This window comes from Kribbella antibiotica, assembly GCF_004349055.1.
GTDB classification, from domain to species: domain Bacteria; phylum Actinomycetota; class Actinomycetes; order Propionibacteriales; family Kribbellaceae; genus Kribbella; species Kribbella antibiotica.
Genome location: NZ_SMKX01000033.1, coordinates 1 through 57,671, shown reverse-complemented (window position 1 = coordinate 57,671; position 57,671 = coordinate 1). Strand labels below are relative to the sequence as shown.

Sequence of the window (57,671 nt, the reverse complement as noted above, 5' to 3'; positions counted from 1 at the left end):
GAGATGACTGCCTTGTCGCTGATGCCGAGGAACCGGACATTCAGCCCTGGCTCGTACTCGTCCGGCAGACCGGTCTGGTGCAAGCCGATGACACCCTCGTCCTCGGCACCGGTACGCAGGACCACAATCGAGGTCGTGTTGTTCTCCGAGATCGGGATCTTGTTCGAGGGCAGCAGCGGTACGCCGCGCCACGCCTGCACGGTCTTGCCGTTGACGATCGTCGTCTCGGGGTAGATGCGCCGCGTGGTGCACTCCCGGCCGAACGCAGCGATTGCCTTCGGGTGAGCCAGCAGCATCTTCGGCTTGCGGCGCCGGGAGATGAGCTCGTCGAAGTCGTCCGGAGTCGGGGGACCGGTCCGGGTGTAGATGCGCTGGGCGTAGTCCGCCTGGTTCAGCAACCCGAACTCGCGGTTGTTGAACATCTCGTGTTCCTGGCGCTCGCGGAGCGCCTCGATGGTCAGCCGCAACTGCTGCTCGGTCTGGTCCATCGGGTCGTTGTAGAGGTCCGCGACGCGAGTCTGCACCCGCAGGATCGTCTGCGCGACGCTGAGCTCGTACTCCCGTGGCGACGGGTCATAGTCGACGTACGTGCCGGGCAGCACGTCCTCGCCGGCGTGTCCGGATGCGACGTCGATCGACGCCTCACCGTTCTTGTTCTGCGCGTGCTGCGGCCGCTGCCGGTAGTCGTCGAGCTGGGTCCTGAGGGCCTCTGATCGGTCGAGCAGCTCGGTGAATTCGTGGCGGCTGAGCCGCAGGATCACACAGCTGGTCAGGGCCTTGGCCGTGTACTCCCAGAGGTGCTCCGGCGGTTCGGTCAACAGGTCTGCACCGAGATGGTCGCCGTCGGCAACAGTGCCGAGGTCGGTGCCTGCGCCGTACTCGCCGACACCAGTCTTGGCGACCTTGCCATGGGCAATCAGTACGACGTCATCGACCCGGCTGCCGAATTCGACGATCACCTGTCCGGGCTGCACGTCTTCACGGCGGAACCGGTCGGCCAATGCGTTGAGCACGCCCTCATCGGCGAACCCGCGCAGTGGTGGCAGCTCGGTGAGCTCGGCCGGGATCACCCGGACGTCCGAACCGGTGACCGCGAAGCTGAGCCGGCCGTCGCCCACCGCGAAGGTGGTCCGCCGGTTGACGCGGAACGCGGCGCCCTTGGTCTCCACCCACGGGAGCTGGTTGAGCAGCCAGCGGGGGCTGATCCCCTGCATCTGCGGGACGGACTTGGTGGTCGTCGACAGCTGCCGAGCGGCCGCCGTACCGAGACTGAGCTGGGGCTGTTCCTGGTGGTCGACAGTCATGCCGCACCGGCCTTTCTGGAGAGTCGGAAGGCGGAGGTGCCGAGTCCGCTAGGCACCCCGAAGCGTTGCGTCGGGGCTTTGCGGTGCGGCAGGTCGGTGGCTTCGTAGCGATGGCAGCCCTCGTGCCAGACGAGGATTCCGGACACCCAGTTGCGGAGTTCGTCGGCGTACCCGAGCACTGCCTTGCCGACCTCGTCGGACAGTCCGAAATCATTGATCATGATCGGCAGATCGTTCTCGGTGACGCGTTCGAACTGTTCCATCCGGGCCGTCATCAGGTTGTTGACGACGGCAACAGCTTCGTCCTTGCTGCAGGCCAGGAAGTTCTGGACGACCGCCACCCCGTTGTGGAAGTCGCCGTCGTACTCGGTCTCCTTGTGGTACGAGAAGAGATCGTTCAGCAGGCAGGCGTAGTCGGCCGCCGCGTTCTCCATCGCTTGGATGGGACGCGACCGGTAGACCTCGGCCGGGACGTCACGTCCGTGGCCGATCCGGCACAGACTCATGGTCAGGTCCGAACCGAACGTGCGCCGCCGCATCTCGACGTAGTCGACCGGATCCGGAATGCGGTTCTGCGCCTGGTTGGCGAGCTCCCACAGCCAGCTCTCGGTCATCGTGTCGACCGCCTGCCGGAAGGATCGCCGATCCTCCATCGGCATCGGGCCGGCGGTGCGCTGCCACAGGTCGGCCAGCGACACCTCCAGCGGGCCCACCGGTGGCGGGCTCACCATGTCGAGTGGCATCAGCGCCGACAGCCGTGCGGTGGTCACCTTGGCGGTGGCCAGATCGCGCCGCAGGCCGAAGACCAGCGGGTAGTAGTCGTCGGCGAACGTGCCCCAGGCGAGCCACTCACTAGCCAGCGCCAGTTGATCGGCCGAGGCATCCGGGAAGATGCCGGAGGCACAGAGCGGCAGATCAAACGCCTCGAGCATCCGTGCATCCCAGACTGTCCCGTCGGAGATGCCGGTCTGCTCACCCCACTCCAGAACCGCGAACCGCGCGCTGTCCAGATGGGGGCTGCTCTTCGCCTTGTAGGGCATGTAGATGTCCGGCAATGTCGTCGGACCGACCGGCTGGTACGGCGTGAAGCTGTGACTGCGCATCCGGTACGGCGCCGTGGTGATCAAAGACGAGGCGATCCGCATGGCCGACGTACCGAAGTTACTGCCCAGGCCAGCGCTCGCGGCAGCCTTTCCGCCCTTGTTCATATAGCGGCTGGAGCGCAGATGCCACTCATGACCGCCGGACTGCCAGTCTTGCAAGCCTTTCACGTAATGCAGTACGTCGAGCTGGCCCTTCGGATCGATCCCGTTCTCAGCAAGGAGCTGCGGGACCTCGACCACGGCCGTGTTCTCGAACTGGTGCAACCGCGAGGTGAGGATGTCGTTGACCATATCGGCGGCCCGTTGCGTCGGGCAACCGAAGAAGGTCTCCATCACCAGCACCGCGTTGCTGACCTCGCCCTCCACCTCGACCTCGCGCTGGTACGAGAAGAGGTCGTTGCGCATATGGATGGCGTCCGAGAACGTGTCGCTGAGCACGTGCATCGGCCGAGTCTCGGCAATCGCCTCCGGGACCTCGGCGGTCACATACTCGACCAGGTTCGCCGACCAGGGTGCGCCGCCGACCTTGCGGCGCATCTCGATGTACTCGATCGGGTTGGCGATCCGGCCGGCGCTGATGTTCGACAGTTCCCACAGGGATTCGGCGAGCAGGGCCTCGGTGGTCAGCCGGAACCGCCGCCGCCAGTCCGCCGACATCGACGGGATGGTGCGGTTCCACAGGTCGACGAGACCGCGCTCCACCGGATTGGTCGGTGTCTCGGTGATCTCCCCTTCGGCCGGCATGAACAGCAGCAAGCGATCCAGGTAGGCCTTGGCCGCCGGGATGTCCCGGGTCTTCTTGTACAGCTCGAGAAAGTGGTCGTCGAAGTAGAAGACCCACACGTACCAGTCGGTGACGAGATCCAGCTGGGGGCCGGTCGCGTCGGGGTGGGTGTACGCGCAGAGCAGCGCATAGTCGTGGGAGTCGAAGTCGTGCTCGTCCCAGACGTGATGCCCTTCCTGCGGTACGTCGATCATGTCGAACTCGTAGGCCCAGGACTTGCTGTGCACCCGGGCTCCCTCCAGATGCGGACTGATTCTGGCGGGATAGGGCACATAGAAGTCGGGCAGCTCGTACGGCTGCTCGGTTGCCATGTGGATCAGCCCTCGCGACCGATCTCCACGCCTTCCAGGACACCTAGGGCATCCGGAACCAGTACGGCGGCCGAGTAGTAGGCGCTGACCAGGTAGTTGATGATCGCCTTCTCGCTGATGTTCATGAACCGCACCGACAGGCCCGGCTCGTACTCGTCCGGCAGCCCCGTCTGGTGCAGGCCGACGACACCCTGGGTGTTCTCACCGGTCCGCATCAGCAGGATCGAGCTGGTCCGGGTGTCGCTGATCCCGATCTTGTTGGACGGGAAGATCGGTACGCCGCGCCACGCGGGCAGGCGGTGTCCACCGACATCGATCGAGTCCGGGTAGATGCCGGCCTTGGTGCATTCGCGCCCGAACGCGGCGATGGTGCGCGGGTGGGCGAGGAAGAAGGCCGGCTCCTTCCAGACCAGGCTGAGCAGCTCGTCCAGGTCGCCCGGGGTCGGCGGTCCGCTGCGGGTCGGGATCCGCATGCTCAGGTCCGCGTTGTGCAGCAGACCGAAGTCGCGGTTGTTGATCATCTCGTGTTCCTGGCGCTCACGCAGCGCCTCGATGGTCAGCCGCAACTGCTGCTGGGTCTGGTCCATCGGGTGGTTGTAGAGGTCCGCGACCCGGGAGTGCACGCGCAGCACGGTCTGCGCGACGCTCAGCTCGTACTCCCGCGGGCTCGTCTCGTAGTCGACGTAGGTGCCGGGCAGGTCGGACTCACCCGCGTGGCCGGCCGCCAGCTCGATCGAGGCCTCGCCGAACTCGTTCTTGGCCTCCTCGGGGCTGTCCCGGAAGCTCTGGATATGCGCCCGGAGACTGTCGGACTGGCCGATCAGTTCCTCGAAGGACTGCTGGGACAACGTCAGCAGTGTTCCTGGGGTCAACGCCTTAACGGTGAATTCCCAGAGGTCGTCGGATTCGAGGATCGCCTTGTAGGTGAAGTGATCGCCGTCGGCCAGCGTCTCGAGAACGGCCTCGTCGCCGTACTTGCCGACACCGATCTTGTTCAGCTTGCCGTGCGCGATCAGACAGACCTGGTCGGCCGGCTGGCCGCGCTCGACGATCACGTCACCGGGCTGGAAGTCGCGCTGCTGGAACCGGTCCGCGAGCGCGGTCAGCACCTCGACGTCGTCGAAGCTGCGCAACATGCCCAGCTCACACAGCTCCTGCGGGATCACCCGGACCTCCGCACCGGAGGTGGTGAAGGTGACTCGGCCGTCGCCGACGGCGTAGCTCAGCCGGCGGTTCACCCGGTAGGCACCACCCTTGGCTTCGACCCACGGCAGCAGCTTGAGCAACCACCGGGAGGTGATGCCCTGCATCTGTGGCTCGGACTTCGTGGTCGTGGCCAGGTTGCGGGCGGCCGCCGTACCAAGGCTCAGCTGCGGCTGTCCGTTGGCGCTTACATCAGGTTCGGTCAGGGTCATAGGAAAAACACCACCGTTCGAATCGACTGCGGGCATGCGTCAGCACCACGCGTGGCGTGGTCTGGGCACAGTGAGGACGCCACGCTGCTCGCCGCCCGGGCATGACGAGCCAGGGTGCAGCGTGGATCAGCGGGTCGGCGAGGACGGGCGGATCACACGATCGACTGGACGACGACGGGAGGCATACGGACCCGGCGTCCCCAGAGCGCCTGCTGTCCGACCCCGTCGGCTTACTCACTAACAGTAGTCAGATGGCGACGGGCGCCGTCAAGATGTACTCACGGTCAACTTCTTTCAGACCTTTCCGAACCCCGAGACAATGAGGTCCGGACCCCGGCGAAATGGATCTTCCGGGGTCTGCTGTGGTGCCTCATTGGGGCTAACGTTTCAGCGCTCCGGGCGCGACACGATCTGGATCAGTGTCTGTTGCCCGGTCGCGATCGACGTGCGACGATCGCCTTCCACTGCGACGACCTCAAGTTGGCAAACCGTCAGGGTACGACCAGATTTAAGGACTGTGCCGATGGCTTCGAGGTAGTCGCCTTCGGCCGGCGCGAGCAGGTTGATCTTGTACTCGACAGTCAGTACGGAGCTGTCCGGAGGGAAAAGGGTGAAGGCCGCATAACCACCTGCGCTGTCAGCGATGGCACTCGTCGCACCGGCATGGAAGTAGCCGTGCTGCTGGGTGACCTCGGGGCGGCGTGGTAACTCGATGTGAACACACCCCGGGTAAATGCGCGTCAGCGTCGCACCCAGGTGTTCCATCAGTCCCTGCCGGTCGAAGCTCGCGCGCACGCGGGCCTGGACCTCGGGGTCAGCCTCCTCCATGCAGGCACCCTAGCGGCCCATGGCACCATTCCGAGGTGCATGTCTACTCGGGTTCGCTGCAACAAGGTGAGGAATCCCTTGAGCTCGCTGTGGCTCACGCGCTGGTACGGCGAGCGTCCGACGGCTATCTCGATGAGGCACTCCGGATCTACCGGCCGGCTGCCCCGGTCGTGGTGTTCGGCCGCCGAGACACCCGCCTGCCGGGCTTCGCCGCCGCCGTACAGGCTGCTCGTGATGCGGGCTTCGAGCCGCTGGTCCGGGCAGTGGGTGGACGACCGGTTGCGTACACGACCGAGGCCCTAGTGGTCGACCACGTGCGGCACGAGCGGTTGGCTCCGGATGGCATGGAGGCACGATTCATCCAGTACGGCGACCTGTACGCCGGAGTGCTCCGGGATCTCGGGATCGACGCGCGAGTGGGCGCCGTACCGGGGGAGTACTGTCCGGGCGCGCACAGCGTCAACGCCCGCGGAGTCGTGAAACTCATCGGCACCGGCCAACGCGTCGTCCGCGACGGCTGGCTCTTCAGCGCACTGATTGTCCTCGGGGATGACGAGCTGTTGAGGCCGTTGCTCACTGAGGTCTACCGGTTGCTGGAGCTCCCCTTCGATCCGGCCTCCGTCGGGTCGATCGCCTCGGAGGCCGCCGGCCGAGGGGAATCCGTTGAGCTGCGCCTACGAGCGGCCTATGCGCAGCACGCCGTACTTGAGCCCGCGGTCCTGGACGCAGCCACTCTCGCCGTCGCCCACGAGCTATCCGCCGACCACCGCGCCTAACCACCATCTGATGGGTCCACCCATGAGATGGCGCGGGCCGGAGGCGTCGGGGAGGGCGGACCTGGGCCACTGACCAACTTCCCGATCGGGCGCTCGCGCAGGCAGCGCTGAGCGTGAGCAGGGCGGGCTGCGCGAGGTTAGACAGTGGTGGCGGTCCGCTCGCGGGCGACGAGCAGGTGGATGCTCAGGGCGATCGTCAGGACGACGGCGGAGACGGCGAGCAGCCAGTGCGGGGCCGCGCCGGTGGCCAGGACGATGCCGCCGAGGCCGCCGCCTAGCGCCGCGCCGAGGGAGATGGCGCTGCCGTTGAGGGCCATGACGATCGCGGCTGAGTCGCCGGCGAGGACGCCGAGGCGGGCCTGTTGGGGGACGGCGGCGCCGCCGTTGCCGACGCCCGCCAGGAAGAACCAGGCCAGGCCCATGACGGCGGCCAGGGTGACGGGCGCGTAGCCGAGTGCGAGGCCGCCGATGATCGAGTTGAGGAGTAGGCCGGTGAGGACGACGGTCAGCACGCGGATCGGGGTGAAGCGGTCGGTGAGCCGGCCGGTGACGGCGTTTCCGAGCATGCTGAACAGGCCGTAGCCGAACATGATCAGGATGATCATCCAGTCGGCCCGGAAGGTCGGACCGAAGATCAGCGTGGCGTAGGTGAAGCAGGTGTAACTGGCGCACAGAATGCCGACGGTAACGAGCAGACCGGCCAGCAGCCGCGGTTGGCGCAGCGGCCGGAGGCGGTCGGCGAGTGTGCCCGCCGGGAGGTGCAGTTCAGGCAGGCGGAGCAGGATCCCGACCAGGGCGATCGCACCCACCACGGCGACCAGCACCATCGGGAAGCGCCAATTGGACTGGCCGATGACGAGGCCGACCGGTACGCCGAGCGCGGTCGCGGTCATCCAGCCGCCCAGCACGAACGACAGCGCCTTGCCGCGATGCCGGATCGGCGTCTGCGCGATCACGTACGCCAGGATCGCGGCGTTCAGCAGACAACCGCCGAGTGCCGAGACCACTCGACCGCTGATCGCGATACCGTAATTCGGTGCGAGGGCAACGATCAGGTTGCCGACCACGAAGACCGCCAGCGACAACGCGATGGTCCGGCGCCGCTCCCACCGACTGGTCGCCGTACCGAGAATCGGCGCCATGATCGCCGACGTGAGCGCAAAGACCGTCATCAACTGACCGGCCGCCGGCTCGGTCACCCGCAGGTCCTCAGCAATCGCCGGAAGCAGTCCCGCCAGCACGTACCCGTCGATTCCGGTCGAGAACGCGGCCACCGCCAGCCAGATCAACGTCCGGTACGAGACTCCATCGTGCTGCTGTGTCTGCTCCACAAGCGTCTATCGAACCCTTGTCAGGCCGCTCCGGCAAGCGCAAAGCCGCTTGTTCTCGCTCCGTAGACACAGCTTCGCGCACAATCACGCATGATCAGGACGCGTGGCATGATCCGGACAGCACCGCTACGCCGCATTCGACGGTTCCTACGGTGGTCTGTACATCGGACTGAAGGGGACTGGAATGAGCATGAAGCGAGTTGCAGCTTTGTTCGCGTCGGCGGCGTTGATCGTGGCCGGGGCGTATGTCGTCAAGCCGGCGGCCGCGGTGGACGCAGGCGGAACCTCGGCCAGCCAGGGACATAGCGACGGGTTCGAGTGGAACTAGTGGGCTGAACGGCTGATCGCGCCGCTGCCAGTCAGTCGGGCAGCGGCGCTATCGGTTCAGTCAGGGCTGTTCGTCCTCGGGGCGGCATCTATTCAGGAAAGTGCGGGAGCTGCTCGTTCGGGTCCTCGTCGGGGTTCGGAGCCGGTGCTGGGCTCGGGTCGAGGTCCGGATCGGGCTGACCGCCGCCCGGCACGGGATCGGTCAGATCCGGCAGCGGCTCGACGGGCGGGACCGGAATGGGGTTGGTGCTCATGGTTCCTCCTCAGGTTCCAGCTTGCATAGCCGGTGCCCGCGGGGGATGAGTTCCATGCGCTACTTCAGGAGGGCGACGGCTTCCTGGATGGAGTCGGTGACCAGGGAGCCGGTGGCTTCGAGGGCCTCGCGGGACATTGCGCCGGTGCTGACGAGGATGCTGCCGGCGCCGGCCGCGCGGGCCGCGTCGGCGTCGTCGACGACGTCGCCGATCAGTACGACGTCCGCGGGGTCGAGGCGCTGGGCCTCGAGGTGGCGGACAAGGCTCTCAGCCTTGGAGCCGCCACCGACCTCGGCAACCAGGCCGTCGACGCGGGTGAAGTGCGGGGCCAGGCCGTATTCGTCGATCGTCGGGGTCAGGCGGTCGTGGAACCACATCGACAGCAGGGACTGGGTGCGGCCGGACTCAGCGACACCCAGTAGTACGTCGAGCGTTCCTTCGGCGAGACCGGACTTGGCCAGCAGGGCGTCGTACCGGTCGTGGTAGAGCTTGTCGACCTGCGCCCATTCGGGTTCGGTGAGGCTGCGGGACAGGACTGTCTCGTACGAGACGCGCATCGGCCTCGTGTACGCCGCCTGCCAGTCCGGCCAGGTGATCGCCGTACCGCCGAGGCCGACGAAGACCTCGTTCACCGCGGCGAGCACGATCTCGTTGTCGTGCAGCAAGGTGCCGTTCCAGTCCCAGACCACATGAGAAATCTTCACCGGCAGCAGTTTAGATTGCCGGCTGGATTCCTTCTCTGAAGGGAATGAATATCCGGCCTCAGGGCACGACTTTGGTCAAAAAGTGCCTATTCATTCCTAATACACGCCTTGACCGGGGTTGAATCTGCTTCCACGCTGTCCTCTATGACGAGCGAGCAGGGGTTGGCCGACGTGCCGCGGGGGATGAAGTTCCGGGCGCTGGCCGAGCAGTTGCGGGAGGAGATCGCCACCGGGGTCTGGATGGTCGGCGGCCGGTTGCCGACCGAGTCCGAGCTGGCACGCGCAGCCGGTGTCGGGATCAACACCGTACGGCGGGCTGTCGACCTCCTGATCGAGGACGACATCGTGCAGCGCCGGCAGGGTTCCGGGACCTACGTGCTCGCCCAGCCGTCGGGTATCCGCCTGCAGCGCCGATTCGTCGGCGTACTGGTCCCGTCGACCTCGTACTTCTACCCGAAGGTGATCGAGGGCATCGAGCGCGTGCTGAGCGCCGCTGGGGTCCGCGTGATCCTGTCGAGCTCGGAGTACAACCTGGACGTCGAGGCCGAGCAGACCCGGCAACTGCTCCAAGCCGGTGTCGACGGGCTGCTGCTGGTGCCCAACCTGCACCTGATGGAAGACCCCGGACTCTTCTTCGAGGATCTGCCCGACCTTCCGGTCCCGTATGTCCTGATCGAGCGCCGGCCGCCGCATCCCACACTGGACGACGCGACGCCGTACGTGTGCACCAACCACCAAGGCGGTGCGTACGCCGCTGTCCGCCACTTCACCGAGCTCGGTCACCGGCGGATCGGCCACCTCGGCCGCCTCCGCACCGGTACGGCGGACGCCGTGCAGGCGGGTTTCGACGCGGCCATCACGGAGTTGGGCCTGCCGGTGATCCCGGCGGTCAACCAGCGTCGTGAAGTGTGGACCAACGAAGAGCTTGCCGCGTACGTCCAGACCTGCGCCGACAATGACGTCAGCGCGGTCTTCTGCCTAGGTGATCGAGACGCCTCGGCGCTGGTTCTGCATGCCCGCCGGCTCGGGGTCGATGTCCCCGGCGATCTCGCACTTGTTGCCTATGACGACGAAGTGGCCGACCTGGGGGAAGTGCCGCTGACTGCTGTCTCACCGCCGAAGGCCGAGGTTGGAGCGCTCGCAGCCGAGTTGCTGCTGCGCCGCCTCACCCAAGGCGAGACGGCCCCCATTCATCAGGTCCAGCTGCGTCCGCGGCTGGTCATCCGCGCCTCTTGTGGTGCGATGACCCGAGAGTTGGTTCAGCAATGAAGCCATTCCTGATAGCCGCCGCTTTGGTGGCCGCCGTGCTGCAACCGGTGAGCGCGACCGCGGCGCCGCCCGACGCACCGGTTGCCCCCGGCAACCTCGTGGTGAATGCGGGGTTCGAGGCCGGCAGCAACGGCTGGACTGCTTCTAGTCGAGCAACGGTGGAGTCCGGTGCTTTGAAAGTGGCCTCCATCACCGGGATCGCCTGGGAAGGCGCGAACTCAGCCTCCTTTGGACTCGACGGCCGCCGGACGGCGCGGGTGACGGTGTCTGGCCAGATGAAGCTTGATGACGTCGTCCAAGGGGCATCGGCCGACAATGCGGCCAAGCTCTACATCGCGTTCGTGAATGCTGCCGGCGTGAAGAATTGGCAAGGCGTCCGCCTGCAGGGCACGCAGGACTGGACCCTGCAGAGCGCCACGTACGCCGTACCGGCTGGGACTGTGTCGGCGTTCGTCAGCGTGGCTCTCGATCGTGCGGTCGGCACCGTTCGGTTCGACGATCTGCGCGTTGCGGCGGCCGCGCCGGTCAACCTGGCGACGAACCCGGGATTCGACACCACGACGACCGATCCGAACTGCCCGGCGGCCGGCTGGTGCACGCCGTACCTGAGTCAGGTCTACGACCTCGACGCCGGCGCGATGCGGCTGAAAGGCGTGCCAGGCAAGAAGATTGGCGGTTTCGTCACCACGCAGGTCGACCAGGCCGTCTGGCCGGTCGTCACGGTCGCGGCGGATGTGAAGACCGATCAACTGGTGTCGTCCGACTTCACCGACGTACCGGGTGGTTTGCGGGTCAGCCTCAGCTTCTCGTACGTCGTGAACGGCGTGACCACCTACACGGGCTCGTCGATCATCGCCGGAGTGATCACCGGCAGTCGTGGTTGGTCGCGGATCAGCGGCACAATGCGGTTGCCGGCCAAGACCCAGCGGATCCAGGTGATCCCCACTGTCACGAACGCCACCGGTACGGCGTGGATCGACAACGTGAGTGTCAGCCCCGAATCCGGGTGGGTCTCGCCGGACATGGTCGCCAAGTCGGTTGCCGCAGGCAATGAGGTGGTCCACTACACGACGATCACGAACCGGCGCGAGGTTGCGGACACCTTCCGGCTCAGCCTCGATCAGTCGGCCTTGGCGCCGTACACGGCTCGGCTCGCAGCAGACAGCGTCACCCTGGCTCCCGGCGCGAGCGCCCAGGTCAAGGTCTTCGTGACCGCACCAGCAGAACAAGCGGCCGGTACGACGCGCGAGGTCAAGCTGCTCGCGACTCCCGCCGGGGCACCGGACTTGACGCAGACTGCCTGGCTTGAGACGACGGTGGCGAGCGCGGCAGTGCGTGGTGAGCAGCCGCAGGTCTTCAACACTGTTGCCGAGATCAACGCATTGCGGCAGAAGGTCGCCGACCAGGGCTGGGCGAAGGACGCCTTTACGAAGGTGGTGAAGACCGAGGCTGATGCCTGGTTGCCGCGACCGCTCGACAAGACGATGTTCCACAACGCGTGGACCGGCAACTACAAGTGCCCGGGCACGAACACCAGCCTTCGCTTCGACTACGACAAGCCGACCGAGCACACCTGCCCGATCGACGGGAAGGTCTATACCGGCGAGCCCTACAACAGCTCGTGGATCGAGACCTGGCACTACAACGCTGGCCAGGGCGCCGCTGATCTGGGGCTTGCCTACCAACTGACTGCTGATCCTCGCTATGCCGGGAAAGCCCGCGACATCCTGCAGTACTACGCCGATCAGTTCGTGTCGGTGCCATTGAACGGTCTGTATGGGCGAGTGCACTACCAGGTTCTCGACGAGGCTGTCTCGGCCGTCGCGCTGGTCGATGCTTATGATCTGATCCACGAGTCGCTGACCCCGGCCGAGCGGGTCAACATCGAGCAGAATCTGCTGCGCCCGCTGGCCGATCTGATGATCTCCTGGCCGACCTCCACCTCGAACTTCCAAGCCTGGAACGATGCCGGTATCTACGCAATCGGTGCCGCGATCAACGATGCGGCGTACAAGGACTATGCGTTGCACGACTCCGAGGACGGGCTGGAGTTCCTGCTGAACAAGGCGCGGATGAACGACGGCTGGTGGTGGGAAGGATCGGCGAGCTATCACGTCTACGCGCTGCAGGCACTGACGAGCTTGGCCTTGGCGGCTCGCGGTGAGCATGATTACCTCGGCGATCCGCGGTTCAAGCAGATGTACACGGTACTGCTGCCTTACCTGTATCCGGATCTGACCGTTCCGGCGGCCGGTGACGGTGGCAACTGGGGACGGCGGTTCGGCGTCAGCTTCACGCAGTTCGCCGAGTTCGGGTACGGCCAGTACGGCGATCCGCGGTTCGCGGCGGCGCTCGACTACGCCTACACGAACGCGAAGCTGCCGCGGACCGACCGCTGGGCACTCCGGTACGGAGCCGACAGCATCCCGGCGAGTTCGGGTCTGCGGGTGTCGAGCACGAACTTCACCAGCCTCGGTGAGGCCGTCCTCCAGTCGCACAACGGACGCAATCTCGCCCCGAACCCGGGGCTGGAGGACGACTCGTACTGGAAGTTAGAGGGTGCGTCCTGGGTGACCGATGTGGTGATGGACGGCAAGCGCGCGGCGAAGGTGACCGGGGATCTCGCCGGTTGGCGCGGGTTGCGGCAGGATGTGCCGCTGGACGGTCGTGAGGTCCCCACGCTGCGGTTGTCAGCCCTGGCCAAGACCTCCGGAGCGACAGCAGGAAAGCTGACATTGAGCTTCCTGGATGGGCGCGGATCGGTCATCTCAACGAAGAGCACCGCTCTCAAACGCGATGCGGAGTGGACGGCGTACGACGTCGATGCGGACGTGCCGTCGTCGACGCGGTCGGTCCGGTTGAGTCTGGGCAGCGACCGGGGGACCGGGACGCTGTGGTTCGACCAGGTTGATCTGTGGTCGAACCAACTGCTCACCGATGGCCGACGCGAAGTCGCGGTGCAAGGTGGCAACGTCGGCTCACTGACGTTGGCAGCCAACGTCCGGGGGACCGGCGTGCTGGAACTGACCTTCCTGGACAAGGAAGGAGCGGTGCTGATGACAGAGACCGCGAACTTCCGCGGGGTGCCGCGCTGGACTACCAAACAGGTCCGAGCCGAAGTCCCCACGCAGACGGTCAAAGTCAAGGTGCGAACGACGGGACGCGCGGAACGCATTCGCTTGAGTGCTGAGCACGCGATCGACGCCTTCCAGGCGAATTATCTGCGGCTCGACTACGGCATCGCAGGCGGGACCCACGGGCACGCCGACAAGCTGCACCTCGATGTCGTCGGTGCCAGCGGGCTGCAGTCAACTGACCTCGGCCAGGTGTACGGCGCCTCGAACGCCGACCTGACCGAGAACTGGTACCGCGAAACGGTCTCGCACAACACGGTCGTGGTCGACGGCACCAGCCAGGACCGCAACCTGCGCGGCACCCTGAAGTACTTCGGTACGACGCCGCGGCTGCAGGTCGCGGACGCTGAAGTCAAGGGCGCCTACGCCAGCGTTCCCGCGTCGAGCGACGTCGAGCTGGAACGCAAGGTCCTGATGACCGACGACTACTCGCTGGACGTCTTCGATGCCAAGGGCACCAAACCGCATCGCTTCGACCAGTCGTGGCACGGCGCCGGCTCGCTGACGATCGGGACCGTCCCGATGACCCCAACCTCAGGCGTCCTCGATCCGACCAGCACGAACTTCGGCTATCACCTGCTGAAGAACGTTGCGGTGGGCAACGCGGCTGACGGCCAATGGACCGGGACCTGGTCGAGCGGACTGAAGCTGACCGCATTGGAGCCCGAGGCAACCACCGTGCTGCACGAAACCGCACCAGGAACGGCCTCCACCGGTACGCCGATCCCGTTCGTGCTAGCTCGTCGCGAGGGTGTGACGGCGACGCGGTACACAACGCTTCTGCAGACGTCACCTACCGTCTCGTCCGTCCGTCGGATCGCCGATGGGCATGTGCGTGTCGAGTTGGCTGCCGGTGGGCGCGACGACCTCCTGTACGACGACGGCTTCGCTCTCGTGCGGAAGGCCAGCATCGATCTGCTGCAGCGATCCACGGTCGCCGTCGATGGCCGCACGTACGTCGAGGCGTCGCGCAAGCTGGACAACGCCTCGCTGGTCTTCGACGACACCACGCTACGGATCGACGTACGCCGAGCCGCCACCGCGCCGGCACCCGTCGTACTGAAGATCTATGCGCCTGGTGTCCGGACTGTGACCGTGAACAACCAGCCGGCCCGGGCTGTGCCTGCGGGCGGTGGCTATCTAAAGGTCACACTGAATGCGTGACTTGATGCAGTGGGTCGGTGTTCCGGAAGCGGAACAGACCGCGGTCCTGGCGTCACCGCCCGACGAGCACGAGCTCGCTGCGGCGGTCGCCGGACTCCGGCGGGACCTCGGCAGCCTGGACAGCAGCGTCACCTGGCGAGCCGCCAGCGGAACCCTCCCGCTCTACGCCTACCTGACCGTCCTGCCGGAGGTGCTCGCCTGGCATGCCGCCCGGCGAGTGCCACGAGCCATCTCGCACGCGACCATGCATCAGCTCGGCTCGCGCGTCCGCGACGGCGGCGTCGTGCGCCCGTACTGGTTCTCGCGCCACTTCCGCGGCAGCCTCTACCGCCTCGGCCGGCTCCAGTTCGACCGAACCGCCCGCCACGGTGAGCCCCTGCTCGACGTTCACATCCCCGGCGACGGGCATCTCACCCCCGAAGCCTGCGACGACTCCCTGGCCGCCGCGCGCCCGTTCTTCGCCGAACACTTCCCGGCCGAGGAGTACAAGCGCGCCTATTGCACGTCGTGGCTCCTCGACCCCCAACTGGCCGACTACCTGCCCGAGGACTCCAACATCCTCCGCTTCCAACGCCGCTTCACGACGGAGAGCGTGATCACCCAGGCCGACGACGACATCCGCGCTTTCGTCTTCGACCTGCCGTCCGGCGCGGAACTCCCGCGCCGGACCCGCCTCGAAGCCGCAATCGCCGATCACCTTGCCGAGGGCAAGCACTGGCATCACGTCACGGGCTGGCTGCCGCTGTGAGGTCTACCGGTCGGTCAGAACGGATCGAACCCGTACGACGCGATCGGCTGGTGGTCGCCGAAAGCAGTACGCACCGTGACCGTGACCTTCGCCTTCTTCGCGCCGGAGACAACCGCGGCCAGTTGCCGGCACTCGACCCCGAACTGGGTGTCCTCATCGCTGTCGGCTCCGTTGGAGGCCCGCAGCCGGGTGTTCAGTCCGAGTAGCCGGCACTTCGGTGTCGCGGTGACGAAGTGGGTCCGCCGATTGCTGATCTGCATGCTGTCGTACTGCGCGTCGCACACCGTGAACTTGTCGATGCCGCCGGGGGAGAGGGTGACGCACTTCTTGCCGACGAACCGCTCGTCCTTCTTGCTGACGACGTTCTTCTGGCCGGCGGCGTTCGACGGTTGCGGCCCGGCCTTGCCCGGCGGGTAGCCGTAACGCCAGGCCCAGTTGTCGGAGGCAAGAGTCGGCGCCGCGGTCGCGTCCGCGGTGAACGACCGGCAGGTCTTCGGCAGTACCACCCAGGGTGTATCGAACGGCGCCTTGCCCGCTTTGATCTCGGCGTAGATCTTGTGCGGGGTGCCCTCCACGCAGAAGATGTGCCCGGTCACCGACATCCGTTGCCCCTTGCAACCGGCGGCAGGCTCGAACCAGGCGTTCGCCCAGGAGCCCGTCTGGTTCGCGTCGTACCAGACCTTCAGTACCGGGGCACCGCACTTGGCCGTCGGTGCGGCCGCGGCTGGAGCGACCGGGAGGGCTGCCATGACAAGGGCGAGTGCGGCTGCGATCAGTGGCTTCATCGGAAAACCCTTCGCTACGCTCAGTAGTTGCCTTCGGTTCGATGCTAGGCGCTGGGCGCGGGTCTGAGATCACAGTGCGTGCACGTCCGCGTTGCAACGCCGATGTACCAACGGTTCAGCTGAGATTGACCCCGGGGCGAAGTGAAATCGGGTCAGGCCTGGCGACATAAGCCGGGTATGACCTACTTAGCTCAGGACAGGGGCAGCACCGGCGTGCATGATCCGCCGGCGGGTCTGAAGATCGAAGGGATGCGGGTCGGCCAGGTGCGGGCGCTGATCGAGCAGCGCGGTTACAGCGTCGCCTACTACCTCGAGCGGACCGCGGAGGACAACGTCCGGCGCGAGAGCGTTCCGGACAACTGGTTCGTTCTCGGCAGCCAACTGGTGGTCGACAAGCAGGTCGTGGTGCGGGCACAGCCAAAGTTGCGCTGAGCAAGTAAGTGGGTGAACAGCCGGGGTCTGCAACCTTGCGGTACTGATACCTTCCCCGCCCCACCACCCCGGTCTGGCCCCGGCTTGTTGCGCAAGGCGTGACGGACCTCTCCTCGTTCGGATTGACTAAGGATAGCCTTACCGAAGAAGATCGAGTCACCCGCCCACTTCAGGAGGACTCGTTCGGTATGCGGTTGTACCTGCTCGCCCTCAACCCGACCGACTCCGTCACCGAGGGGTTCCTGCCCGCGGCCGCGCGCCTCGGGCTCGAAGTCATCGTGCTGACCAACTCGGTCGATGCGCATCGTGAAGCCTATAAGGACTTTCCGCACCCACCGGAGATCCGGAACTGTTCGGTCCGGGACTTTCGCGCGGTGATCGGGGAGATCTCACGGCACCACAAGCCGGATGCGATCTTCACCAATAGCGATCACCTGCAGGCGCAGGCCGCGCTCGCTGCCCAGTACTTCGGACTCCCCGGCAAGGACTGGCAGGCGGCGTACCGGGCCAAGAACAAGGCGGAGGCTCGTCGCTGGTTGAGCGCTGCCGGGGTCGACACGGTCTGGGCTGCTGAGCTCGCGCCGGGGCAGGACGCATCGACGCTCACCGACATTCCCTTTCCGTGCGTGGTCAAGCCGCGCGAGGGGGTCGCGAGTGAGGATGTTGCGCTGGTTGACGACCTGGCCGGGCTGACGCAGTTTGCCGCAGGTGTCTGGGAGCGGCGTCCGGACGACACGTTGCTGGTCGAGGAGTTCCTGACCGGTGAGCTGCACACGCTGGAGACGCTCGGGGACGGTGCGACGCGGCAGGTCGTCGGTGCATTCCGTACGGCGATCTCCGAGCCGCCGGCGTTCATCGAGCTGTCGCTGGAGTTTGTCGGTGCGCATCCGCCGGCGATCACCGATCAGGTGCTCGCCCAGCTCGATGCGCTCGGGGTCGGCTTCGGCGCGTGCCACACGGAGTTCGTGGTCCAGGCGGATGGCCGGGCGCGGCTGATCGAGGTCAACTACCGTTCGATCGGCGACCGGCTGGATCTCGCGCTCGTCGACATCCTTGGCATTCCGTATTTCGAGCACGTGCTGCGGATCCACCTCGGCGAGCCGCTTCCGGCGGATCTCGGGGCGCGGGCCGACCGGGCGTCGTACAGCCTGTACATCTGTGCAGACCGGGCCGGGACGCTGACCGCGGCGCCGGAGCCGTTCGACCGGGTGGTCGACGGGATCGCGCTCTCCTACCAGACCTTCCGTGAGGTCGGAGCGACGCATCCGCTGTACAACACGAACCGGGACTACCTCGGCGTGATCCAGGGCATCGGCCCGGATCGGGCCGCGCTGCGGCGGATCGCCGAGGAGTTCGTGGCTGAGAGCGTCTGGACGATCGAGCCGTGACGGCTGCTACGACGTTGGCATTGCGTGTCCTCTCGTCTCTGATCCGTGAAGATGTGCTCGGGTTGCGCACTCGCGGATTGGTCGTCGAGATGGATGACGGGCGCTGGCTTCAGTCGGAGCTCGGCGGGCGGCTGCTGGCCGTCGCGGTCGTTGAAGACGGCTTCCAGGCTGAGTACGGCGCTCGGTTGCCGCTCCTTGAGGTCAATGGGACCGCGCTCACTTCGCTCGACGAGATCCTGGCCGCCCTGCGGGATCTCGCTGATCCGGAGGACCGCGGCGGATACGACACGTTCGCGGACGAGTGCCGGCAGACGCTGGCCACGATGGAACTGCATGACGACGTCCAGGCCGACGTACTGGCGGGGCTTGCGGAGCGGTACGGCGATGATCCGACGTCCTGGACTGGACTCGGGAGCTCGCTGGCGTTCGACACGTTGGCGGCGTTCCTCGACCACCCCGTTTATCCGACCGCGCGGGGGCGCATCGGGCTGACGCCGGAACAGGTTCGCGCTTACACGCCTGAGTTCCACCCGACCTTCAAGCTGCGATGGGTCGCCGTACCGGGGCCTGCGAAGGCGAACTGGCCGGAGTGGTGGCCGACTGTCGCCGATATCGGGCTGCCCGAGTTGGTCGACCACACGGTGCTGCCGGTGCATCCCCTGACCGAGGTGGTCGACGGCATCCTCGGTCCGATTCCGTATCTCGACGTCGTACCGACGTTGTCGACCCGGACCGTGGCCGTCGTCCACGATCCGCGTTTCCACCTGAAGTTGCCGATAGCAACGGCCACGCTGGGGGCGCGCAACCGGCGGACGATCAAGGCGGGCGTGCTCGTCGACGGTGCTGCGGGGGAGCGGTTGATGCACGATGTCATCGACCACGAAGCGCGTTTCGCAGCAACGATCCTGAATGCCGACGAGCAGACGTACTACGAGAGCGGCGACGAGCTCTTCGCGGTCCTGCTCCGCCGCTACCCATCGGGCCTCGACGATGCACTGGTCGTCCCGCTGGCAGCCTTTGCCGCGAAGGCGCCGAGCGGGCGCCGCGTCATCGATCATCTCGCCGACCGCTTCTACAACGGCAAGATCCACGACCTGTACGACGCGTTCGTCACCCTGCTGTTCGACTGGCAGACGACGCTGTTCGGCTACGGGATCGCGCTCGAGTCGCACCAGCAGAACACCTCGGTGATCTTCGATCGAGTCGACGGTGCTACCCGGATTCGTTTGCTCTACAAGGATAATGACGGTCTCCGGATCAACCGTCAGCGCTGCGCGGATCGCGGTGACTTCACCGACCCGCGGATGTTCGGCGACAACGACCGCGCCCTCACCGATCTCTTCACCACCATCACCATCCACCTCTGTACGGCGTCCCTCGCCTTCGCACTGGCCGACGACGAACTGCTCCGCATCCTGCGCACCCGCCTGACCGAGGCCGTCGACCGCCTCGGCGCGGATGGTGCCGCATTGCGCGCCGACCTGCTGGAGGCCGACCGGCTGCCGGTCAAGGCGATGGTCACGGCCGGCACCCTGCTGAGCAAGCAGCGTTCGGGCGCGGCCGATATCAACAAGCACTACACCACCGGGCCCAACTACCTACGGCTCGCGCGATGACAGTTCTTGCGGCGGCACCGCCCGTCACCGCACCGCGGCCCCACCTCAGCCGCATGCACGTCCCGGCAATCGCCGGCTGCTACTTCGTCGCATCGTTCGCGGCGCTCGGCCTCCCGCCTTACCTGACTGAGATCCTGCCGTCGCTCGGCGATCCGACCGGCCAATGGGCCGGCCTCCTGTACGTCGTTCCGACCGTCTTCAGTGCGATCGGGGCGCCGTTCTGGGGCCGTCTCGCCGACCGCTACGGCCGGAAGCGGCTGCTCCTTCGGGCCCAGCTCGGTCTGTCGATCGCGTTCATCGCCGCCGGCCTCGCGAACAGCCTGTTGGCCTTCACGCTGGCACTCGTCCTGCAGGGCTTCCTCGGCGGAACGTTTGCTGCGAGCAACGGTTATCTCGCGGCGGCGCTCACTGGCGACAAGCTGTCGAAGGCACTGACCCTGATGCAGGGGAGTGCCCGGGCTGCGCTGGTGGTCGCACCGATTCTGGTCGGCTCACTCAGCCCGTGGGTCTCGCCGCATCGGCAGTACCTGATCATGGCCGTGCTGCCGCTGGCTGCCGCCGTACTGCTGGTGTTGCTGCCTGAGCCGGATCATTCGGCCGTCGAAGTGCACGAGGTGCTGCCGGCGCAACCGCCGCCGCCGATGCGGACACTGAGGCTGTTGTATTTCTTCGAGTTCGCCTTCGTGTTCGCAACCATCATCTCTTTCCCGTACCTGATCGCGCTGATCGAGAAGCGCATGCCTGATACCTCAGGCGCCCTTGCCGGAGTGCTGTTCGCCTTGCCACACTTGTGTTACCTCGTGTTGGCCAGTGCCACCCATAAAATGATCTGTCACCAGCGTTTTGTCGGTCGTTCGCGAGCAGGGCTCGCGGCCGGTTTCGGCTTTGTCGCGCTCGGTTTGGCTGCGCATGCAGTGGTTCAAACGCTGCCCGGGTTTGTCGTTGCGCGCCTACTACTTGGTATCGGGTTGACGCTCGGTCTGGTGTGCCTTTCGATCCTCGCCGCCGACGCGGCGCGAGGACGTGCACCCGGCCGGATGTTCGGTACCGTCGAATTCTTCTCCAAGGGCGGAGCGGTCGCCGCCGGTGCCGTCGCCGCTGTCTCGAACAGTGTGTTCGGTGCAGCCGCGCCGGTGCTGATCGGCACCGCCGCCGCCTTGGTCACAGCCGTTTCCGCCACGTTGCTCATTCGTCCCCGTACGCGTTCGGAGTCACATATGTCTGTTATGCAGTCCCTTCCCCCGGCTGCGACGGCTGTACCGCGTGCCGACCATGTGGTCGCGCACACCCTGCTCAACTGCCTGCTGCGCGAGGTCTCCGGTCCGGAGCACCAGAGCGCAGTCGACGACGGCTGGCTGTTGCTTCGCCTCCCACGCGCCGGAGTCCTCCTACGCGTCGAGCTGCGCCGTACGGCGTTGATCGGTGCGCATAGGTTCATTGGCCCGGTGTTCCAGGAGCACGGTGAGTTCTGGTCGGAGCTGACCTGGCATGAGCTGGCCGACCAGGTACGACGTGAGCTAGCGCTACGCAGCGGCTTTGAGAACGAGGAGTTTCTGCCGCAGATCGAGTCGAGTCACGAAGGTGTCACCCGGGCCCTGACCCGGAGCCGGCCTGCTGGTCCGGACCGGTTCCTCGAGTCGGAGCAGGCGATGCTGTTCGGGCACCGCTTCCACCCGGCGCCGAAATCCCGCACGGAGAACCGCGATGACTGGGCCGCGTATGCGCCGGAGTCGCGGGCTGCGTTCCAGTTGCGCTACCTCGCCGTGCGGCCGGAGCTGCTGGCCGAGGAGAGCCTTGACTCGGAGATCACTGCGCTGCTTGATGAGCTGTGCGAAGTGCCGGACGGCTACCGGTTGCTGCCCGCGCACCCCTGGCAGTACTCGATGGTGCGAGACAACCCGCAGTTCCAGGCCGCGCTGGAGCGGGGTGACGTGATCGACCTGGGTGTCGGGGGTGCGCTGTTCACGCCGACCTCGTCCGTGCGCACGCTGGCCGGTCCGGATGTGTTCCTCAAGTTCAGCCTGAACATCCGGATCACCAACTGCCTGCGGAAGAACGCGGCGTACGAGATGACCGGTGCGGTTGCGCTCACCCGGCTGCTTGCGCCCGTGCTGGCGGATCTGGCGGTTCGCTTCCCAGGTGCCGCCGTACTGCGGGAGCCTGCGTTCCGCACGCTCGCCATGGACCTGCCTGTCTACGAGGGCTTCGGACTGATCGTGCGGACCGGGCTGAGCGACGTACTGCGTCCTGGTGTGACGCCGTTGATGGCAGCTGCGGTGGCTGATGAGTACGCGACCAGCTCAGCGCACATCTCGCTGCTGCTCGAAGACGCGGACGACGCCGAGATCGTGTCCTGGTGGGCGGCGTACCTGAGGCTGCTGGTTCCGCCGGTGCTGGCGGCGTACCTGGACCATGGTGTGGTGCTGGAGCCACACCTGCAGAACGTGCTGATCGGCGTCGACGCGGCCAACCAGCCGGTGCAGGTGCTCTTCCGCGACCTGGAAGGCACCAAGCTGGTCGACGAGCTGCATGCGGAGACGCTGGCTGGTCTGCCGGCGGATGTCGCCGGTCCGATGACGTACGACGCTCAGCGCGGCTGGGACCGGGTTGTGTACTGCCTGCTCGTCAACCACATCTCGGACCTGCTGGGCGCCGTGGCTGACCTCAGCCCGGAGCTTGAGGGACGGCTGTGGGCCGAGGTGCGGGCCGTGATCGAGGAGCACTCCGAAGAGAACGGACGGCCGCCGCTCCTCGCTGCACTGCTGGCCGGTGTGCCGCTGCCGGCGAAGACCAACATGCTGACTCGCTGGGGTCGGCTGCCGGACCGGAGCGCCGGCTACGTTCGCCTGCCGTCGCCGATTGCCGAGTCGGTGCTCGCAGCGGCGGCAGAGCATGCCACAGCGCAGGGCGAGCGGTGACGGTCACTCCTAACGTCCGCGAGTACGCCGCTGGTCTACCGACCGACGCTCTGCCCGCCTACGTCTACGACCTGGGTGCGCTGCGCGTCCATGCCGCGGCGGTCCGGGCGGCGCTGCCAGCGGGAGTCGAGTTGTACTACGCGGCCAAGGCGAACCCGGAGGCCGCCGTACTGGAGGCGCTGCGGGACGCGGTGGACGGCTATGAGGTGTCCAGCGCAGGCGAGTTGGCACACGTGCGTCAGGTGGCGCCCGGTGCGCCGCTCGCCTTCGGGGGACCGGGTAAGACGCCCGCCGAGATCGCTGCGGCGGTTGAGGCGGGGGTGCATCGGTGGCATCTGGAGAGCGTGCAGGAGCTGTATCAACTCGCGGCCGCGCTGGGTAACGAGCAGCAGGTCGACGTCATGCTGCGGGTGAACGTGCCGGTGGCGGAGGGCTCGCTCGAGTCGGTCGCGCTGGCGATGGGCGGGCGGCCGAGCCCATTCGGCCTCGATCCGTCCGATGTCGCGAGGGCGCTGGAGTTGCTGGCTGGTCCGATCGGTCAGCAGCTCCGGCTGCGCGGCATCCACGCGCACCTGGGCAGCGGTCTGAGCGCGGCTGAGCATCTGGCGGTGGCCGAGCAGATCGTGAACTGGTCGGCTGCGCTGGCGGCGAAGCACGGACTCCGGTTCGACGAAGTCAACATCGGTGGCGGGATGGCGGTCGACTACGCCGAGCCCGCGGCGCGTTTCGATTGGGTCGAGTTCGGTGTCGGTTTGGCGAAGTTGCTTGACCGGCGACCGGAGCTGCGGCTTCGGATCGAGCCTGGGCGCGCGTTGACGGCGTACTGCGGCTTCTACACGACCGAAGTTCTTGACGTGAAGACGAGTCAGGGTGAGCCTTTCGCCGTGGTCCGGGGTGGTACGCATCACCTGCGGACTCCGGCGACAAAAGGTCACGATCAGCCATTCGTCGTCGTACCAGTGCAGGAGTGGTCCCACCCGTGGCCGCGTCCGTCGGCGACTGGGCAGATCTCGCTGACCGGTCAGCTGTGTACGCCGAAAGACCTTCTGGCACAGGGGATTCCGGTCGCCGAGGTACGCGCCGGGGACCGGATAGTCTTCGCGATGGCGGGGGCGTACGCGTGGAACATCTCGCATCACGACTTCCTCATGCACCCACACCCGAATTTCTTGTTCATCTGAAGCGGTCTACCGTTGGTTCCCGACGGCATTGTCGGAGAAATAGGGGAAGTACCTGCTTGTGCAGGGCAACTTTCATCCCTCGCTCCGCCTCTCGGATAAGGTCGGACGGCGCAGCGGGGTCACGAGCGAGGGATGAAGACTGATGGCGGCAGCCCAGGGGCGAGGGCGCGGATGGTTGGCAGTGCCGGTGGCGGCACTGGCGGCTGCGCTCGCGTACATCGCCGGCGGGATCATCCGCGGTAGCTATCCGTTCGGCCACATCCCGCGCAACATCCTGGATCTGGGGCAGCAGTTCATCCCGATGCACGCGCATCTGCGCGACATCATGACCGGCGCGGCGCCGGGTGACTTCTTCTTCAACTGGTCCAGTGGGTACGGCGTTCCGTACATCGGCGACTTCATGGCCTACAACGGGGCCGCGCTGTCCTGGATCGTGCTGCTGTTCCCGCGCGACAAGATCGACCTTGCGCTGTACGTGATCTCGGCGACCGCGATTGCGTGCGCCGCGGCGGCCATGACGGCGTACCTGCGGAAGCTGCGCCCGAGCGGACCGGCCTGGCTGGCCGGGATCGCCGGTGTCTCGTACGCGACCTGCGGTTGGGCGATCGACGACGGCGGCTACATGACCGGCTGGCTGTACGGCCTGATCGCGTTCCCGGTGATCTGCCTGCTCTGCGAGTGGATCTGGAAGAACCGCTCACTGCCGTCGATGATCGTCTCGCCGTTCGTCATCGCCCTGTTCTGGTACTCGCACTTCTACACCGTCTACATGGCCTCGCTCGGGGCGGCGATCGTGGTGGTCGCGCGCGTCCTGGGTGATCCGGACGGCGGCGACTGGGCGCGCCGGATCGGCGGTGCGGTGCGCTGCCTGATCGCGGTAGTGGTCGGGATCGCGCTGTCCGCGCCGCTGTTGGTGCCAACCTTCAAATCGGTCGGCTACGCACGGCCGAGCCCGGACGAAACCTTCCATCCGATCGGCTGGCTGTACTTCTTCGGCCGGCTGCTGCCTGGAACCGAGGGGGTCGGGAAGACCCCCGGCCTGGCCGTCGGGACCGTGATGCTGCTCCTCGCGCTGAGCTTCCCCTTCAACTGGAAGATTGCACTGCGCGAGCGAATCGTCTGGTCGGTGGCCATCCTGCTGGCGATCGCCAGCATGCAGATCACCATCACGCACATGATCTGGCACGGGTTCGACGCGCCGAACGGCAACCCGTTCCGGCAGGCCTTCGTCATCGCCGGGTTGATCGTGATCGCCGGCTGGATGTCGGTGGCCACGGGCATTCGCCATGTGTCGACAGTCGTCATACCGGCGGTTTTCCTGGCCGCGCTGTGGGCCTTCGCGTGGAACAACTGGACATCGACCGCAGTCACGGCGGTCGCCGTACCGGTGGTCGGGTTCCTGGCGATTGCGGCCTGGGTGGTCACGCGGTGGAAGCCACAGCAGTTGGTACGGCGAATTGCCGCCGGCGTGCTGGTTGCCGCGGTGCTCGTCGAGGCGGGCGCGTCGTCGTACGCGATCGAGGCGCACCGGGGCGAGAAGTACTACACCGGACGGGCCTGGGCAGCTCGGCAGGAGACCAGTCGGGCGCTGGTGATGGGGGACAACGACTGGCCGCGGCAACGCGTGTCGCCGGGAGCGTTCACCACCGTCAATGACCCGATGCTGATCGGCGGCGAGGGGCCGGAGTACTACAGCTCGACGATTCCGGACGAGCTCACCCAGGAGCTGCTCAACCTCGGCTTCGGATACTCGGCGTTCGGCCGGTCGATCGTCGATCCGGTGAACCCGGTGGTCGACGCGGTCTTCGCGATGGGTGGCCGGCTGACGCTGGACCCCAAGGGCGAGCTGCAGTTGGCCCGCAGCCAGGTCGGCCCGTTCGTCTCGGTCCGCCCGCTACGACCGTGGATTTCGGGGCTCGGCGGGCCGTGGGGTCTGCAGGAGACCGCGCTCGGCGCGAGTGTCTATGAGACGCCGAAGCTGCGGGCATACATCGACGAGGGTTCGCAGGTCACGGTCAGCGACAAGCGGCCGGGAGTCCTCACGATCAACCAGCCGCAAGGGCTGGAGAAGCCGGGCACGTTCCGGCTGACCGCTCGGTGCAAGCCGGGGACCGAGGTTTACCTGTTCGGGCCCGAGTTTGTCGGTGACTCGCTGGTCGACGGTCACAAGTGGACGGTCAACCTGACGACCGGCGCGAAGCGGCCCGGTATTTTCCGCGGCGCACCGATGCGCCGAGTCAGTACGACGGGTCCGAGCGGCGCGGTTGAGGTCACGCTGCGGGTGCCGGAGTCGACCCAGTTGCCGGATCGGCCGCTCGGCTGTCTCGACCGCACCAAGCTCGATGCCGCGGTCAACCTGCTCCGGCAGAGCCAACCGGCCGAGACCCACGTCGGCGGACACAGCATCGACATCAAGCTGAACCCGCGGACCCGCGGGACGGTCGTCATGAGCGTCGTCCGCACGCCGGGCTGGCGCTGTCAGGTGGACGGCCAGGCGTTCCGGAAGCCGACCCAGATGGCTGGCCTGATGGCTATGCCGGTTGGTCGCTCGGCCAGCAAGGTGTCGTGCGACTATCACCCGGCTGGTCTGCGACTCGGCCTGGTGGGCGGGGCAGCTGGACTCGGCCTCCTGCTGCTGACGGTCGCCGTACTGGAATTCTTGCGCCGCCGTCGGCTGCGTCTCGCGGCACGGCCGATCGTCTTCAGCCCGGTTGACCCGCCGGTTGGAGAGAGCGGGACGGCAGCAGCGCCTGCTTCAGCCCCGGAGTCACCGTCGCCAGCATCAGACAAACCAGCACCACCGAAACCCGCTGAATGATCCCGGGCTGATGGGCCTCGTCGCCCTTCAGCTCCTGGATGCCGATCGCGATGACGAGCCAGATCTGACTGATCAGGCTCGCTCCGGCCAGTACGGCGGCGGTCAGCCGGCGCGGGCCGGTCCAGCCGGTGCGTCGGAGCACGACGAGGATGAAGAACGCCATCGCTACGCAACCGACTCCGGCGACGGTTGAGAACGTCGCGTGGAGGACCAAGGCCATGCCTGCCCGGCCGCTGTCCTCGGACTCCAGGCAGGCCTGGCTCAGGGACGGTGCGCAGTCCAGCGGCAGGAAGACGCTGAACATGGTCCCGATGCCGAAGAGCGCCGTACTGATCAGGAGCGCAGCGACATCGCGGTGCCGCCGCGCGGTCTGGCGGGCGAGGATCGGCACCAGAACCAGCAGGATCCCGGTCGTCAGGTCCATGCCGCGCGCGTAGAGATTGGTGGGCTGATCCAGCGCGGCCAGGTCGCTGAGCATCGAGTCATGGAGGTTGAGCGGGAATCCTGCGGCCGCCTCCAGGAGCAGGCTGCAGTAGAGCACGGCCGCCGCGATCATCAGGCCACGGATCAATCGATACCGGCTCAGCTCTGGGTCGTCCGCCATGATCTCAAGACTTGCATACCGATCAGCGCGGGACGGCGAGGACTGCCTGGAGGACGTCTTCGAGTGTCGTTTTGCTGAGCTCGGTCCGGACGGTGCACTCGATGCCGGCGTAGACGTCCTGGAGCGCGGGCTGGATGCCATGGCCGATGACGCAGCCCTCGTCGGGGCTGGCACGGTGCAGTGCGAACAACGGGCCCGGCTCGATGGCGTCGTACACGTCGAGCAGTGTCATTTTTTTGAGGTCGCGGGTCAGGGTCCAGCCGGCGCCGACGCCGCGGCGGGACTCGACCAGGCCGGCCGCGCGGAGCTCGCCGAGGAGCCGGCGGATGACGACCGGGTTGGTGTTCGCGCTGCTGGCGATCTGCTCGGAGGTGGCGACCTCGTGCCCTTGGCGCTGGTAGAGGCCGATCCAGGCCAGCGCGTGCGCTGCGATGGTCAGCCTGCTGTTTGCACTCATCACCCCTCCTTGCCGTTGTAACTAAGTATGTTACCTTGAGTTTGAAGTAACCATCTTTGTTACGACTGAGGAGTGAATATGAGTAAGGCACTGGCAGGCAAGGTTGCGTTGGTCACCGGAGGATCCCGTGGGCTGGGCGCGGCGACGGTGCGGCAGCTGGCCGCTCAAGGTGCGGATATCGCGTTCACTTATGTGAGTTCCGCGGAGCAGGCGCAGGGTGTGGTCGACGAGGTGCAGGCGCTCGGCGCGAAGGCGGTTGCGTTCCAGGTCGACCACGCGGACACGGCACAGGCCGCCGTACTGATTGATGAGGTTGTTGCCGCGTATGGCGGGCTGGACATCCTGGTGAACAACGCGGCCATCTCGGTTGAGCAGGGCCGGAAGATCGACGACCCGGACGCGGATGTCGCAGCCCTCGACCGGATGCACGCGGTCAACTACCTCGGCGTGATCGCCGTCATCCGCGCCGCGGCCAAGGTCCTCCGCGACAATGGCCGAATCATCACCATCAGCTCGGGTCTCGGCTCGCGAGTCGGGGTGCCCGGACTGGCCGACTACTCCGCGACCAAGTCCGGCATCGAGCGCTACACCCTCGGCGCCGCCCGCGACCTCGGCCCCCGCGGCATCACCGCCAACGTCGTCGAAGCCGGCCTGATGGAAAGCGGCATGGCCCCCGACCCCGAGGTCCTCAAGATCCTCCTCTCCGGCCTCTCCATCCAGCGCGTAGGCCACCCCGACGAAATCGCCGCCGCCATCACCTTCCTGGCCGGCCCCACCGCGTCCTACGTGACCGGCGCCGTCCTAGACGCCCACGGCGGCTACAACGCCTAACCCTTTGAGCCCCCACCAGCCATTCGCGGCCACCCGAAATGCCTGGCCGGTGCTCAAAGCTGATCGCGTACGGCGCTTTGAGTCCGCGTCAGTCATTTTCGGGCGGGCGGAATGCCTGACCCGTGCTCAAGGCTCGTCCGGCACCCGCTGCGTCGAAGGTGAGGCGCCCGCGGGCTCATCTTTGGGAACCCATCAACCGTTTCCAGGCTCATTCCGTGGTTGGTGCGTACCCAAAGTCGCCCGCCGTGCCCAAGGTCGCCGTTCCTGCCCAAAGGTGGGTTGGCTGCTCTTTGGGGGTGGGGGTCGACTTTGGGGATCCATCGATCGTTTTTGCGGGCCTGGGGTGGTTGGTGGGTTCTCAAAGATGGGGTTGGTGCTCAAGGTGGTGCGGGCGTTGCGGCGGCTCAGTTCGGGGCCGCGGTTGCGCGGTGGGTTTGGATGCTGAGGATTATGAAGCCGACGATCGCGAGGCTGGTGAGGACCGCGGGGACGAAGAAGACTTGGGGGAGGCCGATGGCGGCGACGCCGATGCCGCCGATCGCGCCGCCGATGGCTGAGCCGACCGGGATGGCGCCGAGGAAGACACCGGACGCCGTACCGACGCGTTCGGGGTAGAGGTCCTGGGCGATCGAGACGCCGATGGCGGCGACGCAGGCCCACAGACCTGCGGTCAGGGCTTGGCCGAGGAAGAGCATGCCGACGCCGGTGCTGGTGGCGAAAGCGAGGTTGCCGCCCAGACCCAGTACGACGCCGCCGGTCATCACGGGTAGTCCGCCGTACCGGTCGGCCAGGCGGGCGACTACCGGGAGCAGGAGGAGTTCGATCAGGGGCTGGATGCCGATGACGGCGCCGCGGACCCCGTCGGACAGGTGGAGCTCGTCGGCCATGTAGATCGGTAGGTAGCCGAACTTGATGGTGTCGCCGGTCATCGCCAGCACGCAGACTGCGGTGAAGGCGAGCAGCGGCAGCATGTGGGTGATCTCGCGCTTGCCGGGTGCCCGCAGGACTGGCTTCGGCGCTTGGTAGCGCTCGACGTGCTGGCGACCGAACGGGATGATCTGCGCGAACACGCAGATCGCGGTCGCGATCAACAGCGAGCGGAGGCCGAACAGGCCGCCGTACCAGCTGCCGAGGACCGGGCCGAGGATCCAGCCGACGGTGAAGCCCATGCGGACGGTTGCGACCACGCGGTTGTCGGCTCGGGTCGGGTTGCGGCTGAGCTCGTCGCGGCAGGCGGCGAAGAGCTGCGCCATCGCTCCGCCGCCGATGCTCAGTACGACGACACTGATCACGAATGGTTGCCAGACCGCATTGGTCGACGCCATTGCGAGCCAGCCGACTGTGCCGATGACCGCGCAGATCCGCAGCAGACGGAGGCGGTCGTGGCTGCGGTCGGAGAGGCGGCCGAGTAGATATCCGGCGATCGGCGACGCGAGGTTGGTGACGTAGTAAAGGCCGGCCACGGGCAGCGGCGTACCGAGATCACGCACCAGGAACAGCGTCAGCTGCGGAGTCGCCGCTGACATCCCGATCCCGGCGATCAGCAACGACAAGAAGGCCGCGCGGTAGAACTTCGACCGGGCGACGATTCGTAGTGCGGACTCGGGCCGGTCGAACACCCTGCAAACGTTATCCGCTACCGCCGTCCGGTGCGGAGGCGTCTCGCCGTACGAACCGAGCGAGCCGGCCGAGGGGGATCGGCCGGCTCGCTTCGGAGGGGTTGCTCAGGTACGGCGCTGGGTCAGTTGTCGTCGTGGCCCGGGCGGTCGTCGTTACGGTCGTCGGCGCTGTCGCGACCGCTGTCGTCGCCGTGGTCATCGGTGCGGTCGTCGGCCCGGTCGTCGGAGTTGTTGTTGTCGACGCGGTTGGAGAGGAGCTTGCCGTTGGCGTCGTAGCTCAGCTCGCGCCAGCCGGCCGTGGTGTGCACGTCGAGCTCCCAATTGGGGTTGTCCCAGTCGACGTCGGTGACGACGCCACCCGGGACGTCCTTCAGCGCCTGCTCGACGGCCTTCGCGGCGGTCAGCGAGCCGGTCGGGACACCGGTCGAGCTGCTGGCCGACGGGCTCGAGGTCGGGCTGGTGGTGGGCGTGTTGTCGGACTGGACGGCGTACGCGGTGGCGACGCCCCCGGCGGTCAGGACGACGGCGGTGGTGGCGATCAGTGCGAGGCGCTTCATCAGGAGGCCTTTCGGTCGGGGAACTTGTTGACACCCCAGACACTGCCGTCCCTGCCTGAAGCCGTCCTGAAGCAACCTGAAGCGGGCTTCAGGTGGGTCTGGCAGGCTGGGGGCATGCGGTTGCTGATCGTCGAGGACGAGAAACGGCTGGCCAATTCGCTCGCGAAGGGGCTGGTCGCCGAGGGTTTCGTGGTGGACGTCGCGTACGACGGGCTCACCGGGCTCGACCGTGCGCTGAGCGGCGAATACGACCTGATCCTGCTCGACATCATGCTTCCCGGCCGGAACGGCTACCGCGTCTGCGCCGACCTGCGCGCGGCCGGCTCCGAGGTCCCGGTGCTGATGCTGACCGCGAAGGACGGCGAGTACGACGAGGCCGAGGGGCTCGACACCGGCGCCGACGACTACCTGACCAAACCCTTCTCGTACGTCGTCCTGCTGGCCCGGATCCGCGCCTTGCTCCGGCGCCGGACCCGCGGTGCCGCTCCGGTGATCGAGCTCGGCGACCTCCGGGTCGAACCGGCCGCCCACCGGGTCTTCCGTGGCTCCGACGAGATCGAGCTGACGGCGAAGGAGTACGCCGTACTGGAGCATCTCGCGACGAACGCGGGTCAGGTCGTCTCGAAGCTGCAGATCCTCGACCACGTCTGGGATCAGTCTTATGACGGCGATCCCAACATCATCGAGGTCTACGTCAGCGCGCTGCGCCGCAAGCTGGACACCCCGTTCGGCCGCAAGGCGATCACCACGGTCCGCGGCTCCGGCTACCGCCTCGCCCGGGATGGCGGCTGACGTGCGCGGCTCCCTCCGAACCCGTACGACGGTCGCTGCCACCGCCGTAGTCGCGGTAGCGCTCGTGATCGCGGGCCTGGCCGTCGTACTGCTCCTTCGGGCCAACCTCGGGAGCCAGGCGCAGCTGCAAGCCGAAGTCACCGCCCAGCAACTCGCATCGCAGTTGGCCGGCGGTACAGCCATCGCCAAACTCGACCTCGATGACGAGAGCCCGGTCCGCATCACCGATGCCAAAGGCAACGTTCTGGCCGCTAGCGAGAAGCTCACCGAGCTGAACGGCCAGCCGGTGCAGCCGCCGCGCGCAACGCCTTCCAAGCCCGGCGGCTCCACCACCGCGCCGCCCAAGCCCGCCACCACGCCGCGGCCCTCCACCCCCTCTTCCACGGTCACCGATGACGACGACGGTGATGACGATGACAAGAGCCCCGGTCGCGACGAGCCGGATGACGACGACACGTCTGCCCCCACCGCACCGCCCGATCCGGGGCGGGTTGCCGAGGGGGACGCCGAATACTCGACCGGTTCCGCGACCGTCGATGGGCGGACGGCGGAGTACCGGTTTGCTGCCTTGAAGGTGAAGCTGCCGAAGGGTGCCGGCGACGTGACTGTGCAGGCGGGTGCAGAGCTCGCCACCGCACGGGATGCGGTGTCGACGGTGAGCCAGTCGATGCTGATCGGTCTGCCGCTCCTCCTGGCGATCGTTGCCTTGGTCACCTGGATGGTCACGCGCCGCGCGCTCGCTCCGGTCGAGGCGATCCGGACCGAGCTCGCCGGCATCACCGGCTCTCGCGATCTCCGCCGCCGCGTCCCCGTCCCCGAGTCCCGCGACGAGGTAGCCCGCCTCGCCCGAACCACCAACGACACGTTGACCGCGCTCGAAACCTCAGTGGCCCAGCAACGAGCATTCGTGGCCGACGCCTCGCACGAACTCCGCAGCCCGATTGCCTCCCTTCGCACTCAGCTCGAGGTCGCGGCCGCCCACCCCGAGCTGCTCGAACTCGACGAGCTCATCGCCGATACCGTCCGCCTCCAGCACCTCGCCGCCGATCTCCTCCTGCTCGCCCGCCTCGACGCTGGCGACCACGTCGACCCACAACGCCTGTACGTCGCCGATCTCGTCCGCGACGCTATTGACGGTCGCCGCGCCACCATGGTCATCGACGCCGAACCGGTTGTACTCGGCAACAAGTCTCGCCTGGAACGGATCCTCGGCAACCTCCTCGACAACGCAGAACGCCATACCGGCAAGGCCATTCGCGTAGTCATCAGTGAGGCCGGCGGGCAGGCGATGATCCAGGTGCAGGACGACGGTCCCGGCGTACCGGAGGCCGATCGGGAGCGCATCTTCGAGCGGTTCGTCCGCCTCGACGACGCCCGTAGCCGCGACGAAGGCGGCGCCGGTCTCGGGCTCGCGATCGCCCGCGACCTCGCGCAGGCGCACGAGGGCACGCTGACTGCCCATACCTCCCCGCTCGGCGGCGCCTCCTTCGACCTCCGGCTGCCGCTCGCCACATAATGGTGCGCATGGCATTGACCCGGCGTACCTTGCTCACCGGTGCTGCGGCCGTGCCGTTGGCCGCATCCGTCCAGACCGCCTCAGGAGTTGGCATCGTGAAGGACCAGATTGAGGAGCTTGTCGAGAAGTACGGCGACGGTGGGGTGGCGCCGATCGTGTCCCTCGGCGAGCCGGTCCTGCGGAAGGTCGCAGAACCGTTCGACGGCCAGGTGGACGACGCCGTACTGGCCGAGTTCATCGAGCTGATGAAGCGTACGAACCGGGCGGCTCCCGGGGTCGGGCTGGCTGCGCCGCAGATCGGCGTGCCGGTGCAGATCGCCGTACTGGAGGATCCGGCCACGGTCCCGCCGGAGGTCGCCGAGGCGCGGCACCGCTACAAGCTGGAGTTCTTCGCCGCGATCAATCCGACCTATCGTTCGGCGGGGCATCGGCGCGTCGGGTTCTTCGAGGGCTGCCTGAGCATGCCCGGCTACACCGCGGTGGTGAACCGCTACTTCGCCGTCGATGCCAAGTACGACAACCCGGCGGGCGAGACGCAGCGCAAGACCTTCGAGGGCTGGCAGGCGCGGATCGTGCAGCACGAGACCGACCACCTGCGCGGCACGGTGTACGTCGACAAGCTCGAGACCCGCTCGCTGTGCACCATCGAGAACTACACCAACAACTGGGCCGACCCTGTCCCGACCCGAGCTGCCAAGGCTCTAGGCTTTCACCTCGACTAAGTCAGCTCGGCCAGCACCGTCGCGAGGATCTCTTCGGAGAGCGGAGTCTGCCCGGCCGCCCGGGCCAGCGTGACTGCGCCGACCAGCGTGGCCAGCTCCAGCACCGCCTTGCGGCGGGCCTCCTCGGCGTCGGTCTCGTACCCGGCGAACGCGTCGAGCGTCTTCTCCAGACCCTCCCCGTACGCCGTGCGCAGCGGGCTCCCGACTTCGGCCTGAGCCGCGTCGGGAGCCAGCGCCGTACAAGCGCAGCCGTGGCCGGGGTCGTCGCGATGGCCGACCGACAGGTAGTCCTGCACGACCTCGTCGCGGGTCATCGCGGCCATCCGGACCAGCACTTCCTCGAAGGCCTCGGTGGCGGCGATGCCCATCAGTTCGTCCTTCGACGCGAAGTGCTTGTAGAAACCGCCGTGGGTGAGGCCGGCCGCGGACATCACATCCTGCACGCTGATCCCCGCGCTGCCGCGCTCGCGCAACAACCGCGAGGTCGCGTGCACAACCTCCTCGCGGTGCTGTGCCGCATCAGCTCGTGACGCCCGACCCATCTCGCCCTCCTAGCTAGCTTGCCTCGAACCTACTGGAAGATGCTTGCCTTGGTCTCCCGGGTGAACTCGTCCGCGAGGATCTCGGGCTCGCCGGCCGCGATGCCGTCGAGCGCCTGCTTGGCGATGCCGGCCGGGTCGGTCTTCTGGTCGGCGGGGACGTAGTCGGCCATGTCGGTGTCCATGTAGCCGACGTGCAGCGCGCTGACCTCGATACCGCGTGGTGCCAACTCCGCCCGAACAGCGGTGGTCATCGCCCAGGCGGCTCCCTTGGCGACGCTGTACGCGGCGTACGCCTCGATGTGGTGGACCCATGCCAGTACGGACAGCACGTTGTGAATGCCACCGCCGCCGTTCGCCTCGATCACCGGCGCGAAGGCGCGGATGAGCTGCAGCGGGCCGACCAGGTGGGTGTCCAGTTCGAGCTGGATGTTGTTCCAGTCGCCGCTGACCAGCGCGGTGTGCGTCGAGACGCCCGCGTTGTTGATGAGCAGGGTCGCGTCACTCGCGATCCGGGCCGCTTCGGCAATTGACGCCGGGTCGGTCACGTCCAGCTTGAGCGGGATGACGCCTTCGAGGTCGAGGCTCTCCGGACGCCGCGTGGCGCCGTACACCTTGGCCCCGCGCGCCAGCAGTTGCTTGGCCAGTTCACGCCCCAGACCGCGGTTGCTGCCGGTCACCACTGCTACTGCGCCACTGAGTTCCATCACTGCTCCTTGAGGGGTTCAATTTAAGATGATGGCCATAATCTATCACGCACAGCACACTCCCTGGGCCTTGTGAAAAGAATCTCAAGGTGTGGAACGGGCGTGGGTGAGGAGGATTGCTCAACTAAAGTTAGGGCCACCTAACTCATTCGAGCCCACTGTGAGGGACCGCAGCTTGTGAAGGATCTCCGCATCGCCGTCATCGGTGCCGGGCCAGCCGGCATCTACGCCGCCGACATCGTGACCAAGGAGCACGCAGGCGCCCAGGTGGACCTGATCGAGCGGCTGCCTGCGCCGTTCGGACTCGTCCGGTACGGCGTCGCGCCGGACCACCCGCGGATCAAGGAGATCATCAAGGCCCTGCGCCGGGTGCTTGAGCATGAGCGGATCCGGTTCATCGGCAATGTCACCTACGGCGTCGACGTGAAGCTGGACGATCTGCGCCGGCACTACGACGCGGTCATCTTCGCCACTGGCGCGATCACCGACCGCCCGCTCGACATCCCCGGTGTCGAGCTGCCCGGCAACTACGGTGCCGCCGACTTCGTCAGCTGGTACGCCGGACATCCCGACGTACCGCGCGATTGGCCGCTCGAGGCGCGTGAGGTCGCCGTACTGGGTGCTGGAAACGTCGCGCTGGATATCGCCCGGATGCTGGCCAAGCCGGCCGACGAGCAGCTCGTCACCGAGATCGCGGACAATGTGTACCAGGGCCTGAAGCTCAACCAGGCAACGGATATCCACGTCTTTGCGCGACGCGGTCCGGCGCAGATCAAGTTCACGCCGATGGAGCTGCGCGAGTTGTCGCACTCGCCGTCGGTCGAGGTGATCGTGCACCCCGAGGGCTTCGAGATCGACGAGGCGAGCCAGGCTGCGATCAGCTCCAGCAAGAGCACGCGGCTCGTCGTCGACACGCTGCTGAAGCACCTCGAGGCCGAGCCGACCGGCAAGGCGCACCGCATCCACATCCACCTGTGCCACGCGCCGGTCGAGGTCCTCGGGACCGACCGGGTTGAGGCCCTGCGCACCGAGAAGACGCAGCTCCAAGGCGACGGCACTGCCAAGGGCACCGGCGAGTACGTCGATACGCCCGTCCAGGCCGTCTACCGGGCCGTCGGGTACCTGTCGTCGCACCTGCCGGAGCTTCCGTTCGACCACCAGGCCGGCGTCATCACCAACGACAAGGGCCGGGTGCTCGACCTGGACGGCGTACCGCTGGAGGGCATGTATGTCACCGGCTGGATCAAGCGCGGCCCGATCGGCCTGATCGGCCACACCAAGTCCGATGCCGCCGAGACGATCGTCAGCCTGCTCGCGGATGCCGACACCCTGCCGGTCCCCGAGGTGGCCGACCCGGACGCGATCCTCACCCACCTCGTCGCGAACGGCGCAGTTGTCGTCGACCACGAGGGCTGGGCCCGGCTCGACGCCCACGAGATCGCTCTGGGCGAGCCGCACGGCCGCGAGCGGATCAAGGTCGTGCCGCGCGAAGACATGCTCCGCGCGGCCATCGGGGAATAGACGTCGTCACGGCAACTCTCCTGGGGGCGGGAGGGTTGCCGTGACGTTCGATTACTCGGGCAGCTCCTGGCCGGTCCGGTCCGCCACCATGTATTCGGCGTACCAGGCCGGCCACTGCTCGTCGTACTCGCCGCCGTGACGCTTCTCGTGCTCACCATGCGCGGCCGCGGCGCGCTGCAACGCCTGCGCGAGATCGTTGGCAGACTCGTACGTCGCCTCGGTCACGCGGCCCGGGAGTCTCGTGGTGACCTCCTGCAGGAGCCATGTGTTGCCGTCGGGGTCTTGGAAGGTCGCGAAGGAGCCGTAGCTCCCGCCGTTCTCATCACGGCCTTCTGCTCGGTTCGCTGAGCCCGGCTCGAACTGGGCGCCCGGCGCACCAGGGTGGAACACCTCGCTGATCTCGACGCCGAGCGCGCTCAGCTCGTCTCTCGCTGCGGCGATGTCATCCACCACCAAGTAGAGCCCCTGCGCGGAACCAGCCGCGGCGGTCGTGACCGCCGTACCGAACTGAACCGAAGCGGGCGACCCCGGTGGCGTGAACTGAACGATCCGAAACCCGTTGTCAAAGGCAAAGTCCGCATCCAGCCGCCAGCCCAGGCCGCCGTAGAACACCTTCGCCCGGTCCACATCCGCAACCGGAACAACAACCGCCTCAAGCTTCAGATCGGTACTCATTACTGCCCTCCTGTGATCGCTGCTTACTGACTCCAACTCCGCCACGACCAACGGCATTCCGCAAGCAAAGGACCAGGTCGCCATCGTGCTGCGACCTGGTCCTCAGTACTGCGTTCAGCTAGTAGCGCGCCGACGAATCACGCTCGTGGCGCCGATCGCCGCACCGAACAGCGCGAGTCCGGCCAGCAATCGGATCCAGCTCCGGCCGCCTTCACCGGTATCGCCCGCCAACTTCAGCGAGTACGCCGTAGCCGTAGTGGCACCCTCCGGAGCCCCGACCGGCATCGCCTCGGTCTTGGCCCGGTTGGCCGCGGCCGCGAGCATCGAGTACCGCCGCCCGAAGTCGAGCGCCGTGTCAGCACCCTTCTTCTTCAGCACCTGAGCACCCTCAGTCGAAAGCCGCCCAGCGCCCTCGGGGATAGCCGGCGCTCCATCGGCCGCCGTCTTCAGACCTTCGGCCAGCTTGCCGGACCCCTCAGCAGCTGACCCGATTCCTGTCGCGAGGTCCTTCGATCCCTGAGCAACCTGGTCTGACCCGTCCCGAGCCTTGCCAACGCCATCGGAGAGCTTGCCTGTGCCACCCGAGAGCAGGAACAGCCCGTTGTCGAGGCGCTTGGTCCCGGCCAGCAGTACGCCGACGCCTGCGTTCAACTGCCCAGTTCCGGCGGCGAGGGTTCCGGCGCCGGTCTTGAGTTTCCCGGTGCCAGCGGCAAGCGTTCCGGCGCCGGTCTTGAGTTGCCCGGTTCCCTTGAGCAGCGAGCCCATGCCGCCGTCGACCTGGTCGGCTCCGTCCGACAGTTGGGTAAGGCCGGTCAGCAGCGTCTTGCCACCAGCCTGAATCTGTCCCACACCACCTTGCAGCCCGTTGATTCCGCCGCGCAGCGTCTTGTCCGTCGGCTTGTCCTTCGGAGTACCGATCCCGCCCTGCACCTTGCCCACCACAGTGGAGACCAGCTTGGTGACTCCGGCGTCCACGGCCTGAAGACCCTGCTGCAGGCCGGGCTTTGCGGCGGGGCAGCCCGATACGCGGTTGTCCAATCCACACTGCAGTTGGGCGAGGCCAGGCACGGCCCGTTCAGTCAGCCGACCCTTCAGGTAGGCAAGCGCCTGCTGAAGCGTGGCAGAGCTCGGCAACGACTGGTCGAGGTCGGGCCGCGTCTGGTCGGTGGTGCCGAGCTGGGTGAGCACTGAGTCCAGGATCAGCTTCTTGATCTTGTCCGACTCGGGGAGCTCGTTCGACTTGCCGGCCGGTCCATTCAGCAACGCCGCCGCCGCGCCGTAGCACTCCTCGGAGTATCTGGTTTTTTTGCCGTTGCTAACGCCGTCCAGAGCGTCAGTAACGCAAGCCACACCGCCGCGCATCCTGTCGATGCCCGGACCGGACGCATTGAGCTGGTCTTTCAGGCGCTGCAGACCACCGAGGAGGGTAGCGGCATCGTCGACCGAGCCGATTCCCGCACGGAGCTGCGCGATTCCTGCGTGCAGCGGCTCGGCTTCCTTGGGCAGCGTGCCGATCTGGCCGTACATCAGGGTCAGGCCATCTTGGACGTCCTTCAGTCCGCCGCCGACCTTGTTCAGCCCATCGATCAGCGCGGGAGCCTTCCCGGTGGCCTCGCCCAGCCCGGAGGCGAGCTTGCCCGTACCGGCCTTCAGCTGGCCGGCCCCTGCGTTCACGTCCTTTGCGCCCTTGGCGAGCTTGCCCGCTCCGGCGTTCAGGTCCTTGGTGCCGTTCGCCAGCTTGCCGGCGCCGGCGTTCAAATCTTTGGTGCCCTTGGCAAGCTTTCCGGCGCCGGTGTTGAGTTTGTCGGCGCCGTTGGCGGCTTCTCCGGTCTTGGTGCGTAGCAACGAGGCGCCGGTGTCCAGTTCGGCTAGGCCGCCGGCCAGTTGGGCTGCGCCGCTGGAGAGCTGGGTCGCACCGGGGGCTGCTTTGTTCGCCAGGCCCTCGTTGAGAGTCTTCGCGCCGGCGTTCAGCTGAAGGAGACCGCTGAGGAGCTTCTGCGAGCCGTCGCGGAGTTTGATCAGGTTGGTGTCGAGCGTGCCGCCGCCTTCGACCAGGTCGTTGCCCTTCTCGGCGCCACTCTGGTAGCCCGAAACGGCTGATTTGAAGCTGGGGCTGTCGAGCGGGCTCACTGGCAGCGCCGTCAGCTCGGCTTCGGGTACGACGGCGTCCTTCACCTGAGCGGACCAACCGAACTCAGCGGTCGCAGCGCCGACCGGCGGGAACAGCGTCACCGTGAAGCTGAGCTTGGTGCCGCCCTTGCCGTCGCCTGCTTTGTTGGCCTCGTTGGAGGCTACGTTGCCGAACTCAGGCGGTAGCACCGTCGTGAGCTGGCCGACCATCGGGATGACGACCTCGGCCTGCTCCTTGACCTGCTTGCCGTAGCCGTCGGTGATGGTGATCTCTTCAGACCGCGCCGACGTGTTCTCGACGACATAGTGAGCCTCGAGCAGGCCCTTCTTGCCGACGACGTCACCGGGCTCTTTGAGCTTCTTGCCGTTCAGCGTGTAGGTGACGGCGACCGTGATCGGCAGCTTCTTCTTGTCGTAGTCGCTGACGGTTCGCACTCGCTGCTCGCCGTCGACGGTTGCGTCAACGGTCATCTTGCCGTCCTTGACCGTGTACCCGCCCCAGCTGTCGAGGTTGCGGATGCCCTTGTCGGACACGGGGTTGACGACCTTCACCTTGCCCTTGCCGACCAAGGCGAGCTGCTCGTAGATCCGAACGCCGTCCACCTTGCCGCTCGGCTGGAGCCGGGCCTGCACGGTCTCGGTGTTGGTGACTGCCACCGGGTCGGCAGCGGCGGTCGCCAGCGCGGGCGACGTGGTGAGGACGAAGACGGTCGGGACGGCGATGACGGCGGCCAGTCCCCGGGTGATCCGGCGGGCGGTCACGGACGTTCTCCTTCGGTACCTACGGACTGGGGGATGGCGAATTCGCGGGTGGTTGCCTCTTCGGTGACCGGCTCGGTATCGGCAGGCGGACCCGCGGTCTTGGCATGGGCGGCCGCTCGGCCGGGCCATTGGAGCGAGGTCGCCAGGAACCCGATCCCGGCCGCGAGCAGTACGCCGGTCGCCGCCGACGGCGATTGCGCCAGGAACGCAGGGCTGTCGGCCGTGTAGCTCTCCTCGTAGACCGCCACCATCGCGGCCGCGCCGAGCAGTAACGTCCACAGCGGAAGCCGGTTCATCGAACCCGCCGTGAACGCGACGCACACGGCCACGACGAGAACCGCCGCGACCGCGCGCCCGGAAGCCGAGTCGGGCAGGAAAAGCGCCCGTACGGCGAACCCGAGCCAGGCCACGAACAGGCCGATCAGGAACCCGATCGCCCGCTGCGCCGGGGTCCGCTCCTGCACCAGCCCCACCACACCCCCCAGGGCTCCGCCGACCAGCGCCACGTGCTGCGTGTCCAGGCCGAGGGCTTCCCCGACCAGACACAACAGACCCGCGACCACGGCCAGCAGAGCACCGCATAGCAAGGTACTGCGTTGCATTGAGTCCTCCACCTCACTGTCGGACTCCGGGACCCCCTCCGGAAAATCCAAGATTCACGTACTTGAACTACCGTTCAGTACGAAGCTGATGGACGTTCCTACCAGGCGGTAACCACTCCCGGCAATAACGGAGAGATACCGAGTCGGCAGATACCCGTAAATCCCCGTGAATCACCGCTATTGCTCACGAAATTCAGGTGTTTGAAGGGATTTCGGGGCGGGTTTGCCAGGACATGGGCCGCCGAAGGTGACGGTGGGTAGCTCTGGACAAAAGCGGCCAGAACGGGCTGTAATATGCGATATATTGCACATCGCAGCCGAGGAGTCCTGCATGCCGATCGACGCGTTCGAGCGCTACCCACTGCTGTTCGGGCCGAGCCCGATCCACCCGCTGGACCGCCTGACCGCCCACCTCGGCGGGGCCCGCGTCTGGGCCAAACGGGAGGACTGCAACAGCGGCCTCGCGTACGGCGGCAACAAGACGCGGAAGCTGGAGTACCTGATCCCGGAAGCGTTGGCGCAGGGCGCGGACACTCTCGTCACCATCGGGGGAGTGCAGTCGAACCACACGCGCCAGGTCGCGGCGGTGGCGGCAAAGGTCGGACTGAAAGCAGTCCTGTTGCAGGAGAGCTGGGTGGACTGGCCAGACCCGGTGAACGACAAGGTCGGCAACATCCTGCTCAGCCGGATCATGGGTGCTCAGGTCCGGCTCGTCGACGCGGAGTTCGGGATCGGGTTCAAGGACAGTTGGCACCGCGCGCTGGACGAAGTGCGAGCAGAGGGCGGTACGCCGTACGCGATCCCTGCGGGTGCTTCGGATCATCGTCTTGGCGGACTAGGTTTCGCGAACTGGGCGTATGAGGTCGAGCAGCAGGAGCGTGAGCTCGGCGTCTTCTTTGACACGATCGTGGTCTGCAGTGTCACCGGCAGTACACATGCCGGGATGATCGCGGGATTCGCCGGGCAGGACCGGCCGCGGCGCGTTCTCGGGATCGATGCCTCCGCGAAACTGGCCGAAACCCACGCCCAGGTTGAGAAAATCGCCCGGTCGACTGCTGACCTGATCGGGCTCGGCCGCGACCTGCGCCACGATGAGATCACTGTGCTCGAGGGCTGGGCCGGCGACCTGTACGGCGTCCCGGTGCAGTCGACGCTGGATGCGATCCGACTCACCGGTCGGCTGGAGGGGATGATCATCGACCCGGTCTACGAGGGGAAGTCGATGGCCGCTCTGATCGACCTCGTCCGGGACGGTGAGATCGGCAAGGACTCGAATGTCTTGTACGCGCACCTCGGTGGTCAGCCTGCCCTCAACGCCTACAGCGGACTCTTCCGGTAGGTTGCGGTCGCATGCCGGTGCCCAAGGAACGCGCGGTCGTCCCGCGCTCGCTGCTGCGCGAGGACGCCTACCGGGCGATCCGCGACGCGATCGTCAAAGGTGAGCTCGCGCCCGGCGAACGCCTGAACGACGGCGACCTCTCGGAGTGGCTCGGTGTCAGCCGTACGCCGGTCCGCGAGGCGCTCGCGCGGCTCGAACAGGCCGGGCTGGTGCAGACCAAGCCCGGCCGGTACACGATGGTCAGCCCGCTGGACGCTCGCGCACTTCGCGAAGCGCAGCTGGTCACCGCCGCCATGCACGAACTCGCCGTTCGCGAAGCCGTCCCGCATTTGACCATCACCGATCTGGCCGCGATGCGTGCCGCCAACGACCGCTTCGCTGCCGCGCTCAACGCCGCCGACGTCGATGCCGCCGTACAGGCTGACGACGACTTTCACGCCGTACCGGTTCGGGTCAGTGTCAACCAGGCGGTTGCCGCGGTCCTTGATCAGTACACACCGGCGTTGCGCCGGATCGAGCGGTTGCGCTTCAGTTCGCTCAGCGGTCGCGAATCAGTTGCCCAGCACAACCTCATCATCGCCCACTGCGAAGCAGGCGATGCCGAGGCGGCGGCCGAGGCAGCCCGAACCAACTGGCTGACCCTGGTTCCATTGATCGCGCAACTCTGAATAAAAACTGTCGGAGCCAAGTTGTAGATTCGTTGCCATGAACGACCTTCATCTGGCCAACAAGAACGGTGCCGCCTTCTGGCGCGCTCTCGGGCGGGCTCGTGGCTACGAGCAGATCGAGCGGCCGAGTTTCATCGCAGCCCTCGACCCGCTCCGCAACGGACTCCGCGTGGTCCTGACCTCACCCGAGCCGCCGCAAGCCGACCTTGCCGAGCTCACCGATCTCCTAACCGGCCGTCCCTGGCCCCGTGTGACGATCGAAGACCCGTACGGTGTTGTGTCGCCGCCTCTCATGCCGGCTAGGTGGCCGGTGATGATCCGACCGGCCGCGCCTGTGCCTGCGCCGACCGTCGAAGTGGTCCACGTCCAAACCGAGGAGCAACTGGCCGCCGTCGACAGAGTCGTCGTCGAGGGTTTCCCGTTACCCCACTTCCAGCCGTACGGCAGTGCTGCCGCAATCCCACCCGGCCTGCTCGCCACGCCAGGCTTCGACGCCTACCTGATCGCAGTCGACGGCCAATGGGCCGCCGCCGGCGCGACCATCACTCAAGACGACGTGTCCGGCGTCTACTTCGTCACCACCATGCCCGAGTTCCGTGGCCAGGGCCTAGCGCGGCAACTCATGTACGCCGTACTGGCGCAGCTCGATCCCTTGCCAGTCACCCTGACTGCGGCGGCACCTGCGCAGCATCTCTACCAGTCCTTGGGCTTCACGACGATCGCCGAGTCAACCTGGTGGTCCAGCTAGCGGCGGCGTAGAAGAGGAGCGCGATGACGAAGGCGGCGCCGGCGCGTTTGATCGCACCGGTCAGCACGCCTTCGGCGACACCGGTCCAGGACTCGCTTGCGGACTGGTAGTCGCTGTAGTCGGCGGGAGCCAGTACGGCGGCAGCCAGCAACGGAGCGGCGATCAGCAGGCCGATGACGACTCGGCGGGTGGTCGCACTGAGTCGCGGAGTCGTGTCATCGCCGGCACGGAACTGATCGCGATGCTTCCACAGATACCAGCCGACGACGACCAGGCCGAACACCGTGCTCGCGTACTGGAGTAGGCGGGGTGCAGGCATGAAGTCCGCCTCGGTCAGGTAGTCCCAGAGGAGGTGCGTAGCGGCGCCGATGAGGGCGGAGATGAGCAGCCAGACGATATTGGGGCGGCCGATTTTCGGCAGGGTCAGGCCGAGGGCGCTAATGGGGGCCTGTAGCAACCAATAGGCGCCGACCAGCAGGACGGCGTACAGGAGATCGATGGGCAGGCCGGTGAGTGAGTGGGTGCTGGTGGCATTGAGGAAGGAGCCGTACCAGTCGCCGGCGTGCGTCGACCTGATCCCGACGGCGGTCAGGAAGTAGGGCACGTCCGGCGCCATCGAGCCGGCGATCAGGGCGACCGGGACGAACGGGTGGCGCAGCAGCGGAAGGACCGCGGCCGGGTGCGCCAGGGTGAAGGGCATAGCGGGTCTCCTCTGCGGCGTGGGTAGTACGCTGCAGAGAATACTCACTTGAACGGACTATAGGGAAATCAGGGCAGGAGCCAGGAAGAGAGGTGAGGCGACGGCGAGGGCTGCCAGCGTGCGAAGGCCGGACGGGCGGGCGTAGCAAACGACCCCGGTCAGGATGAGGGTGAGCAACGGCCAGGCGCCGTAGTCCGTGCTGACCACGAACCCTCGCGTCAACACCAGCGCGGAGGGGAACCAGGCGATCGCGGCCATCGCGCCGGCGACGGTTGCCGGCTTGCGGTGGGCTCGTCGTTGGGGTGGGCAGGCCAGGATGACGAGCGCCGTCAGGACGGCGGCGATGACCTCGAGCGGCAGTTCCTCGTAGTACCCCGGCGCGACGAACCAGAAGGCAGCAAACCCCAGCAGACCAACCACACTCAGACGGCTGCCGAATCGCCAGTACTCGAGCAAGGCAACGATGCCACCACCACACATCAGCAGCAGGAACACGACATGCAGTCCTTGCCGAAGATCGGTGGTCGCGAGCTGGCTCCAGGTGGAACCAGGCGAGATCGCGACTCCGGCGTACCACCGCATCAACTCAATCCCGCCGCACGCCGCGGCGACCGCTAGCGCGAAGGGAGCGGCCAACTCAAAGAAGCGACCACCGGCTGACGCGGAGTCGAGCCCGAGCCGCACCCGCATCGCATGCGCGACGAGATCGGCATCAGCGCGCAGTCGAGCCAACCGCGACAGATCCATCGTCATCTCGCGATGGACATCAAGGATCTCGGCAGCCGCCTGATAGCGAGCCGGGTACAGCCTCATGTAGCGGGCGCAGTCCCACCGGCCAGTCGCCGGCGCATCTCCTGAGCCGTCGCGGCCAGCCGCTCGGCCTCAGTCTCCAGCCGTCCACGCCCATCCGCCGTCAACGCGAAGATCCGACGAGCCCGCCCGCCGACCACCTCTTCCCGCTCAACCGCGATCAATCCATCGGCCAGCAGCCGGTCCAAAGCGCCGTACAGGGCACCGGTTCGGGGAGCGACGCGGCCGTCGGTGATCGCCTTGACTTCCTGGGCGATCGCGTAGCCGTGCCGGGACTCATTCGCGAGAGCCGTCAGCAACAACAATGCCAGCTCCTGCATCCCACGATCGCTCATCCGGGAAGAATACTCCGTCCAACGGAGCGTTCCGGATTCGCACAGGATGCCCACCGGCTCCGGACAACCTCCGGACATTGCGTCACTAGCGTGACAGGCGTTCAACCCATCAACGAACGGAGACGCAGCAGATGAGTAGACGACCACGGTTGGCGCGAGTCGCGGCCATGACTGGCGGGCTGGCGATAGCGGCCGGGTCGTTGGTGGTGCTTCCGGCCAACGGTGCACCGAATCTGGCGGCGTACTACCAGCAGAAGGTGAGCTGGGCGGCTTGTATCGCCGGTACGGCGCCGCGCGGGTACCCGCAGGAGGAGTGGGACAAGGAGTGGGCCGGGCTGGACTGCGCGACGATCGTCGTACCGGTGAACTACCAGAAACCCGGTGACGGCAACCTGTCGGTGTCAATCAGCCGGCGCAAGGCGACCGACCCCGGTCACCGGCAGGGGGTGCTGCTGCTGAACCCCGGTGGTCCTGGTGGTTCGGGGATGACGATGCCGAACTGGATGAAGAGCGAGAAGATCGCCGGTCCGTTCGACCTGATCGGGTTCGATCCGCGCGGCGTCGGCCGCTCCACCCCGTTGAGGTGTGAGGTCCCGCCGAACGAGCCGCTCCGCGAGAGCAGGCCGGCCGATCGGCAGCTCGCGCAGATCGAGGCTGATGCAGAGGCTCAGGAGAAGGGCTGCGCGGCGGCCGGTGGCGGGATCCGGAAGTACATCAGTACGGCGAACACCGCGCGCGACATGGACGTCATCCGCGGCGTGCTGGGCGAGAAGAAGATCAACTACCTCGGAATCTCCTACGGGACCTACCTCGGCGCGGTCTACGGCTCGATGTTCCCGAGCAAGCTGAACCGGTCGGTGCTCGACGCGTCGATGCACCCGGACTGGCTCTGGTACGAGCAAGCCAAGCAGGTCTCCGTTGCGGCGAAGGAGAACGCCGTGGCGCTCGCGACCTGGATCGCCGACCGCGACAGCCGGTACCACTTCGGTACGACGCCCGCCGCGGTGCTGGCCGCCTTCGAGGATCTCCGGGCCAAGGTCGCCGAGCGACCGGTGGAGACTCCCGGGACCTGGATGCCGGTCGACGGCACGACCCTCGACTACATCCTCGGTTCCTCGGGGTACCGGCCGGCCTGGGACGTCTCGACGCAGCTCATCGGTCAGATCCGTGATGCGGCGAATGCCCCGGCCGGCCAGGCGAAGCTGAGCAGCGACGCGGGTAAGGCGCTCAAGATCCTGTACGGGACGATCAAGCCGACCACCGAAGGTGTCTTCCCGGCGGTCTCGTGTGAGACGCCGTGGTCGAAGGACCTGAAGGGGTACGAGGAGCAGATGCGGTTGTTCCGCGAGAAGTACCCCTACGGTTCGGGCGCGATGCAGGCCGGTCCGACCAACTGCGCCTATGCGCAGTGGACGCCGCCGGAGAAGGCGGTCGACCTGAAGCGCAACGGCTACCCGGTCGGCTTGGTGGTCGGCGCCGAGTTCGATCCGTCCACCCAGTACGACGGTTCGCCCGCGATGGCCTCCAAACTCAACAACAGCCTGATCTCGGTCAAGGACGAGGGGAGCCACGGGCAGTACGGCCGCAATACGTGTGTCACGCAGAAGGTCGACGGCTACCTGATCAACGGCGTCCTGCCGGGATCGCGCAGCACGTGCGACGGCTCGCCGCGTCCCGACGTACCGGCGGACGGCACGGCGGCGGCCAAGACCTTCAAACCTGCGGGAGGTTCGCTGGCCGATCGAGCCGCAGCGGGTGCTGCGGCGGCCAAGGGTCCGCTCAACCGGTACTAGAGGTTCTTCACAGGATCCCTATCTTCTGCTGATCAATGCCACATGGCCGGATCGCTAGCGTCACTGCCTCCTGACGATCTGTGAACAGAGAGGCAGCAGATGAGACGACGACCACGGTTGGCGCGAGTGGTGGGGTTGACGGCCGGACTGACGATGGCGGCTGGATCGCTGGTGGTGGTACCGGCCAGCGGAGCAGCCGATCAGGCGCTCGCGGCGTACTACAACCAGAAAGTGAGCTGGGCGGCCTGCGATCCTGGCGAGGCGCCGCCCGGCTTCCCGCAGGAGGACTGGGATAAAGAATGGGCCGGACTGGATTGCGCGACAGTCGTCGTACCGATCAATTACAAGAAGCCCGGAGACGGCAATCTGTCCGTCGCGATCAGCCGGCGGAAGGCCGCTGACCCCAAGCAGCGGCAAGGGGTGCTGCTGCTCAACCCGGGCGGTCCGGGTGGCGACGGGCTGATGATGCCGAACTGGATGAAGAAGGAGAAGATCGCGGGGCCGTTCGACCTGATCGGCTTCGATCCGCGCGGCGTCGGGCGGTCCACGCCGTTGCGCTGTGAGGTTCCGCCGAAGGAGCAGCTCTTCGATACCCGGCCGACCGACAAGCAGTTCGCCGAGATCGCGGCCGATGCGAAGGCGCAGGAAGAGGGTTGTGAGGCCGCCGGTGGCGGGATCCGCAAGTACATCAGCACGATGAACACTGCCCGCGACATGGACGTCATTCGCGGCGTCCTGGGTGAGAAGAAGATCAACTTCTTCGGCTACTCCTACGGGACGCTGCTCGGTGCGACCTACGGGTCGCTCTTTCCGAGCAAGTTGAATCGCTCGGTGCTTGACTCCTCAATGCACCCGGACTGGCTGTGGTACGAGCAGGCCAAGCAGGTCTCTGTTGCCGCGAAGGAGAACTTCGAGGCAGTCGCGTCCTGGATCGCGGAGCGCGACAGCACTTATCACTTCGGCAAGACGCTCGCCGAGGTCACGGCATCGCTGGAGGCGGTCCGGGCGAAGCTCGCCAAGGAGCCGGTGCCCTGGCCGATCCCGGGTGCCGGCGATCCGGTCGACGGAATCTTCTTCGACATCATCCTCGGGGGGTCGGGATACCGGCCGATGTGGGACCTTGCGGCTGAGCTGATCGGGCTGATCCGTGATGCGGCGAACGCGCCGGCCGGGAAGCGGGTGCTGAGCAGCGATGCGGGCTACGCGCTGAAGACCCTGTACGGGACGATCAAGGACACCTACCAAGGCGTCTTCCAGGCAGTCTCGTGTGAGACGCCGTGGTCGAAGGACCCGAAAGGGTACGAGGAGCAGATGCGGTTGTTCCGCGAGAAGTACCCGTACGGCCCGGGCGCGATGCAGGCGGCCCAGACCAACTGCACCTACGCGAAGTGGAAGCCGCAGGAGAAGTTCCTCGATCTGAAGCGCAAGGGATACCCGGTCGGCCTGGTGATCGGTGCCGAGTTCGACCCAGCCACCCAGTACGACGGGTCGCCCGCGATGGCGGCTGCGCTGAACAACAACCTGATCTCGGTCAAGGACGAGGGCAGCCACGGCCAGTACGGCAGCAACCCGTGCGCCACGCAGAAGATCAACGACTACCTGATGAACGGCATCCTGCCGGGGTCGCGCAGCACCTGCGACGGTGCGCCGCGTCCCGACGTACCGGCTGACGGGACGGCGGCGGCCAAGACCGTTAAGCCGGCCGGTGGATCACTGGCCGGGCGGGCCGCAGCGATCGAGGCTCAGAAGGGTCCGCTCAACCGATAGCGAAGGATTCCTACCTTTAACTGATCGCCACCTGACGTTCGGACCGCTAGCGTCACTGCCTCCTGACGATCTGTGAACAGAGAGGCAGCAGATGAGACGACAACCACGGTTGGCGCGAGTCGTGGGGTTGACGGCTGGACTGACGATGGCGGCCGGATCGCTGGTGGTGGTACCGGCCAGTGCAGCACCTGAGCAGGCGCTGGCGCGGTACTACCACCAGGTGGTGACCTGGGCGGCCTGTGACCCCGGTACGGCGCCGCCCGGCTACCCGCAGGACGTATGGGAGAAGGAGTGGGCGGGACTGGATTGCGCGACAGTCGTCGTACCGATCAACTACAGCAAGCCCAGTGACGGGAATCTGTCGGTTGCGGTCAGCCGGCTCAAGGCTGCGGACCCTGCCAAGCGGCAAGGGGTGCTGTTGCTGAATCCGGGCGGTCCGGGCGGCGAGGGCCTGGTGATGCCGGTCTGGATGAAGCGGGCGAAGATCGCGGGTGCGTTCGACCTGATCGGGTTCGATCCGCGCGGTGTCGGGCGGTCGACGCCGTTGCGCTGTGAGGTTCCGCCGAACGAGGCGCTGTTCGAGACGCGGCCGACCAACAAGCAGATCGCCCAGATCGCGGCTGATGCCGAGGCCCAGGAGGAGGGGTGCGCGGCGGCCGGTGGCGGGATTCGCAAGTACATCAGCACGATGAACACTGCCCGCGACATGGACGTCATTCGCGGCGTCCTGGCCGAGAAGAAGATCAACTTCTTCGGCTACTCCTACGGGACGCTGCTCGGTGCGACCTACGGGGCGATGTTCCCGAGCAAGCTGAACCGCTCGGTGCTCGACTCGTCGATGCACCCGGACTGGCTGTGGTACGAGCAGGCCAAGCAGGTTTCGGTCGCGGCGAAGGAGAACTTCGAGGTGCTCGCGGCGTGGATGGCCGAGCGCGATAGCCGGTACCACCTCGGGAAGACGCCGGCCGAGGTGACGGCGTACCTGGACGGGATCCGGGCAAAGGTCGCCAAGCGTCCGGTGGACTGGCCGGATGCGCCTCCTGGCTCCGCGCAGATCGACGGGCCGTACTTCGACTTCATCCTGGGCAGCTCGGGGTATCGGCCGCAGTGGGACGTTTCGGCCCAGCTCATCGGCCAGATCCGCGATGCGGCGAACGCCCCGGCCGGCAAGGCGAAGTTGAGCAGCGATGCGAGCAAGGCGCTGAAGATCCTCTACGGGAAGATCAAGGAGACCTATCAAGGCGTCTTCCAGGCCGTTTCGTGTGAGGTCCCGTGGTCGAAGGAACCGAAGGGCTACGAGCAGCAGATGCGCTTGTTCCGCACGAAGTACCCGTACGGACCAGGCGCGATGCAGGCGGCCCAGACCAACTGCTCCTTCGCGAAGTGGAAGCCGCAGGAGAAGTTCCTCGATCTGAAGCGCAACGGCTACCCGGTCGGCCTGGTGATCGGCGCCGAGTTCGACCCGTCCACCCAGTACGACGGATCGCCCGCGATGGCGTCCTTGCTGAACGACAACCTGATCTCTGTCAAGGACGAGGGCAGCCACGGCCAGTACGGCGGCAATCCGTGTGCCACGCAGAAGATCGACGACTATCTGATCAACGGCATCCTGCCGGGTTCGCGGGTCGAGTGCGACGGCGCGCCGCGCCCCGACGTACCGGCTGACGGGACGGCGGCGGCGAAGACCGTCAAGCCGGCCGGTGCATCGTTGGCTGCGCAGGCCGCGGCGATCAACGCGCTGAAGGGTCCGCTCAACCGATAACGAAGGTTGACGAGCCGGGAGCGGCTCGGTAGGTAGCAGTGGTTGTGGTCCTGCTCACGAGTACGGCCTTCGCCGGGGCGGTGACGGGCGCCGTCGGACTCGGGAGCGGGACCACAACCGTCGGGGTGCTGTTGAGCGGCGTACTGATCGTCAACGTGAGCTTGGAGGTCTTGCGCCAGGACGAACTGATCCGGCCGCGGACTGTGTCGATCGAGGCGGTCACGTAGGTGAGGCCCGGCGGGATCTGCGGCGCGATGGTGACGGTCTTGTACGCCGGCGAGGTCAGCTGGATACCGGCCAGCACGGTGTAGAGCGAGGTGTTGATCCCCGCGAACATGGCGTGGTCGTGCGTGATCATCCCGGCGTCGTACAGCCATTGCTCCCAGCTCGTGGTCGCGCCATGGTCGATCTGGAAACCGAAACTCGGGTACGAGCGTTGCCCGAGGATCTGCATCGCCAGGTCGAGCCGGTTGATCGCGGCCAGCGCGTCGACGAGGTAGCGGGTGCCGAAGATGCCCGTGTCGAGGTGGCCGGCGTTCTTGGTGGTGATCGTCTCGGCGAGCTTTGCACCGACCTGTGCGATTCGGTCGGCAGGGACGAGGCCGAGGGCCAGCGGCAGCACGCTGGTCGTTTGGCGTCCGGAGCTGTAAGTGTTGTCGGCGTTGAGGAATTGCTTGTTAAAGGCAACCTTGATGGCGGCGGCCAGCTGCTCGTATTTCGTGCTGTCATCCGCTTTGTTCAAGGCTTGCGCAGACTCCGCGAGGTCGACCGTCTGCTGATACCAGAGCGCGGTGTTTACCAGCGAAACCTCGCTGAAGCAGTCCCCGGCGTTCGGGCTGCCCATCCCGCCGTTCGCCTCCGGCCCGTGATCCGGAGGGCACCAGTCACCGAATCCCTGATCGCCCGGCCACACAAGGCTCGGCTGATCGGTAGCGTTCTTGTCGATGAATTCCTTCATCAACGGGTACGACGCCGCCAGCGTGCCGCGGTCGCCGTACTGCTCGTAGAGTCGCCACGCCAGCGAAACCTGCCCACCGGCCATGTCCGGGTACTGCGACTTCACCGCGTCGCTCGGCAACGCGGTCCCCGGCGGCAGGTCGCGCAGGTACTTGGCGTAGAACCGATTCATGCCGAACTCGCGGATCGCCGCATCGCGGTAGGCCTGCACATCCATCGTCGGCGGCGTCCGCTCGTCGCGCACGGGGGTATCGGTCGGCAGGCTCATCGAGTTGTTGAGGATGCTCCAGCGGTTGTTCCGCCAGATGGTGTTCAGCAGCTCGTCCGACGATTGGAAGCTGCCGGTCGACGCCAGATCGGCGTGGATCGCGCGGCCCTCCAAGGAATCCGGGCGGAGGCCGGTCACTTCGACGTACCGGAAGCCGTGGTAGGTGAAGCGAGGTTCGTAGGTCTCGACGCCGCTGCCCTTGAGGATGTAGGTGTCCGTGGCTGCGGCCGAGCGGTTGGTTCTGGTGTCCAGTAGGCCGTCGGCGCCGAGCTCCTCGGCGGTGCGGAGGCGGACCGCCGTACCGGCAAGGCCGCTGACGCGCAGGCGAGTCCAACCGGCGATGTTCTGCCCGAGGTCGTAGATGAAGACGCCTGGCTTGGGCTCGGTCAGCTTCACTGGACGCAGCGTTTGCGCGACCTTGATGGCCGGCATTGTGTTGGAGGCAAGGACCGGACTGGGCGCCGCGGTGGTCCGGACGGGTTGCCAGGCTGCTGTGTCATAGCCGGGTTGGTCCCAGCCAGGGAGCTCAGCTCGCGCATCGTAGGTTTCGCCGGCATAGATGTCATTGGCAACAATTGGTCCGGACGCCCAGGTCCAGGTGTTGTCGGTGCGGACGGTCTGCGAGGTGCCGTCGGTGTAGGTGACGGTGATCAGCGCGATCGCCTGCTTCGGCCCAGTCCACCGGAAGCCGTAGGGGTTGTAGCGCGCCCCGTAACCGTTTCCCAGCCAGATCCCGACCGTGTTCGCACCCCGCCGTACGGCGTCGGTGATGTCGTAGGTGTCATACAGATTGTGCCGCTCGTACGGCGTACTGGCCGGAGTCAGCACACGGTCGCCGACCTTGGAGCCGTTGAGCCGCAGTTCGTAGAACCCCAGCCCGTAGACCGTCGCTCGCGCCCGGCTAATGCGCTTGCCCACGGCAAACTCTTTGCGCAGCATCGGAGCCTCGGGCTCCCGAGCCATCAGCACCGGATCACCGCTCGGTTCCAGCTGTCCGTCCACGACCGAGCTCGCCGGGAAATGTGCATCCGGAGCGGTCGCGAAGTCATCGCTGAGCAACAACTGCCCGTCCGGATCCCGGATGACCAGGTTGTCGAAGGCCGCACGCTCGGCGACCCCGCCCGTGCTCGACGTCCGAAACCCGATCGTCCCGCGAGTGTGTTCCGTCTGCTGACGCTCGTCCACCTGGATGCCGTCGATCGCGGTGGTGACGACCGAACCGACCGCTCGAGTCGTGAGGTGATGCTGGGCTGAAGCATTCGCCGGCGTGACCACCGGCGCGAGATCGATCTCCGCTAGCGTCCGATAGGAACCGTTCACCCGGACATGCGGCCGCAGCATGACCTTGCCCGGTGAGGTCGCGGTGTTGATCTGCCAGAGGTAGTGATTCGCCGCATCGGTGGCGCGAAAAATGATGCCTGCGGCAACAGATTTGATGGTGAAGTCGAGGTCCAGGCTGAAGTCCGACCAGACCTTCGCGTTCCCGGTGTCAGGCGTGATCCACTGCGCACCTTGCCACGCGGCATTGTTCAGCAGCCCCGTTTCCCACCAGGCAGTCTGATCCGCGGTCCGCTGCTGACCATGCGCATCCCAGACCTGGACGGTCCAGTAGTAGCGCGTCGACGACTGCAGCGCAGGACCGCCGTACTGGATGCCGATTGACTCGTCGCTCGCGATCCGCCCGCTGTCCCAGACATCGGCGCGGCCGCGCGCGGTGCCAACCACAACCCGGTACGCCGTCTGTCGCCCGCTGCCGGTCAGTTGCCAGCTGAACGCGGGTGTCGCGTTGTCGATTCCGAGTGGGTTCACGGTGTTGTCCACGCGCAGTTCGGTCGCCCGCACCGTGCCTGGCGGCGAGGCGCCTGCGGTCGACGACCCGACGATCATCATCGCTGCCAGGCTAGCAATGAGCAGCTTCCGGGCGATCCTCATCTGGCCACGCTAGGTGGGCCGATCCGCTCTGCGCTGCGGAATGACCGAAGTCGGACACCGAGCTGACAATTCCCTGACAAGCGCCCGCCAGCATGAACGCATGCTTGCTCGCACAGTGCTCTTACTGTCCACGTCCGGTGCGTTGATGATCGGGGCCCCGCTGGCCACGGCATCCGCCGGTACGACGTCCCCGCTGCTCCGGACCGATTCGTCGTACGGTCTGTTCCTGGCCAACCTTGACGACGATGCCGGGCGTTGCCGGGTCCCCGCGAAGAAGGTTGCCGCCGCTGCGGTCGACCGGGAGGCCGCGAACGACCAGGCCTTCAACAAACGCCGTGAAGAGCTGAAGAAGATGCCGGACCAGGAGGAGGCGCAGCGGCTGTTCGAAGAGCTGGAGCGCACCCACCAGGTCAAGCAGAACCTGGCAGACCGCGAACTCGCGGCCTGTAACGACGCTGCCGACACCGTGGTGAACGGCCACAAGGACGCACTCGATCTGGCGCGGATCCACACGATCCCTCAGCCAACCGTGCCGAAGTCGGCGGTTGGTTCGTTGCGGATCTCGCAGCCAGATCGAGTGCACCTCTTCATCAAGCGTGCGGCGTGGGAGCTGGTCACACCGGACACCAAGCTGACCGCGGATGAGCTGCGGCGCGGTGCCGAGCTGGGGCTCGAAGGCCGCGACATCATCCGTGACACCGCTCAGTGGGACGGTTCGATCGACGTCACGCTCACGGTTTCGGGTGGCGGATCGAGCACGGTGACGATGCACGAGGCGCCGGTGCTGACCCAGCTGAACACCCAGAAGCTCGAGCAGGTCATCACCGAGAAGGCTGAAGATGCCGAAGGCAAGCAGTGGCGTTCGGAGGCGGCTTCGGACATCAAGAAGGCTGGCGTATCTGGCGGGTTGCGGCAGCTGGACCTCAGCGGCGACCAATGGGCGCAGGACATCTTTGAGCCGGCCTACACATCGATTCCTGGTCCGGGCGGGAAGCCACAGGGGATGAAGCTGCTGATCGGATCAGCGAACGACTCCCGCCGGGTTGCCTCCCGGATCATCTTCACCGAACTGTCCGGAGCCGATGTGGGCGGTGTCCACGTCGAGCATGTACCGGTGCCGTTCGAGAACAGCAGCTACGACTCGATGGGCAACCTGGAGACGATTCCGGCGACCTCGCAGTACCCGAACGGTCGCGTGGTGATCGGTGGCGACGGGCTCACGCCGTCGAAGACCGGGCCGGCGCCGGAGATGCTCACACTGCTGAAGTCACAGGGCCTGCAGGACCCGATCAAGCTCGACACCTCCTGGCTGACGATCGGGCACGTGGACGAGTTCATTCAGTTCGTCCCGGTCCCGGGCAGCCGGCTCGGCTGGAAGGCGGTCGTCGCGGATCCGACGGCGGGGTTGAAGCTGCTGCAGCAGGTCAAGATTGCCGGCCACGGCGGTGACAAGCTGCACGGCAATCTGCCGAAGCTGGAATGGCCGTACGACGAGCGCATCGACCAGCGCTCGACCAACGAGTTCCTCGCCGACAAGCAGTTCGTCGAGACCAACGAGCGGGCGGCTGACCGGATCGCGGCCAACCTCGCCGTACTGCGGGAGAAGTCCGGACTGACCGAGGCTGACCTGGTCCGCCTCCCGGCGCTCTACACCGCGCGCGGACTCGACTACGGCATGCTCGAGACGACCATCCGTGGCATGGAGGACGGTCCGGCGAAGGACGCGAAGATCAAGGAACTGCATGCGATGCGGGACGCGCTCGCCGAGGTGCCCGGGACTGTGAACGGCCTGGTGCTGAACGCCGGACGCTACATCGCACCGAAGCCGTTCGGCCCGCTCCTCGGTGGGAAGGACATCTTCGCCGACGCGATCAGCAAGGCGTTCCATAAGATCGGCTACCAGGTCACCTACGTGAACGACCTGACCAGCACCCACGTCTCCGAGGGTGAGATCCACTGCGCCACCAACACCCTGCGGGACGGCCTCACGAACCGCTGGTGGACGAAGCAATCCTGACGGTGAGGTAGGGCTTCAGTTCTGCGAGAAAATCGGCCGGGTCGAACATCGATCCGGCCGATGCCACGCCCGTGGTCCGGCCCTCGCCGGCTAGGAGGCGTCGTACGGCACCTACTGCGAGCGGTGCGGTGATTGCGTAGATGTCCTGGCCGTGCGCGCTCGCCCGCAGGTCGCCGTCTTTGGTGCGGACCAGGACGTCCACGACGAAGGTCTGATCGGACCGGCCCGCGTCGTCGACAGCCTTCGGCGCAGGGGTGTCGGCCTGGGCCAGGTCACCGGCGGCCTCGAGCGTCATGGCAGTACGGACACTCGGTACGTCGATGTGGCTGGGGATCGTGACGATGTCGGCCATGGTGAATTCGCTGATCATCCGACGAGTGCCGAGCGGTTCGGGGAACTGCCAGTCCTCCTGGTCCGACGGGTCGTCGTGGTACTGCAACGCGCCGTCGGCGAAACGCACACGACGGCCGTTGCGGCGGTCGTGGGAAACCTTGCCGGCGGCTCGGGTTCCGGGGGTCGGGTGCCAGCTGCTCAGCCCGTAGGCCACGACGATCTCGTCGGCGCTGGTCCGATCGCCGAGCGCGGCCGTGACGAGCAGGTCGCCGAGTCCGCCGTAGAACGCCATGGCCGGGACGATCGGCGTCAGCGCGTGGCCGAAGGCGGCGAAGGTGTCGACGTTGGCCTCGATCTCGGCGGCCACATCGACGTACGGGATGCCGGCGCGGACCGCGGCGGCGGCGACCGGAGCTGCGGTCACGGCGAAGGGGCCCGCGGCGTTGATAACCGCGTCCGCGCCGAGCAGGGCAGCGTCGAGTGCCTGCGCATCGTCCGCGGCGGCTGGGCGGGCCTCGAAGTCGGGCCAGAGTCGCTTGAGCGCTTCCGCGTTCCGGCCGGACACGATCGGGGTGAACCCTTGGCGGACCAGTTCCGCCACCACGAAACGGCCGGTGTGCCCAGTGGCGCCGTACACGGTGATTTTGTTCGTCATGACTTGAGTCTGGCGCTTTGGAGGCCTCAGGGGGAGTGTCCGGAACGACACCATGCGTACACTTTCGGACATGCATACCGTCGCGGTCGCCACAGCCGGGCAGCTCCTGCACTTCGAGCTGGGCGTCGCCTACGAGATCTTCGGCAATCCGCCGGTCGACACACCGGACTGGTACGACGTCCAGCTGTGCGGACCGGGGCCGATCCAGGTCGGCCCGTTCATGGTCGAGCCGGATCACGGGCTGGATGCGCTCGCGACGGCGGACACGGTGATCGTGCCCGCTTGTGTGGATGTCGACGTAGCGCCGCCGGTGGCGCTTGTTGAGGCCGTGCGCGCCGCGTACGACGCTGGCGCGCGGGTGGCGTCGTTGTGCACCGGGGCCTTCGTGCTGGCCGAGGCCGGGCTGCTGGATGGGCGGCGGGCGACCACACATTGGGCGCACACGGATCAGCTGAGCTCGGCCTATCCCGCGGTCGATGTAGATCCGGACGTGCTCTACACCGACAACGGGCAGGTGCTGACCTCAGCGGGAAAGGCCGCTGCGGTGGACCTGTGCCTGCATCTGATCCACCTCGACCGCGGTGCGGCCCTGGCCAACATGGTCGCTCGGCGCCTCGTCGTACCGCCGCATCGCGCTGGTGGCCAAGCGCAGTTCGTCTCCAAGCCCGTGCAGCCCGCCGACGCACATGCGCTGTCGCGCCTACTCAGCTGGGCCGAAGAGCGCCTCGACCAGCCGCTCACCGTCACCGACCTAGCCCGTGAAGCCAACACCAGCCCCCGCAACCTCGGCCGCCTCTTCCGCGCCACCACCGGCGAAACCCCACTCCAGTGGCTCCTCACCCGCCGAGTCCGCCGAGCCCAAGAGTTGCTGGAAGCAACCAACGAAACCATCGACGCGATCGCCACCGCCACCGGTATGGGCACCCCCACCACCCTCCGCCGCCAATTCAAGCGCACCGTAGG

At 66.7% G+C, this 57,671-nt stretch carries 46 protein-coding genes (1 of these 46 running past the window's edge); 24 read left to right on the top strand and 22 right to left on the bottom strand.

Translation table 11 applies throughout. The features are described 5' to 3' along the window. The 4 genes from E1263_RS14255 to E1263_RS14240 form a co-directional block, all read right to left on the bottom strand. Positions 1 to 1,304 carry the 5' portion of a family 2B encapsulin nanocompartment shell protein gene (locus E1263_RS14255; RefSeq protein ID WP_132167764.1) on the bottom strand. 85 nt of this gene lie to the left of the window's left edge, so only the first 1,304 of its 1,389 coding nucleotides appear in the window; its start codon is at positions 1,302 to 1,304; the stop codon falls past the left edge of the window. Then, complete coding sequence (locus E1263_RS14250) at positions 1,301 to 3,502, bottom strand: terpene synthase family protein (protein WP_132167763.1); 2,202 nt, start codon at positions 3,500 to 3,502, stop codon at positions 1,301 to 1,303. The genes E1263_RS14255 and E1263_RS14250 overlap by 4 nt, the downstream gene beginning before the upstream one ends. A gap of 5 nt (positions 3,503 to 3,507) precedes the next feature. Continuing rightward, a complete protein-coding gene (locus E1263_RS14245) occupies positions 3,508 to 4,917 on the bottom strand; it encodes a family 2B encapsulin nanocompartment shell protein (protein ID WP_132167762.1) in 1,410 nt (469 codons plus the stop codon). A 387-nt stretch (positions 4,918 to 5,304) separates the two neighbouring features. Next, positions 5,305 to 5,745 carry a PaaI family thioesterase gene (locus E1263_RS14240; RefSeq protein WP_238161237.1) on the bottom strand — a complete coding sequence of 147 codons (441 nt, stop codon included), beginning with the start codon at positions 5,743 to 5,745 and terminating at the stop codon, positions 5,305 to 5,307. A 35-nt stretch (positions 5,746 to 5,780) separates the two neighbouring features. Between E1263_RS14240 and E1263_RS14235 the strand changes: the two genes are divergently transcribed. After that, the gene (locus E1263_RS14235; RefSeq protein ID WP_132167761.1) at positions 5,781 to 6,521 is read left to right on the top strand and encodes a lipoate--protein ligase family protein; all 741 of its coding nucleotides are present in this window, start codon (positions 5,781 to 5,783) and stop codon (positions 6,519 to 6,521) included. 137 nt (positions 6,522 to 6,658) lie between these two features. Here E1263_RS14235 and E1263_RS14230 read toward each other — a convergent pair whose 3' ends face one another. Next, a complete protein-coding gene (locus E1263_RS14230; RefSeq protein WP_132167760.1) occupies positions 6,659 to 7,852 on the bottom strand; it encodes an MFS transporter in 1,194 nt (397 codons plus the stop codon). A 184-nt stretch (positions 7,853 to 8,036) separates the two neighbouring features. Between E1263_RS14230 and E1263_RS42705 the strand changes: the two genes are divergently transcribed. Beyond that, a complete protein-coding gene (locus E1263_RS42705; RefSeq protein ID WP_165956608.1) occupies positions 8,037 to 8,180 on the top strand; it encodes a hypothetical protein in 144 nt (47 codons plus the stop codon). An 88-nt stretch (positions 8,181 to 8,268) separates the two neighbouring features. Here E1263_RS42705 and E1263_RS42700 read toward each other — a convergent pair whose 3' ends face one another. Together E1263_RS42700 and E1263_RS14225 are read right to left on the bottom strand one after the other, a co-directional pair. Beyond that, positions 8,269 to 8,433 carry a hypothetical protein gene (locus E1263_RS42700; RefSeq protein ID WP_165956607.1) on the bottom strand — a complete coding sequence of 55 codons (165 nt, stop codon included), beginning with the start codon at positions 8,431 to 8,433 and terminating at the stop codon, positions 8,269 to 8,271. Positions 8,434 to 8,492: 59 nt separating this feature from the next. Then, positions 8,493 to 9,137 (bottom strand): HAD family hydrolase, encoded by a 645-nt coding sequence (locus E1263_RS14225; RefSeq protein ID WP_238161236.1) that lies wholly within the window; start codon positions 9,135 to 9,137, stop codon positions 8,493 to 8,495. A 144-nt stretch (positions 9,138 to 9,281) separates the two neighbouring features. On the opposite strand from E1263_RS14225, the gene E1263_RS14220 reads away from it, so the two are divergent. The 3 genes from E1263_RS14220 to E1263_RS14210 are packed head-to-tail and all read left to right on the top strand — an operon-like array spanning position 9,282 to position 15,452. Further along, positions 9,282 to 10,406, top strand: a complete 1,125-nt coding sequence (locus tag E1263_RS14220; RefSeq protein WP_132167758.1) for a LacI family DNA-binding transcriptional regulator — start codon at positions 9,282 to 9,284, stop codon at positions 10,404 to 10,406. Further along, positions 10,403 to 14,704 carry a heparinase II/III domain-containing protein gene (locus E1263_RS14215; RefSeq protein WP_132167757.1) on the top strand — a complete coding sequence of 1,434 codons (4,302 nt, stop codon included), beginning with the start codon at positions 10,403 to 10,405 and terminating at the stop codon, positions 14,702 to 14,704. Before E1263_RS14220 ends, E1263_RS14215 begins: the two co-directional genes overlap by 4 nt. Beyond that, a complete protein-coding gene (locus E1263_RS14210) occupies positions 14,697 to 15,452 on the top strand; it encodes an acyltransferase domain-containing protein (RefSeq protein WP_132167756.1) in 756 nt (251 codons plus the stop codon). Before E1263_RS14215 ends, E1263_RS14210 begins: the two co-directional genes overlap by 8 nt. A gap of 14 nt (positions 15,453 to 15,466) precedes the next feature. Here E1263_RS14210 and E1263_RS14205 read toward each other — a convergent pair whose 3' ends face one another. Beyond that, positions 15,467 to 16,237, bottom strand: a complete 771-nt coding sequence (locus E1263_RS14205; RefSeq protein ID WP_132167755.1) for a hypothetical protein — start codon at positions 16,235 to 16,237, stop codon at positions 15,467 to 15,469. 177 nt (positions 16,238 to 16,414) lie between these two features. Between E1263_RS14205 and E1263_RS14200 the strand changes: the two genes are divergently transcribed. The 6 genes from E1263_RS14200 to E1263_RS14170 all read left to right on the top strand — a co-directional run bounded on the left by E1263_RS14200 (position 16,415) and on the right by E1263_RS14170 (position 26,590). Then, a complete protein-coding gene (locus tag E1263_RS14200; protein WP_132167754.1) occupies positions 16,415 to 16,669 on the top strand; it encodes a hypothetical protein in 255 nt (84 codons plus the stop codon). A 188-nt stretch (positions 16,670 to 16,857) separates the two neighbouring features. Beyond that, positions 16,858 to 18,057 (top strand): ATP-grasp domain-containing protein, encoded by a 1,200-nt coding sequence (locus tag E1263_RS14195; RefSeq protein ID WP_132167753.1) that lies wholly within the window; start codon positions 16,858 to 16,860, stop codon positions 18,055 to 18,057. Next, positions 18,054 to 19,673 carry an IucA/IucC family protein gene (locus E1263_RS14190; protein ID WP_202868874.1) on the top strand — a complete coding sequence of 540 codons (1,620 nt, stop codon included), beginning with the start codon at positions 18,054 to 18,056 and terminating at the stop codon, positions 19,671 to 19,673. The genes E1263_RS14195 and E1263_RS14190 overlap by 4 nt, the downstream gene beginning before the upstream one ends. Then, positions 19,670 to 22,591 carry an MFS transporter gene (locus tag E1263_RS43225; RefSeq protein WP_202868873.1) on the top strand — a complete coding sequence of 974 codons (2,922 nt, stop codon included), beginning with the start codon at positions 19,670 to 19,672 and terminating at the stop codon, positions 22,589 to 22,591. The genes E1263_RS14190 and E1263_RS43225 overlap by 4 nt, the downstream gene beginning before the upstream one ends. After that, positions 22,588 to 23,772: a type III PLP-dependent enzyme gene (locus tag E1263_RS14175; RefSeq protein ID WP_132167752.1), complete on the top strand. Its 1,185-nt coding sequence runs from the start codon at positions 22,588 to 22,590 to the stop codon at positions 23,770 to 23,772. The genes E1263_RS43225 and E1263_RS14175 overlap by 4 nt, the downstream gene beginning before the upstream one ends. A gap of 142 nt (positions 23,773 to 23,914) precedes the next feature. Next, positions 23,915 to 26,590: a YfhO family protein gene (locus E1263_RS14170; RefSeq protein ID WP_132167751.1), complete on the top strand. Its 2,676-nt coding sequence runs from the start codon at positions 23,915 to 23,917 to the stop codon at positions 26,588 to 26,590. Here the strand turns inward: E1263_RS14170 and E1263_RS14165 are convergent. Both E1263_RS14165 and E1263_RS14160 read right to left on the bottom strand, forming a co-directional pair. Further along, positions 26,475 to 27,194, bottom strand: a complete 720-nt coding sequence (locus E1263_RS14165) for a DUF998 domain-containing protein (RefSeq protein WP_165956606.1) — start codon at positions 27,192 to 27,194, stop codon at positions 26,475 to 26,477. The two genes, E1263_RS14170 and E1263_RS14165, sit on opposite strands and share 116 nt — an antisense overlap. Before the next feature lie 22 nt (positions 27,195 to 27,216). Beyond that, positions 27,217 to 27,651: an Rrf2 family transcriptional regulator gene (locus E1263_RS14160; RefSeq protein ID WP_132167749.1), complete on the bottom strand. Its 435-nt coding sequence runs from the start codon at positions 27,649 to 27,651 to the stop codon at positions 27,217 to 27,219. Positions 27,652 to 27,729: 78 nt separating this feature from the next. On the opposite strand from E1263_RS14160, the gene E1263_RS14155 reads away from it, so the two are divergent. Beyond that, a complete protein-coding gene (locus E1263_RS14155; protein WP_132167748.1) occupies positions 27,730 to 28,482 on the top strand; it encodes an SDR family NAD(P)-dependent oxidoreductase in 753 nt (250 codons plus the stop codon). 404 nt (positions 28,483 to 28,886) lie between these two features. Here E1263_RS14155 and E1263_RS14150 read toward each other — a convergent pair whose 3' ends face one another. Together E1263_RS14150 and E1263_RS14145 are read right to left on the bottom strand one after the other, a co-directional pair. Next, positions 28,887 to 30,101, bottom strand: a complete 1,215-nt coding sequence (locus E1263_RS14150; RefSeq protein ID WP_132167747.1) for an MFS transporter — start codon at positions 30,099 to 30,101, stop codon at positions 28,887 to 28,889. Between the two features lie 122 nt (positions 30,102 to 30,223). Further along, positions 30,224 to 30,658 carry a hypothetical protein gene (locus tag E1263_RS14145; protein WP_132167746.1) on the bottom strand — a complete coding sequence of 145 codons (435 nt, stop codon included), beginning with the start codon at positions 30,656 to 30,658 and terminating at the stop codon, positions 30,224 to 30,226. Positions 30,659 to 30,772: 114 nt separating this feature from the next. Here E1263_RS14145 and E1263_RS14140 point away from each other — a divergent pair, with 114 nt between their 5' ends. Genes E1263_RS14140 through E1263_RS14130 form a run of 3 tightly spaced genes read left to right on the top strand, consistent with a single transcriptional unit; the run spans position 30,773 to position 33,688 of the window. Further along, positions 30,773 to 31,450, top strand: a complete 678-nt coding sequence (locus E1263_RS14140; RefSeq protein WP_132167745.1) for a winged helix-turn-helix domain-containing protein — start codon at positions 30,773 to 30,775, stop codon at positions 31,448 to 31,450. Then, positions 31,440 to 32,966 carry a sensor histidine kinase gene (locus E1263_RS14135; RefSeq protein ID WP_132167744.1) on the top strand — a complete coding sequence of 509 codons (1,527 nt, stop codon included), beginning with the start codon at positions 31,440 to 31,442 and terminating at the stop codon, positions 32,964 to 32,966. Before E1263_RS14140 ends, E1263_RS14135 begins: the two co-directional genes overlap by 11 nt. An 8-nt stretch (positions 32,967 to 32,974) precedes the next feature. After that, positions 32,975 to 33,688, top strand: coding sequence for a peptide deformylase (locus tag E1263_RS14130; protein WP_132167743.1), 714 nt, complete (start codon positions 32,975 to 32,977; stop codon positions 33,686 to 33,688). Here the strand turns inward: E1263_RS14130 and E1263_RS14125 are convergent. Further along, complete coding sequence (locus E1263_RS14125) at positions 33,685 to 34,230, bottom strand: TetR family transcriptional regulator (protein WP_132167742.1); 546 nt, start codon at positions 34,228 to 34,230, stop codon at positions 33,685 to 33,687. The two genes, E1263_RS14130 and E1263_RS14125, sit on opposite strands and share 4 nt — an antisense overlap. A 29-nt stretch (positions 34,231 to 34,259) precedes the next feature. Further along, positions 34,260 to 34,934: an SDR family oxidoreductase gene (locus E1263_RS14120; RefSeq protein WP_132167741.1), complete on the bottom strand. Its 675-nt coding sequence runs from the start codon at positions 34,932 to 34,934 to the stop codon at positions 34,260 to 34,262. A gap of 177 nt (positions 34,935 to 35,111) precedes the next feature. Here E1263_RS14120 and E1263_RS14115 point away from each other — a divergent pair, with 177 nt between their 5' ends. After that, the gene (locus E1263_RS14115; protein ID WP_132167740.1) at positions 35,112 to 36,455 is read left to right on the top strand and encodes an FAD-dependent oxidoreductase; all 1,344 of its coding nucleotides are present in this window, start codon (positions 35,112 to 35,114) and stop codon (positions 36,453 to 36,455) included. A gap of 51 nt (positions 36,456 to 36,506) precedes the next feature. Here the strand turns inward: E1263_RS14115 and E1263_RS14110 are convergent, their stop codons facing one another. From E1263_RS14110 to E1263_RS42695, 3 genes are all read right to left on the bottom strand, one after another. After that, positions 36,507 to 37,130 carry a VOC family protein gene (locus tag E1263_RS14110; protein WP_132167739.1) on the bottom strand — a complete coding sequence of 208 codons (624 nt, stop codon included), beginning with the start codon at positions 37,128 to 37,130 and terminating at the stop codon, positions 36,507 to 36,509. 114 nt (positions 37,131 to 37,244) lie between these two features. After that, positions 37,245 to 40,022 (bottom strand): hypothetical protein, encoded by a 2,778-nt coding sequence (locus E1263_RS14105; protein WP_165956605.1) that lies wholly within the window; start codon positions 40,020 to 40,022, stop codon positions 37,245 to 37,247. Then, positions 40,019 to 40,624, bottom strand: a complete 606-nt coding sequence (locus tag E1263_RS42695) for a hypothetical protein (RefSeq protein WP_165956604.1) — start codon at positions 40,622 to 40,624, stop codon at positions 40,019 to 40,021. The genes E1263_RS14105 and E1263_RS42695 overlap by 4 nt, the downstream gene beginning before the upstream one ends. Positions 40,625 to 40,955: 331 nt before the next feature. Here E1263_RS42695 and E1263_RS14100 point away from each other — a divergent pair, with 331 nt between their 5' ends. From E1263_RS14100 to E1263_RS14090, 3 genes are read left to right on the top strand one after another with little or no spacing between them, the layout of a single operon-like run. Continuing rightward, positions 40,956 to 41,963: a 1-aminocyclopropane-1-carboxylate deaminase gene (locus tag E1263_RS14100; RefSeq protein ID WP_132167737.1), complete on the top strand. Its 1,008-nt coding sequence runs from the start codon at positions 40,956 to 40,958 to the stop codon at positions 41,961 to 41,963. A gap of 11 nt (positions 41,964 to 41,974) precedes the next feature. Further along, positions 41,975 to 42,631 carry a GntR family transcriptional regulator gene (locus tag E1263_RS14095; protein WP_132167736.1) on the top strand — a complete coding sequence of 219 codons (657 nt, stop codon included), beginning with the start codon at positions 41,975 to 41,977 and terminating at the stop codon, positions 42,629 to 42,631. A gap of 37 nt (positions 42,632 to 42,668) precedes the next feature. Next, entirely contained in the window at positions 42,669 to 43,379 is a 711-nt protein-coding gene (locus E1263_RS14090; protein WP_132167735.1) for a GNAT family N-acetyltransferase, read from the top strand. Here the strand turns inward: E1263_RS14090 and E1263_RS14085 are convergent. From E1263_RS14085 to E1263_RS14075, 3 genes are read right to left on the bottom strand one after another with little or no spacing between them, the layout of a single operon-like run. Then, positions 43,342 to 44,079 carry a DUF4184 family protein gene (locus E1263_RS14085; RefSeq protein ID WP_132167734.1) on the bottom strand — a complete coding sequence of 246 codons (738 nt, stop codon included), beginning with the start codon at positions 44,077 to 44,079 and terminating at the stop codon, positions 43,342 to 43,344. The genes E1263_RS14090 and E1263_RS14085 overlap by 38 nt on opposite strands. Positions 44,080 to 44,136: 57 nt before the next feature. Then, a complete protein-coding gene (locus E1263_RS14080) occupies positions 44,137 to 44,892 on the bottom strand; it encodes a hypothetical protein (protein ID WP_132167733.1) in 756 nt (251 codons plus the stop codon). Then, on the bottom strand, positions 44,889 to 45,224 hold the full coding sequence (locus E1263_RS14075; protein WP_132167732.1) for a PadR family transcriptional regulator: 336 nt from the start codon (positions 45,222 to 45,224) through the stop codon (positions 44,889 to 44,891). The genes E1263_RS14080 and E1263_RS14075 overlap by 4 nt, the downstream gene beginning before the upstream one ends. A gap of 131 nt (positions 45,225 to 45,355) precedes the next feature. Here E1263_RS14075 and E1263_RS14070 point away from each other — a divergent pair, with 131 nt between their 5' ends. The 3 genes from E1263_RS14070 (at position 45,356) to E1263_RS14060 (ending at position 50,546) form a co-directional block, all read left to right on the top strand. Next, positions 45,356 to 47,017, top strand: coding sequence for an alpha/beta fold hydrolase (locus E1263_RS14070; RefSeq protein ID WP_202868872.1), 1,662 nt, complete (start codon positions 45,356 to 45,358; stop codon positions 47,015 to 47,017). Between the two features lie 99 nt (positions 47,018 to 47,116). Further along, positions 47,117 to 48,784 carry an alpha/beta fold hydrolase gene (locus E1263_RS14065; RefSeq protein WP_132167731.1) on the top strand — a complete coding sequence of 556 codons (1,668 nt, stop codon included), beginning with the start codon at positions 47,117 to 47,119 and terminating at the stop codon, positions 48,782 to 48,784. A gap of 91 nt (positions 48,785 to 48,875) precedes the next feature. Beyond that, a complete protein-coding gene (locus E1263_RS14060; protein ID WP_132167730.1) occupies positions 48,876 to 50,546 on the top strand; it encodes an alpha/beta fold hydrolase in 1,671 nt (556 codons plus the stop codon). On the opposite strand, the gene E1263_RS14055 is transcribed toward E1263_RS14060, so the two are convergent. Beyond that, positions 50,536 to 53,703, bottom strand: a complete 3,168-nt coding sequence (locus E1263_RS14055; RefSeq protein WP_132167729.1) for a family 78 glycoside hydrolase catalytic domain — start codon at positions 53,701 to 53,703, stop codon at positions 50,536 to 50,538. The genes E1263_RS14060 and E1263_RS14055 overlap by 11 nt on opposite strands. A gap of 100 nt (positions 53,704 to 53,803) precedes the next feature. On the opposite strand from E1263_RS14055, the gene E1263_RS14050 reads away from it, so the two are divergent. Further along, positions 53,804 to 55,720 (top strand): protein-arginine deiminase family protein, encoded by a 1,917-nt coding sequence (locus E1263_RS14050; protein ID WP_165956603.1) that lies wholly within the window; start codon positions 53,804 to 53,806, stop codon positions 55,718 to 55,720. Here the strand turns inward: E1263_RS14050 and E1263_RS14045 are convergent. Beyond that, positions 55,689 to 56,708 carry a saccharopine dehydrogenase NADP-binding domain-containing protein gene (locus tag E1263_RS14045; RefSeq protein ID WP_132167727.1) on the bottom strand — a complete coding sequence of 340 codons (1,020 nt, stop codon included), beginning with the start codon at positions 56,706 to 56,708 and terminating at the stop codon, positions 55,689 to 55,691. The genes E1263_RS14050 and E1263_RS14045 overlap by 32 nt on opposite strands. A gap of 70 nt (positions 56,709 to 56,778) precedes the next feature. On the opposite strand from E1263_RS14045, the gene E1263_RS14040 reads away from it, so the two are divergent. Beyond that, positions 56,779 to 57,671, top strand: an 893-nt coding sequence (locus tag E1263_RS14040) for a helix-turn-helix domain-containing protein (protein ID WP_202868871.1), incomplete at its 3' end; no start/stop codon positions are given.

Excerpts from the sequence above, each read along its gene's own strand:
- E1263_RS14250 (WP_132167763.1), bottom strand. The coding sequence starts at position 3,502 with ATGGCAACCGAGCAGCCGTACGAGCTGCCCGACTTCTATGTGCCCTAT.
- E1263_RS14245 (WP_132167762.1), bottom strand. The coding sequence starts at position 4,917 with ATGACCCTGACCGAACCTGATGTAAGCGCCAACGGACAGCCGCAGCTG.
- E1263_RS14240 (WP_238161237.1), bottom strand. The coding sequence starts at position 5,745 with ATGGAGGAGGCTGACCCCGAGGTCCAGGCCCGCGTGCGCGCGAGCTTC.
- E1263_RS42705 (WP_165956608.1), top strand. The coding sequence starts at position 8,037 with ATGAGCATGAAGCGAGTTGCAGCTTTGTTCGCGTCGGCGGCGTTGATC.
- E1263_RS42700 (WP_165956607.1), bottom strand. The coding sequence starts at position 8,433 with ATGAGCACCAACCCCATTCCGGTCCCGCCCGTCGAGCCGCTGCCGGAT.
- E1263_RS14220 (WP_132167758.1), top strand. The coding sequence starts at position 9,282 with ATGACGAGCGAGCAGGGGTTGGCCGACGTGCCGCGGGGGATGAAGTTC.
- E1263_RS14215 (WP_132167757.1), top strand. The coding sequence starts at position 10,403 with ATGAAGCCATTCCTGATAGCCGCCGCTTTGGTGGCCGCCGTGCTGCAA.
- E1263_RS14210 (WP_132167756.1), top strand. The coding sequence starts at position 14,697 with ATGCGTGACTTGATGCAGTGGGTCGGTGTTCCGGAAGCGGAACAGACC.
- E1263_RS14205 (WP_132167755.1), bottom strand. The coding sequence starts at position 16,237 with ATGAAGCCACTGATCGCAGCCGCACTCGCCCTTGTCATGGCAGCCCTC.
- E1263_RS14200 (WP_132167754.1), top strand. The coding sequence starts at position 16,415 with ATGACCTACTTAGCTCAGGACAGGGGCAGCACCGGCGTGCATGATCCG.
- E1263_RS14195 (WP_132167753.1), top strand. The coding sequence starts at position 16,858 with ATGCGGTTGTACCTGCTCGCCCTCAACCCGACCGACTCCGTCACCGAG.
- E1263_RS43225 (WP_202868873.1), top strand. The coding sequence starts at position 19,670 with ATGACAGTTCTTGCGGCGGCACCGCCCGTCACCGCACCGCGGCCCCAC.
- E1263_RS14170 (WP_132167751.1), top strand. The coding sequence starts at position 23,915 with ATGGCGGCAGCCCAGGGGCGAGGGCGCGGATGGTTGGCAGTGCCGGTG.
- E1263_RS14165 (WP_165956606.1), bottom strand. The coding sequence starts at position 27,194 with ATGGCGGACGACCCAGAGCTGAGCCGGTATCGATTGATCCGTGGCCTG.
- E1263_RS14160 (WP_132167749.1), bottom strand. The coding sequence starts at position 27,651 with ATGAGTGCAAACAGCAGGCTGACCATCGCAGCGCACGCGCTGGCCTGG.
- E1263_RS14155 (WP_132167748.1), top strand. The coding sequence starts at position 27,730 with ATGAGTAAGGCACTGGCAGGCAAGGTTGCGTTGGTCACCGGAGGATCC.
- E1263_RS14145 (WP_132167746.1), bottom strand. The coding sequence starts at position 30,658 with ATGAAGCGCCTCGCACTGATCGCCACCACCGCCGTCGTCCTGACCGCC.
- E1263_RS14140 (WP_132167745.1), top strand. The coding sequence starts at position 30,773 with ATGCGGTTGCTGATCGTCGAGGACGAGAAACGGCTGGCCAATTCGCTC.
- E1263_RS14135 (WP_132167744.1), top strand. The coding sequence starts at position 31,440 with ATGGCGGCTGACGTGCGCGGCTCCCTCCGAACCCGTACGACGGTCGCT.
- E1263_RS14130 (WP_132167743.1), top strand. The coding sequence starts at position 32,975 with ATGGCATTGACCCGGCGTACCTTGCTCACCGGTGCTGCGGCCGTGCCG.
- E1263_RS14125 (WP_132167742.1), bottom strand. The coding sequence starts at position 34,230 with ATGGGTCGGGCGTCACGAGCTGATGCGGCACAGCACCGCGAGGAGGTT.
- E1263_RS14120 (WP_132167741.1), bottom strand. The coding sequence starts at position 34,934 with ATGGAACTCAGTGGCGCAGTAGCAGTGGTGACCGGCAGCAACCGCGGT.
- E1263_RS14110 (WP_132167739.1), bottom strand. The coding sequence starts at position 37,130 with ATGAGTACCGATCTGAAGCTTGAGGCGGTTGTTGTTCCGGTTGCGGAT.
- E1263_RS42695 (WP_165956604.1), bottom strand. The coding sequence starts at position 40,624 with ATGCAACGCAGTACCTTGCTATGCGGTGCTCTGCTGGCCGTGGTCGCG.
- E1263_RS14100 (WP_132167737.1), top strand. The coding sequence starts at position 40,956 with ATGCCGATCGACGCGTTCGAGCGCTACCCACTGCTGTTCGGGCCGAGC.
- E1263_RS14095 (WP_132167736.1), top strand. The coding sequence starts at position 41,975 with ATGCCGGTGCCCAAGGAACGCGCGGTCGTCCCGCGCTCGCTGCTGCGC.
- E1263_RS14090 (WP_132167735.1), top strand. The coding sequence starts at position 42,669 with ATGAACGACCTTCATCTGGCCAACAAGAACGGTGCCGCCTTCTGGCGC.
- E1263_RS14085 (WP_132167734.1), bottom strand. The coding sequence starts at position 44,079 with ATGCCCTTCACCCTGGCGCACCCGGCCGCGGTCCTTCCGCTGCTGCGC.
- E1263_RS14080 (WP_132167733.1), bottom strand. The coding sequence starts at position 44,892 with ATGAGGCTGTACCCGGCTCGCTATCAGGCGGCTGCCGAGATCCTTGAT.
- E1263_RS14075 (WP_132167732.1), bottom strand. The coding sequence starts at position 45,224 with ATGAGCGATCGTGGGATGCAGGAGCTGGCATTGTTGTTGCTGACGGCT.
- E1263_RS14070 (WP_202868872.1), top strand. The coding sequence starts at position 45,356 with ATGAGTAGACGACCACGGTTGGCGCGAGTCGCGGCCATGACTGGCGGG.
- E1263_RS14065 (WP_132167731.1), top strand. The coding sequence starts at position 47,117 with ATGAGACGACGACCACGGTTGGCGCGAGTGGTGGGGTTGACGGCCGGA.
- E1263_RS14060 (WP_132167730.1), top strand. The coding sequence starts at position 48,876 with ATGAGACGACAACCACGGTTGGCGCGAGTCGTGGGGTTGACGGCTGGA.
- E1263_RS14055 (WP_132167729.1), bottom strand. The coding sequence starts at position 53,703 with ATGAGGATCGCCCGGAAGCTGCTCATTGCTAGCCTGGCAGCGATGATG.
- E1263_RS14050 (WP_165956603.1), top strand. The coding sequence starts at position 53,804 with ATGCTTGCTCGCACAGTGCTCTTACTGTCCACGTCCGGTGCGTTGATG.
- E1263_RS14045 (WP_132167727.1), bottom strand. The coding sequence starts at position 56,708 with ATGACGAACAAAATCACCGTGTACGGCGCCACTGGGCACACCGGCCGT.